This window comes from Xanthomonas prunicola (assembly GCF_025266575.1).
Classification (GTDB): Bacteria; Pseudomonadota; Gammaproteobacteria; order Xanthomonadales; family Xanthomonadaceae; genus Xanthomonas; species Xanthomonas prunicola.
On the sequence record NZ_CP096142.1, the window covers coordinates 4,312,616 to 4,370,286 of the forward strand.

General features: G+C 64.4%; 45 protein-coding genes, 2 other RNA genes and 1 pseudogene (1 of these 48 cut by a window edge). 25 read left to right on the forward strand and 23 right to left on the reverse strand.

Annotated features, from left to right (window positions below; genetic code table 11):
- Positions 1 to 746: 746 nt before the first annotated feature.
- Positions 747 to 971: a YbdD/YjiX family protein gene (locus tag M0D43_RS18455; RefSeq protein ID WP_101361580.1), complete on the reverse strand. Its 225-nt coding sequence runs from the start codon at positions 969 to 971 to the stop codon at positions 747 to 749.
- A complete protein-coding gene (locus tag M0D43_RS18460) occupies positions 971 to 3,043 on the reverse strand; it encodes a carbon starvation CstA family protein (RefSeq protein ID WP_252162521.1) in 2,073 nt (690 codons plus the stop codon). The genes M0D43_RS18455 and M0D43_RS18460 overlap by 1 nt, the downstream gene beginning before the upstream one ends.
- A gap of 231 nt (positions 3,044 to 3,274) precedes the next feature.
- On the opposite strand from M0D43_RS18460, the gene M0D43_RS18465 reads away from it, so the two are divergent.
- Positions 3,275 to 4,132: a pirin family protein gene (locus M0D43_RS18465; RefSeq protein ID WP_252162522.1), complete on the forward strand. Its 858-nt coding sequence runs from the start codon at positions 3,275 to 3,277 to the stop codon at positions 4,130 to 4,132.
- A gap of 33 nt (positions 4,133 to 4,165) precedes the next feature.
- Positions 4,166 to 4,600 (forward strand): OsmC family protein, encoded by a 435-nt coding sequence (locus tag M0D43_RS18470; protein WP_252162523.1) that lies wholly within the window; start codon positions 4,166 to 4,168, stop codon positions 4,598 to 4,600.
- Positions 4,601 to 4,997: 397 nt separating this feature from the next.
- On the opposite strand, the gene M0D43_RS18475 is transcribed toward M0D43_RS18470, so the two are convergent.
- The 3 genes from M0D43_RS18475 to nfi form a co-directional block, all read right to left on the reverse strand.
- Positions 4,998 to 5,459, reverse strand: coding sequence for a hypothetical protein (locus tag M0D43_RS18475; RefSeq protein ID WP_252162524.1), 462 nt, complete (start codon positions 5,457 to 5,459; stop codon positions 4,998 to 5,000).
- A 247-nt stretch (positions 5,460 to 5,706) separates the two neighbouring features.
- Positions 5,707 to 6,597: a pirin family protein gene (locus M0D43_RS18480; protein WP_260807445.1), complete on the reverse strand. Its 891-nt coding sequence runs from the start codon at positions 6,595 to 6,597 to the stop codon at positions 5,707 to 5,709.
- A gap of 144 nt (positions 6,598 to 6,741) precedes the next feature.
- Positions 6,742 to 7,449 (reverse strand): deoxyribonuclease V, encoded by a 708-nt coding sequence (nfi, locus tag M0D43_RS18485; protein ID WP_252162526.1) that lies wholly within the window; start codon positions 7,447 to 7,449, stop codon positions 6,742 to 6,744.
- A 103-nt stretch (positions 7,450 to 7,552) separates the two neighbouring features.
- Between nfi and gpmA the strand changes: the two genes are divergently transcribed.
- The 4 genes from gpmA to M0D43_RS18505 all read left to right on the forward strand — a co-directional run bounded on the left by gpmA (position 7,553) and on the right by M0D43_RS18505 (position 12,947).
- Positions 7,553 to 8,302: a 2,3-diphosphoglycerate-dependent phosphoglycerate mutase gene (gene gpmA / locus M0D43_RS18490; protein ID WP_017118198.1), complete on the forward strand. Its 750-nt coding sequence runs from the start codon at positions 7,553 to 7,555 to the stop codon at positions 8,300 to 8,302.
- Positions 8,303 to 8,449: 147 nt separating this feature from the next.
- Positions 8,450 to 8,764 carry a hypothetical protein gene (locus tag M0D43_RS18495; protein WP_252162527.1) on the forward strand — a complete coding sequence of 105 codons (315 nt, stop codon included), beginning with the start codon at positions 8,450 to 8,452 and terminating at the stop codon, positions 8,762 to 8,764.
- A 289-nt stretch (positions 8,765 to 9,053) separates the two neighbouring features.
- Positions 9,054 to 11,156 carry a M13 family metallopeptidase gene (locus M0D43_RS18500; RefSeq protein ID WP_252162528.1) on the forward strand — a complete coding sequence of 701 codons (2,103 nt, stop codon included), beginning with the start codon at positions 9,054 to 9,056 and terminating at the stop codon, positions 11,154 to 11,156.
- 228 nt (positions 11,157 to 11,384) lie between these two features.
- Positions 11,385 to 12,947 carry a phospholipase D family protein gene (locus M0D43_RS18505; protein WP_252162529.1) on the forward strand — a complete coding sequence of 521 codons (1,563 nt, stop codon included), beginning with the start codon at positions 11,385 to 11,387 and terminating at the stop codon, positions 12,945 to 12,947.
- A gap of 73 nt (positions 12,948 to 13,020) precedes the next feature.
- On the opposite strand, the gene M0D43_RS18510 is transcribed toward M0D43_RS18505, so the two are convergent.
- From M0D43_RS18510 to M0D43_RS18555, 10 genes are all read right to left on the reverse strand, one after another.
- On the reverse strand, positions 13,021 to 14,160 hold the full coding sequence (locus M0D43_RS18510; RefSeq protein ID WP_252162530.1) for a protein-glutamate methylesterase/protein-glutamine glutaminase: 1,140 nt from the start codon (positions 14,158 to 14,160) through the stop codon (positions 13,021 to 13,023).
- Positions 14,157 to 14,963, reverse strand: a complete 807-nt coding sequence (locus tag M0D43_RS18515) for a CheR family methyltransferase (protein ID WP_252162531.1) — start codon at positions 14,961 to 14,963, stop codon at positions 14,157 to 14,159. The genes M0D43_RS18510 and M0D43_RS18515 overlap by 4 nt, the downstream gene beginning before the upstream one ends.
- 4 nt (positions 14,964 to 14,967) lie before the next feature.
- Positions 14,968 to 16,251: an EAL domain-containing response regulator gene (locus M0D43_RS18520; protein ID WP_252162532.1), complete on the reverse strand. Its 1,284-nt coding sequence runs from the start codon at positions 16,249 to 16,251 to the stop codon at positions 14,968 to 14,970.
- Between the two features lie 26 nt (positions 16,252 to 16,277).
- Complete coding sequence (locus M0D43_RS18525) at positions 16,278 to 16,793, reverse strand: chemotaxis protein CheW (protein WP_252162533.1); 516 nt, start codon at positions 16,791 to 16,793, stop codon at positions 16,278 to 16,280.
- Between the two features lie 10 nt (positions 16,794 to 16,803).
- On the reverse strand, positions 16,804 to 18,960 hold the full coding sequence (locus M0D43_RS18530; RefSeq protein ID WP_252162534.1) for a methyl-accepting chemotaxis protein: 2,157 nt from the start codon (positions 18,958 to 18,960) through the stop codon (positions 16,804 to 16,806).
- 68 nt (positions 18,961 to 19,028) lie between these two features.
- A complete protein-coding gene (locus M0D43_RS18535) occupies positions 19,029 to 21,047 on the reverse strand; it encodes a chemotaxis protein CheA (RefSeq protein WP_252162535.1) in 2,019 nt (672 codons plus the stop codon).
- Between the two features lie 18 nt (positions 21,048 to 21,065).
- The gene (locus tag M0D43_RS18540) at positions 21,066 to 21,395 is read right to left on the reverse strand and encodes an STAS domain-containing protein (RefSeq protein WP_055849799.1); all 330 of its coding nucleotides are present in this window, start codon (positions 21,393 to 21,395) and stop codon (positions 21,066 to 21,068) included.
- A 450-nt stretch (positions 21,396 to 21,845) separates the two neighbouring features.
- Complete coding sequence (mfd, locus tag M0D43_RS18545) at positions 21,846 to 25,310, reverse strand: transcription-repair coupling factor (protein WP_252162536.1); 3,465 nt, start codon at positions 25,308 to 25,310, stop codon at positions 21,846 to 21,848.
- Between the two features lie 409 nt (positions 25,311 to 25,719).
- Positions 25,720 to 26,262: a GNAT family N-acetyltransferase gene (locus M0D43_RS18550; RefSeq protein WP_252162537.1), complete on the reverse strand. Its 543-nt coding sequence runs from the start codon at positions 26,260 to 26,262 to the stop codon at positions 25,720 to 25,722.
- 397 nt (positions 26,263 to 26,659) lie between these two features.
- Positions 26,660 to 27,568 carry a 23S rRNA (adenine(2030)-N(6))-methyltransferase RlmJ gene (locus M0D43_RS18555; RefSeq protein ID WP_101361564.1) on the reverse strand — a complete coding sequence of 303 codons (909 nt, stop codon included), beginning with the start codon at positions 27,566 to 27,568 and terminating at the stop codon, positions 26,660 to 26,662.
- A gap of 139 nt (positions 27,569 to 27,707) precedes the next feature.
- On the opposite strand from M0D43_RS18555, the gene creB reads away from it, so the two are divergent.
- The 3 genes from creB (at position 27,708) to creC (ending at position 30,038) form a co-directional block, all read left to right on the forward strand.
- Positions 27,708 to 28,412, forward strand: a complete 705-nt coding sequence (gene creB / locus M0D43_RS18560; RefSeq protein ID WP_252162538.1) for a two-component system response regulator CreB — start codon at positions 27,708 to 27,710, stop codon at positions 28,410 to 28,412.
- Positions 28,413 to 28,482: 70 nt separating this feature from the next.
- A non-coding RNA gene (locus tag M0D43_RS18565) (sX9 sRNA) lies at positions 28,483 to 28,558 on the forward strand.
- 34 nt (positions 28,559 to 28,592) lie between these two features.
- Positions 28,593 to 30,038: a two-component system sensor histidine kinase CreC gene (creC, locus tag M0D43_RS18570; protein ID WP_252162539.1), complete on the forward strand. Its 1,446-nt coding sequence runs from the start codon at positions 28,593 to 28,595 to the stop codon at positions 30,036 to 30,038.
- A 127-nt stretch (positions 30,039 to 30,165) separates the two neighbouring features.
- On the opposite strand, the gene M0D43_RS18575 is transcribed toward creC, so the two are convergent.
- Positions 30,166 to 30,981, reverse strand: a complete 816-nt coding sequence (locus M0D43_RS18575; protein ID WP_252162540.1) for a diffusible signal factor-reguated C1 family cysteine protease — start codon at positions 30,979 to 30,981, stop codon at positions 30,166 to 30,168.
- Positions 30,982 to 31,402: 421 nt separating this feature from the next.
- On the opposite strand from M0D43_RS18575, the gene creD reads away from it, so the two are divergent.
- The 7 genes from creD to M0D43_RS18610 all read left to right on the forward strand — a co-directional run bounded on the left by creD (position 31,403) and on the right by M0D43_RS18610 (position 37,912).
- Positions 31,403 to 32,722, forward strand: a complete 1,320-nt coding sequence (gene creD / locus M0D43_RS18580; RefSeq protein ID WP_252162541.1) for a cell envelope integrity protein CreD — start codon at positions 31,403 to 31,405, stop codon at positions 32,720 to 32,722.
- Positions 32,723 to 32,729: 7 nt separating this feature from the next.
- Positions 32,730 to 33,152: a hypothetical protein gene (locus M0D43_RS18585; RefSeq protein ID WP_252162542.1), complete on the forward strand. Its 423-nt coding sequence runs from the start codon at positions 32,730 to 32,732 to the stop codon at positions 33,150 to 33,152.
- Positions 33,149 to 33,799, forward strand: a complete 651-nt coding sequence (locus M0D43_RS18590; protein WP_252165123.1) for a GNAT family N-acetyltransferase — start codon at positions 33,149 to 33,151, stop codon at positions 33,797 to 33,799. Before M0D43_RS18585 ends, M0D43_RS18590 begins: the two co-directional genes overlap by 4 nt.
- A gap of 125 nt (positions 33,800 to 33,924) precedes the next feature.
- Entirely contained in the window at positions 33,925 to 34,809 is an 885-nt protein-coding gene (locus M0D43_RS18595) for a carbon-nitrogen hydrolase family protein (protein WP_252162543.1), read from the forward strand.
- Between the two features lie 19 nt (positions 34,810 to 34,828).
- Positions 34,829 to 35,920, forward strand: a complete 1,092-nt coding sequence (locus M0D43_RS18600; RefSeq protein WP_252162544.1) for a DUF3616 domain-containing protein — start codon at positions 34,829 to 34,831, stop codon at positions 35,918 to 35,920.
- A 68-nt stretch (positions 35,921 to 35,988) separates the two neighbouring features.
- Positions 35,989 to 37,392, forward strand: coding sequence for a glutamate--tRNA ligase (gene gltX / locus M0D43_RS18605; RefSeq protein ID WP_260807449.1), 1,404 nt, complete (start codon positions 35,989 to 35,991; stop codon positions 37,390 to 37,392).
- 13 nt (positions 37,393 to 37,405) lie between these two features.
- Positions 37,406 to 37,912, forward strand: a complete 507-nt coding sequence (locus tag M0D43_RS18610) for a transcriptional repressor (RefSeq protein WP_252162546.1) — start codon at positions 37,406 to 37,408, stop codon at positions 37,910 to 37,912.
- A gap of 320 nt (positions 37,913 to 38,232) precedes the next feature.
- Here M0D43_RS18610 and M0D43_RS18615 read toward each other — a convergent pair whose 3' ends face one another.
- Positions 38,233 to 38,874 carry a TetR/AcrR family transcriptional regulator gene (locus tag M0D43_RS18615; RefSeq protein ID WP_252162547.1) on the reverse strand — a complete coding sequence of 214 codons (642 nt, stop codon included), beginning with the start codon at positions 38,872 to 38,874 and terminating at the stop codon, positions 38,233 to 38,235.
- Positions 38,875 to 38,979: 105 nt separating this feature from the next.
- On the opposite strand from M0D43_RS18615, the pseudogene M0D43_RS18620 reads away from it, so the two are divergent.
- The 5 genes and pseudogenes from M0D43_RS18620 to M0D43_RS18640 all read left to right on the forward strand — a co-directional run bounded on the left by M0D43_RS18620 (position 38,980) and on the right by M0D43_RS18640 (position 46,375).
- Positions 38,980 to 40,192 (forward strand): annotated as a pseudogene (locus M0D43_RS18620) (efflux RND transporter periplasmic adaptor subunit).
- Between the two features lie 16 nt (positions 40,193 to 40,208).
- Positions 40,209 to 43,352 carry an efflux RND transporter permease subunit gene (locus tag M0D43_RS18625; RefSeq protein WP_252162549.1) on the forward strand — a complete coding sequence of 1,048 codons (3,144 nt, stop codon included), beginning with the start codon at positions 40,209 to 40,211 and terminating at the stop codon, positions 43,350 to 43,352.
- A 1-nt stretch (position 43,353) separates the two neighbouring features.
- Positions 43,354 to 44,862, forward strand: coding sequence for an efflux transporter outer membrane subunit (locus tag M0D43_RS18630; protein ID WP_252162550.1), 1,509 nt, complete (start codon positions 43,354 to 43,356; stop codon positions 44,860 to 44,862).
- Positions 44,855 to 45,535, forward strand: coding sequence for a TetR/AcrR family transcriptional regulator (locus M0D43_RS18635; RefSeq protein ID WP_252162551.1), 681 nt, complete (start codon positions 44,855 to 44,857; stop codon positions 45,533 to 45,535). Before M0D43_RS18630 ends, M0D43_RS18635 begins: the two co-directional genes overlap by 8 nt.
- A gap of 369 nt (positions 45,536 to 45,904) precedes the next feature.
- Positions 45,905 to 46,375, forward strand: coding sequence for a (R)-mandelonitrile lyase (locus tag M0D43_RS18640; RefSeq protein ID WP_252162552.1), 471 nt, complete (start codon positions 45,905 to 45,907; stop codon positions 46,373 to 46,375).
- 101 nt (positions 46,376 to 46,476) lie between these two features.
- On the opposite strand, the gene M0D43_RS18645 is transcribed toward M0D43_RS18640, so the two are convergent.
- The gene (locus M0D43_RS18645; protein ID WP_252162553.1) at positions 46,477 to 47,385 is read right to left on the reverse strand and encodes an AraC family transcriptional regulator; all 909 of its coding nucleotides are present in this window, start codon (positions 47,383 to 47,385) and stop codon (positions 46,477 to 46,479) included.
- Positions 47,386 to 47,615: 230 nt separating this feature from the next.
- Here M0D43_RS18645 and M0D43_RS18650 point away from each other — a divergent pair, with 230 nt between their 5' ends.
- Both M0D43_RS18650 and M0D43_RS18655 read left to right on the forward strand, forming a co-directional pair.
- Positions 47,616 to 47,819: a hypothetical protein gene (locus M0D43_RS18650; RefSeq protein ID WP_101361549.1), complete on the forward strand. Its 204-nt coding sequence runs from the start codon at positions 47,616 to 47,618 to the stop codon at positions 47,817 to 47,819.
- A 60-nt stretch (positions 47,820 to 47,879) separates the two neighbouring features.
- A non-coding RNA gene (locus tag M0D43_RS18655) (sX9 sRNA) lies at positions 47,880 to 47,955 on the forward strand.
- A gap of 337 nt (positions 47,956 to 48,292) precedes the next feature.
- Here the strand turns inward: M0D43_RS18655 and M0D43_RS18660 are convergent.
- Positions 48,293 to 49,207 carry a LysR family transcriptional regulator gene (locus M0D43_RS18660; protein WP_252162554.1) on the reverse strand — a complete coding sequence of 305 codons (915 nt, stop codon included), beginning with the start codon at positions 49,205 to 49,207 and terminating at the stop codon, positions 48,293 to 48,295.
- Between the two features lie 100 nt (positions 49,208 to 49,307).
- On the opposite strand from M0D43_RS18660, the gene M0D43_RS18665 reads away from it, so the two are divergent.
- Entirely contained in the window at positions 49,308 to 50,525 is a 1,218-nt protein-coding gene (locus M0D43_RS18665) for an MFS transporter (RefSeq protein ID WP_260807451.1), read from the forward strand.
- A 158-nt stretch (positions 50,526 to 50,683) separates the two neighbouring features.
- Positions 50,684 to 51,769, forward strand: a complete 1,086-nt coding sequence (locus M0D43_RS18670) for an aldo/keto reductase (protein WP_260807452.1) — start codon at positions 50,684 to 50,686, stop codon at positions 51,767 to 51,769.
- A gap of 25 nt (positions 51,770 to 51,794) precedes the next feature.
- Here the strand turns inward: M0D43_RS18670 and M0D43_RS18675 are convergent, their stop codons facing one another.
- From M0D43_RS18675 to M0D43_RS18690, 4 genes are all read right to left on the reverse strand, one after another.
- Positions 51,795 to 52,391, reverse strand: a complete 597-nt coding sequence (locus M0D43_RS18675) for a hypothetical protein (protein WP_260807453.1) — start codon at positions 52,389 to 52,391, stop codon at positions 51,795 to 51,797.
- 1 nt (position 52,392) lies between these two features.
- Positions 52,393 to 53,967, reverse strand: coding sequence for a S8 family serine peptidase (locus M0D43_RS18680; RefSeq protein ID WP_260807454.1), 1,575 nt, complete (start codon positions 53,965 to 53,967; stop codon positions 52,393 to 52,395).
- Between the two features lie 572 nt (positions 53,968 to 54,539).
- Positions 54,540 to 56,921, reverse strand: coding sequence for a TonB-dependent receptor (locus tag M0D43_RS18685; protein ID WP_260807456.1), 2,382 nt, complete (start codon positions 56,919 to 56,921; stop codon positions 54,540 to 54,542).
- Between the two features lie 379 nt (positions 56,922 to 57,300).
- Positions 57,301 to 57,671, reverse strand: partial view of a TonB-dependent receptor gene (locus M0D43_RS18690; RefSeq protein ID WP_252162559.1) — the end only. The gene runs 1,696 nt beyond the window's last position; 371 of the gene's 2,067 nt are visible here — the last part of the coding sequence; its start codon lies beyond the right edge, outside the window; its stop codon occupies positions 57,301 to 57,303.

A 57,671-nucleotide genomic window follows, 5' to 3' on the forward strand; every position in this document is an offset into this window, starting at 1 on the left:
ATCCGCGGTTCTACGACCGGCCTGTCTGCGCGCTCTACGCGATGCAAGAGAATTGAGGTTTGAGTCGTCGCTGGGTTTTGATGCCACGCAAGCGTCAAATCGGAAACTTCAAGTCAAAGTTCAAAGGCTGGCCAGTTGAGTGCGCGGTGCCCTCACCGCTTGCGCGACACGCCGTGAACCCATCCTTCGGGACCGTTGGCGGCATCCATGCCGCCAACGGTCCCGCAATCGGTGAGGACACCGCACTAGGCAGTTGGCTGGCGGCTAGCTAAAAGCAGCTCACTGCTACGAACGGATCACTGCACGCGTCGATTGAGTTGCTACCCCGAATCGCTGGGTCGTGACAGCAGATAGCCGCTGAGGCAGGACATCAACTGAGCTAACACGTGACTCGTTTAATGGATCGCGCGATGCACTGCTTGCATCATGCGCACCGGCCAACTTGACTGGTCCTTGCCCGCTCACCGTCTCGGGACCCTTGGCGGCATGGATGCCGCCACGGAGCCTACGGGGACGTACTTGTGGCGTGTCCTGCGATGGTGGGCGGGCAAGGGCCTCGCAGCAAAACCCCAGGTCAGCTGCTCTGCACCCACGCTATCGCAGTGCCTAACCGCGCCAAGAGACGCTTTTATCAGTCGCTCCTAGCCCGCCCAGTTGCCTTCGCGCAGAACAACGCAACAGGGCGCGATTCGCATCGCGCCCTGTTGCGTTTCCACTTCTTGATCAGTCGATCGCCAGTCAACCAGTCAACAACAGCGAAACCCGCTCTTGCCGCCATAACGCGCGTCCTGGCGTTCGCGGAAGAAGGTGGGGTAATCCATCACCGGCTTATCGGGATGTTTTTCCACCATGTGGCGCACGTAGTTGTCGTAGTCGGGAATGCCGCAGCACAGCCGCGCGGTCTGGATCAGGCGCCGCCAGATGCGGCGGTGCACCTGATATTGACTGGCCAGGACGAGTTGCGTGCCCATTACAGGTCTGCCATCTGGTGTGGCTGCAGCGCCACGTATGGGGTTTCGCGGTCGGTCCGCTGCGGGTTGCGGCGTGCCACCATGATCGTCTTGATCGAATAGATCAGGATCGACGCCACCACGAACAGAAACAGCACCGTCAGCCCGGTGTTGACGTAGGCATTGGTGACGATCTGCTGCATCTGCGGCACCGTCTTGGCCGGTGCGGTGATGGTGTTGCTGGCGATGGCAGCCTGGAACTTGTGCGCCTGCGCCAGGAAGCCCTGCGCCGGGTTGCTGTCGAAGATCTTGATCAGCCCTGCGTAGGTGGTGCACAGCAACAGCCACAGCGCCGGCACGATGGTGACCCAGGCGTAGCGGTCACGCTTCATCTTGAACAGCACCACTGTGCCCAGCATCAACGCGATGCCGGCCAGCATCTGGTTGGAGATGCCGAACAACGGCCACAACGTCTGGATGCCGCCGAACGGATCGATCACGCCGGTGTAGAGCAGATAGCCCCACAGCGCTACACAACCGGCGGTGGCGATGATGTTGGCGGTCCACGATTCGGTCTTCTTCAACGCCGGGATGAAGTTGCCCAGCAGGTCCTGCAGCATGAAGCGGCCGGCGCGCGTGCCGGCATCCACTGCGGTCAGGATGAACAGTGCTTCGAACAGGATGGCGAAGTGATACCAGAACGCCATGGTGTCTTCGCCCGGCAGCAACTGGTGCAGGATCTGGGCGATGCCTACGGCCAGCGTGGGAGCACCGCCGGCACGTGCCAGGATGCTGTGCTCGCCGATATCGCGTGCGGTGGCCTCAAGCACCTGCGGTGTGATCGAGAAGCCCCATTCACTGATCTTGGCGGCTACCGCGACAGTGTCGGTGCCGACCAGCGAGGCGGGACTGTTCATGGCGAAATAGATGCCCGGCTCGATGATCGATGCGGCCACCAGCGCCATCACCGCCACGAACGATTCCATCAACATGCCGCCGTAGCCGATGTAGCGCATGTGGCCTTCATTGGCGAGCAGCTTGGGCGTGGTGCCGGAAGCGATCAGCGCATGGAAGCCGGAGACCGCGCCGCAGGCGATGGTGATGAACAGGAACGGGAAGATACCGCCCTTCCAGACCGGGCCGTCGCCGGTGGAGGTGAACTGGGTCAGTGCCGGCATCTTGAGATCGGGCATGACCACCAGGATGCCGATCGCCAGCGCCAGGATGGTGCCGATCTTGAGGAAGGTGGACAGGTAATCGCGCGGCGCCAGCAGCAGCCACACCGGCAGCACCGAGGCGACGAAGCCGTAGCCGATCAGCATCCAGGTGATCTGCTTGGCGGTGAAGGTGAAGGCCGGGCCCCAGGTCGGGTCCGCCGCCACCTTGCCGCCCAGCCAGATCGCGCCCAGCAGCAGGATCAATCCCACCACCGAGATCTCGCCGATCTTGCCGACGCGGATGTAGCGCATGTACACGCCCATCAGCAGCGCGATCGGCATCGTGGCGATGACGGTGAACATGCCCCACGGGCTTTCCGCCAGCGCCTTGACCACCACCATCGCCAGCACCGCCAGGATGATGATCATGATCAGGAAGGCGCCGAACAAGGCGATGGTGCCGGGCACCTGGCCCATTTCCTCGCGCACCAGATCGCCCAGCGAGCGGCCGTTGCGACGGCTGGACAGGAACAGCACCACGAAGTCCTGCACCGCGCCGGCGAACACCACGCCCACCACCAGCCACAGCAGGCCGGGCAGGTAGCCCATCTGCGCGGCGAGCACCGGGCCAACCAACGGTCCGGCGCCGGCAATGGCAGCGAAGTGGTGGCCGAACAGCACGTGCTTGTTGGTGGGCACGTAATCCAGGCCGTCGTTGTTGGCGACCGCCGGGGTGGCGCGGGTGACGTCCAGCTGCATCACCTTGTCGGCGATGAACAGGCTGTAGAACCGGTAGGCGATCAGATAGATCGACACCGCCGCCACCACGATCCATAGCGCATTGATGTGCTCGCCACGCCGCAGCGCCACGGTACCCAGACAGAACGCGGCCAGTAGCGCCAACGCGCCCCAGGCCAGCTTCGAGAACCCTTTCATGCATGCCCCTCAGGAACGATTCGCCCAAGGGTCCACCCACGCCCGGCCGCGGTCAATGCCAGCCGGGCGCGAGTGGGTAAAACTTTGGTCGTAGGGTGCTATGGCCACGGATGGGTTAGGGGCGCTGCCGTGCTGGCGGCGTTTGGAACGATCGGTTGCAGTGGTCGCGGTTGGGCACCGGGCCGCACGCACCCATCATTGGCGCTTCGCCACAGAGCACCGGGACACGCGATGAGCACCACGACCACCACAGCGGCGCACGTGCTGCGCACGATCCGCGGTATGCCGACCTCCGATGGGGCCGGCGTCAAGCTGACCCGCGTCATCGGTACGCAGCAGTTGCCGGAGCTGGACCCGTTTCTGATGCTGGATGAATTCGGTACCGACAAGGCCGAAGACTATCTGGCCGGTTTCCCCAGCCACCCGCACCGCGGCTTCGAGACCGTGACCTACATGCTCGACGGACGGATGCGCCACAAGGACAACCACGGCAACGAGGGCCTACTGACGCCGGGCAGCGTGCAGTGGATGACTGCCGGCCGCGGCCTGATCCATTCGGAAATGCCGGAGCAGGAATCCGGGCGCATGCGCGGATTTCAGCTGTGGGTGAACCTGCCGGCGCGCGACAAGATGACCGATCCCAAGTATCAGGAGTACGCACCCGACCGTATTCCGGTGGCGCATCCGTCGCCCGGCGTGTCGGTCAAGGTGATTGCCGGTGCGGTGGGCGAGGTGGTCGGGCCGATCGTGCAACCTGCAACGAGCCCGGTGTATCTGGACATCATGTTGGAACCGAACGTGGAGTGGGATTACCTGCTGCCCAACGGGCATAACGCGTTCGCGTATGCCTTCGAAGGCGCGCTGACGGTGGGTGAGGGCGATGCCGCGCGTGCGCTGCCGGCGCAGCAATTGGCGGTGCTGGGTGGTGGTGCGCGTTTGCGCCTGCGTGCCGGTGCCGATGGTGCGCAATTGATCTTGGTCGCAGGTCGCCCGCTCAACGAACCAGTCGTGCGGCATGGCCCGTTCGTGATGAACACCAAGCAGGAACTGATGCAGGCGTTCGTCGATTTCCAGGAAGGCCGGTTTTGAACCGGCCCGCTTGCACGACAGTGGGAGCTCGCAATGAGTGACCGGCCTGTCAGCGTCAGTACCGGCACGGTGCCTTACACGGTCAGCATCCACGATGGGCAGCACACCTGGAGTGGCGACACGCAGCCGGCCAACGGTGGTGCCGACGCCGGGCCGGATCCCGAGTCGCAGGTGCTGGGCGCTCTCGGTGCGTGTACGGCCATCACGGTGTCGATGGTGGCCACGCGCAGGCAGTGGCCGCTGACGGCGGTGCACGTGCATCTGCATTACACGCAGCGCGGCGCTGCCGGCACGGCGGTCACCCGCAAGATCGTGCTCGACGGTGCGCTGGACGATGAGCAACGTGCACGGTTGATGGAGGTGGCCGATAAGTGCCCGATCCATCGCCTGCTCACCGGCCAGGTGCGCATCGAGAGCCAATTGCAGGCGGTTGGCGGCGATGGGGACACGGCGATTCAAGGCGGCTGACAGGCGCTTGCCAGTTGTCGTCGGATTGGGCGAATGCGAGATCGGACTCGAACCCGGCGATCGGTCCATGCTGATTCCAGGGGACGTGCCGATGGAAGCGACTGCTCCAACGTTCGTGCCCGTGAATGTTCTCCAATGCGTTGCCGTCGCACGTGGTGGCAAGCGGACTCAACACCGTTGAACTGCTGGACGCAGCCGGCGAGCTTGGTGCACGTGCAAGCGGTTTGGTCGTTGCCTCAGGCGTGTCGCGTAACACGCAGGCATGCGAACGCGTCATGGCGATCCGCGGCGACAAGCTGGTCGCATATCGCCAGATGATGTCTGCAGCGCGCCAGGCAAGCTGGCACGCTGCAAGACTGTGACAGCAACAGTCTGCAGTGCTGCCACACGCGCTGCGTCAGCGCTGCAGTGCCAGACTGGCTGGCTGCAGATCCATGTTTTGCACCAGGGATTGCATCGAAGCGAGTTCTTCGGCGCTGGCGCCATCGATCCACAACTGCGCGTAGCGCTTCTTGCCCAGTTCGACCACGGTGACACGGCGCGATTCCATGCCTGGCACTTCGCGGCCACCCAGATCGAGCTTGTACCAGTAAAAATCTTCCTGCTGGATCTGGCCCTTTTCGGCGCGGCGATCGCGTGCCAGCGCCATCGCCGGGTCGCGGGTGGTCAGCATCACCCCGACCACCTGCCTGCCATCGGCAGTCATGGCCTTGCAGACCAGGTAATCGGCACCGGCGAGCTCGTTCCACTGCAGGCCGGAGGCCGGCGGCAACGGCGGGCAGACCGGCGAGGTCTGGGCGTGGGCGGTGGCAGCGGCCAGCAGCAAGCTCAGGCCGACAAGGCGGGATGCAGACTTCATACACGATTCCCCGGCATTGGATGACGATGCGGGCGCGCCGATCTCGTGCCGCTGCAGTGTCCCGAGCTCCCCGCTCAGGCCATGCCGTCCACGTCACGCGCTCCGTCTATGCAGCAATCACTACCACAGTTTTGCCGATCGGCTCAAGTGGTGTCGCAAACGTGCGTGGCATCGTATGCGCAGCGCGGCACTTCCATTGCGAGACCTGGTGACGGGGCATGTCAGTCAACCCGCATCGCGCACGGTTTCAAGGGTAATTAACCGCTTTCGGGGCCGGCGTTTCCGGCAACGGAATGAACTCTTTGTCGTCGCCGGGAATGCTGCCAAAGCGGCCAGCCTGCCAATCGTCCTTGGCCTGCTCGATGCGTTCCTTGGAGCTGGAGACGAAGTTCCACCACAGATGGCGCGGCCCATCCAGCGGCTCGCCGCCCAGCAGCATCGCCTTCAGCGGCGTTTTGGCGCGCAAGCGGCCACGGGCCCCGGGCGAGGGGATGATCAGGTGGCGAGATGGCAGGTCGGCACCATCCAGTTGCGCTTCGCCTTCGAGGATGTACAGGGCGCGCTCGGCGTGCCCAGTGTCCAGATCGAGCTCGGCATCGGGTGCCAGATCCAGCGCCACATTGAGCGTGCCGCTGAACACCTGCACCGGCGACTCCTCACCGTATGCGCGGCCGGCGAGCACGCGCAGCCACACGCCGTCGCGGCGCTGCTGCGGCAGGCTGGCCGCCGCGTGGTGATGGAAGGCTGGCGCGGTTTCTTCGGCCGAGCGCGGCAGGGCGATCCAGGTCTGCATGCCGTGCAGTGCATGTTCGCGTGCACGCTCGGGGCCAGGCGTGCGCTCGGAGTGGGCGATGCCGCGGCCGGCGGTCATCCAGTTGACGTCGCCCGGGCGGATCACCTGATCCGAGCCCAGCGTATCGCGGTGGCCGATCTCGCCCGCCCACAGGAAGGTCACCGTGGCCAGGCCGATATGCGGATGCGGGCGCACATCGATGCCGTGGTCCGGCTCCAGCACGGCCGGGCCCATGTGGTCGACGAACACGAACGGGCCGATGCTGCGCGCCTGCAGGGTGGGAACGGCACGGCGCACTTCCAGTCCGCCGATGTCGTGGACGCGTGGCGCGATCAGAGTGGTCATGGCGGCGGCTCGCGACGAAGTGGGAGCCAGAGCTTGGCATGCGCGCGGCGGCGCGGGCGCGCGTTTGGCCGCGACGCAATGTTCTGTGTGCGGCGTGCGCGCACACCTGCGCCGTGTACTGCGTGTTGTGGCGTCTGCCTGGCGCTAGAGCAGGCTCGCCTGTGTGGGCACGTCGATGTCGCCACGCCGCGAGGCCAGCCGGTCGGCCAGACGCGTGGGTTCGGGCAGGCGATACGCGCGCAGCGTACGCAAGGTCCAGTCGAGTGCGCCCTGCATCGACATGCGATGGCCGGGCGAGACGATCAAGGGATTGCAGCGCGGCTTACTGCGCAGCGCCCAGCCGATCTGCGTGCCGCCCAGCAGGATCGGCGTGTGGTCGCCGCGTTCCGGACCAGGCTCGACGAAGCTGCCGGCCAGGCGTTGCTTGGCGATGCCGATGCACGGCAGGCCGGTCACCACGCCGAAGTGCGCCGCGATGCCGAGCTTGCGCGGATGGGCGATGCCCTGACCGTCGATAAAGACCAGGTCCGGTGTGCGCGAAAGCAGGGTTAATGCCTGCAGCAATGCCGGTAATTCGCGAAAACTGAGCAGGCCGGGCACGTAAGGCATCGAGGTCGGTACGCGCGCCACGTGCGTTTCCAGTGGCAGCAGCGTGTGCGCATCCAGCAACACCGCGGCCGCGCGCGTGGTCTGGCCATCGTCTTCGAAGCCGACGTCAAAGCCTGCAAGCAACTGCGGCGTTGCGCCCACCTCATCGTGCAGCAGCACGCGCTGTGCCAGTTGCTGTTGCAACTGTCGCGCCTGAATCACGCTGCCGTCCCAACCGGCGAACACGGGGTCGTTGGTGTGCATGGCCACAGCATCGCGCGTTGCTCGTGGCGATCTCGTGCACGCTTGCGATGCACGCGCTGCCGCTACAATCGCAGGCTGATCGGCCCCCAATCGGAGAACCGTAGTGACCCGCAAACTCGTACTGCTGCGCCATGGCCAGAGCCAATGGAATCTGGACAACCGCTTCACCGGCTGGGTGGATGTGGAACTCACCGAGCAGGGCCGCCAGGAAGCGACGGCGGCCGGCAAGCTGATGAAGGACGAAGGGCTGCAGTTCGATGTTGCCCACACCTCGGTGCTCAAGCGCGCCATCCACACGCTGCAGGGCGCATTGAAGGAACTCGACCAGGACTGGCTGCCGGTGTCCAAGAGCTGGCGCCTCAACGAACGCCACTACGGCGGCCTGCAAGGCTTGGACAAGGCCGAGACCGCGGCCAAGCACGGCGAGGAGCAGGTCAAGATCTGGCGCCGTTCGTACGACATCCCGCCGCCGGCAATGGACGTCAACGATCCGGGCCACCCCTGCCACGACCGTCGCTACGCCACGCTCGATCGCAATGCGTTGCCAGGCACCGAGTCCTTGGCGACCACGCTGGTGCGCGTGTTGCCGTATTGGCACGACGCGATTGCGCCGCAGTTGAAGGCCGGGCAGACCGTATTGGTGACCGCGCACGGCAATTCGCTGCGTGCGCTGTACAAATACCTCAACGACGTCTCCAACGAACAGATTCTGGAGCTCAACATCCCCACCGGCATCCCGCTGTTGTTCGAGCTGGACGACAACCTGCAGGTGCGCAGCTTCCGTTATCTGGGCGACCCGGAAGCGGCCAAGCGCGCGGCCGAAGCGGTGGCCAACCAGGGCAAGGCCAAGTAATCGCCGCTGGTGGTTGAGGCGCTGCGTGCCTTGCGCGCAGCGCCTCTCTTGGTGTGGCACGCGGCTATAACTCGGCGTGTGCTGCGTTGAATGGAAGCGGTGCGTGGGCGCGATGCGCGCCTCGCGCTGATGTGCAGGTGAGACATGATGTCCGGCAAACGGAAAACGCGGCAAATGACGGCTGTTTACTGTCGAGCGTATCTGGTGACGCTGGGCATGCTGGTTGCAGCCGGCAGTGGCTTCGTCGCCCTGGCCGCTGGCGACATCTCCGGCGCCGGGCTGGCGCTGACGTTGCTGGTTTGCGCGATGGGCGTGCTGCTGCTGGGGTTTGGCTTCGTCGGACCGGTGCGACAGATGGAAGCGTTGGCTGATGCGACATCCGGGCATGAGGCCGCCTTGGTGCTGATGGTGTTGGCGTATCCGATGTACCTGTTGATGGCGCCGTTTTACGCGCGCCGTTGAGTGCCTGCGATGGCACGCGCTGCGGCGGTGTGCAGGTGTTGGGTGGAAGCAGCGTGTCGCGGCGTCGGTGACAGACGCGCACGCAGTCTGTCGTTGCAATCACTTTCGATGAGGTGCGGCAGCGGACGTCAGGGCGTTGCGGTGCCACTGCAGTGCTCTGGTGTTGCCGGTTGCAGCGTGACTGACGAAGAGGCGAGCGCCGTTTGATGCGCTGTTCTTCTTCAGCGGCGCCTGACCGGCTGTCGACTTTTTTCGACCGCGCATGCGCGGTCATGCCCTGGAGAATTCAATGAAGTTGAGCAAGTTCGCCCCGCTGTCGCTTGCGGTGGCTATCGTGGTCGCTCTGTCTGCGTGTGGCGCCTCCGACGACGCTGCCAAGGCGGCGCCCACTGCACCGCGGACGGTACCGGCCAAGGTGGATGTGTCCAAGCTCGATGCGCCGATCGTGGCGTTCGGCAGCGGCGACCTGGATCCGGCGATCGCGGCGTGCCAGGACCTCAATGGATTCGTCAACGCCAAGTGGCTCAAGGCCAATCCGGTGCCGTCCGACCGCACCAGCTGGGGAAGCTTCGAGGTGCTGGCCGAGCGCTCGCTGACTATCCAGCACGCGTTGGTGGAACAACTGGCACGCGGCAATCTGTCGGCCGGGTCGGTGGATGCCAAGATTGCCGACCTGTGGCGCACCGGCTCGGATGAAGCGGCGATCGACAAAGCCGGCATCACACCGCTGCAGCCGCAATTACGGGCGATCGATGCGCTGACCGATGCGCCGGCCATCGCCGCCTGGTTACGCAACAGCTATGCGCAAGGCCAGGGCTTGGTGTTTTCGTTCGGCGCCAATGCCGATTACAAAAATTCCGAGCAGATGATCGCCTACGCAGGGCAGGGTGGTTTGGGCTTGCCCGAAAAGGGTTATTACACCGACCCGGCGCAGGCAAAGATCCGCGAGCAGTACGTGGCCTATATCGCGCGGGTGCTGGAGCTGTCTGGCATTCCGGCGGCGCAGGCGGCAGCCCAGGCCAAGGCAGTGATGGCGTTCGAGACCCGCCTGGCCGCCGCCTCGCTTTCGCGTATCGAGTTGCGCGACCCGGCCAAGCGCTACAACCCGGTTGACGTGGCCGGCGCCAACGCAGTGACGCCGCACTTCGACTGGCAGGCGTTCTTCAAGGCGCTCGAGGTGCCGGCCGGCACGTTTTCGCTGAGCCAGCCGGGCTACTTCGCCGAGCTCGATGCGATGCTTGCCGACACGCCGGTGGAGACCTGGAAGGCGTACCTGCGTTTCCACAGCATCGACGAGGCAGCGCCGTATCTGGCCAAGCCGTTCGAGCAGGCCAACTTCGATTTCTATGCCAAAACCCTGCGCGGCCAACAGGACATGCTGCCGCGCTGGAAGCGCACCTTGAACGCAGTCAACGAGGCGATGGGTGAGGCGCTGGGCCAGCTGTACGTGCAATCTGCATTCCCGGCTGAATCCAAGGCGCAGATGCAGCAACTGGTGCAGAACCTGTCGGCGGCGCTCAAGGCGCGGCTGGAACAGCTCGACTGGATGAGCGCAGAAACCAAACAGCGCGCACTGGAAAAATGGGCCAGTTTCACTCCCAAGATCGGTTACCCGGACCAATGGCGCGATTGGTCGGGCCTGGAGACGCGTGGCGACGGATTCCTGGCCAATATGCAGGCTGCGCAGGCATTCAACTACCGCTACATGCTGGACAAGATCGGCAAGCCGGTCGACAAGCGCGAGTGGCACATGACGCCGCAGACGGTGAATGCGTACTACAACGCCACGCGCAACGAGATCGTGTTCCCGGCGGCGATCCTGCAGCCACCGTTCTTCGACCCCAAGGCCGATCCGGCCTTGAACTATGGCGGCATCGGTGCAGTGATCGGGCATGAAATGATGCACGGCTACGACGATTCCGGCAGCCAGTTCGATGCCAAGGGCAACTTCGACACGTGGTGGACCGATGCGGACCGCAAGCTGTTCACCGATCGCACCGATCAGCTGGTGGCGCAGTTCGACGGCTATGAAGCGATCAAAGGCGTGCACGTCAAAGGCAAGCTGACCCTGGGCGAAAACATCGGTGACTTGGGTGGACTAACCGTTGCTTACGCTGCCTTGCAGATGGCATTGCAGGCACAGCCCGCTGCCAACAAGGACATCGACGGTTACTCGCAGGATCAGCGCTTCTTCATGAACTGGGCGACCGTGTGGCGCCGCAATTTCACCGATGGCGAGTTACGCGTGCGCTTGAATACCGATCCGCATGCACCGGCAAATTTCCGCGCCAATGGTGCGCCGTCGAACATGCCGGCGTTTGCGCAGGCTTTCCAGTGCAAGCCTGGCGATGCGATGGTACGCGGCGACAAGGAGCGCGTGACCATCTGGTAAGCCAATGCGTTTCGCACGAGGGCTGTGACTTCATAGGTCTCGCGCGGCTTGGCTGACAACGCTGCACGCCAGCCCTGTCGCTGGCGATGTGCGTGGTGATGGCGGTGAACGCTTCAAGCCAGTGCGCTGTTTTCGAACCGCGTTGTCGCGCCCGCTTGCGGCAGCGTCTGCACGCGGGGCTGCAGCTCTGGGCTCTACACTGCCGCGCTCTGAATCGCGGAGCCGGCAGTGACGAAGCGGAAGTTTCTCAAGTGGTTCGGCATTGCGCTGTTCCTGTGGGTGCTGGCCAGCGTGCTGTCGTTGTACGGCTATGGGCGCTTTGCCGACCGCCAACGTGGTCCGGTCAGTCATGTGCTGCCTGCCACCGCGGTGGCGACGCCAATCGACCAGGTCGTGGCGCCGTTGCAACGGACGCATGCCGATCAGACCGGCATGGTGATCCTGCCCGACAACGTCGATGCGTTCGCAGTCCGCGCACTCACCGCGCGTGCGGCCGGCCGCAGCCTGGATCTGCAGTACTACATCTGGCACGCCGACTTCACCGGCAACTTGCTGCACAACGAATTGCTACGTGCGGCCGATCGCGGCGTGCGCGTACGGTTGCTGCTGGACGACATGAATATCCACGGCAGCGACTCGGTGCTGGCGGCGTTGGACAGTCACCCGTTGATCGAGATCCGCCTGTTCAACCCGACACGCGCGCGCGAAGGCACTTTGATGCGCGGTGTGGAAATGGTGCTGCGCATGTTCAGCATCAACCGTCGCATGCACAACAAGGCCTGGATTGCCGATGGCCGCATTGCGGTGGTGGGTGGGCGCAATGTGGGCGACGAATATTTCGATGCGGCGCGCGACACCAACTTCATGGACATGGATGCAGCGCTGATGGGACCAGCGGTGGGCCAGGCCGAGCAGGTGTTCGACGCCTACTGGAACAGCCCCAACGCCTTGCCGTTATCGGCGCTGGTCACCGCAAGGCCGCAAGCGCTGGAGGCTTTGCGTGGCAGCTTGGATGCCGGCATTGCATCTGCACGCGCGCATCCCTATGTGGAGCGCTTACAGCGTTCGCCCAGCGTGCGCGAGCTGATGCAAGGCGACCGTCCGGTGCATTGGGTGTCGCAGGCGCGCATCGTCTCCGACCCGCCGGAAAAAGCGGAGGGTGCGCCGCCGCAGTCCGACTGGATGACGCCGGTGTTGATCGGCGAAATGGCGCACGCCCAGCACGAGCTAAAGGTGATTTCGCCGTACTTCGTGCCGGGCGACGAAGGCATGCGCTGGATCGGTCACCTACGTCAGCGCGATGTGCGGGTGAGCATCCTGACCAACTCGCTGGCGGCCAATGATGTGGTGGCGGTGCACAGCGGATATGCCCACTATCGCGTGCCGCTGTTGCAGCAGGGTGTGCGTCTGCACGAGCTCAAGCCGATGGGCAAGCCGGACGGCAGCCTGTTCGGTTCCAGCGGTGCCAGCTTGCACACCAAGGCATTTGTCGTGGACGACAGCAGCGGTTTCATCGGCTCGTTCAACCTCGACCCACGTTCGATGAACCTCAATACCGAAATGGGCCTGCTGTTCAAGGACCGGGTGGTCACAGCAGAACTGGAGCGGCTGTATAACCAAAAGGTCAGTGCGCCAGTGAGTTACCGCGTGAGCCTGGACCAGGGCAAGCTGCGTTGGCACGACGATGCCGCACAACCGCCCGAGGTGTGGTCGCGCGAGCCGGCCGCGAGCGTGTGGCGGCGCGGCGCAGCGACAGTGATGGGCTGGTTGCCGCTGGACTCGCAGCTGTAGAGCAGCCAGCAAGATGACTGCGCAGCCGCGCAGCGAGTGCGGCGAATGCGCGCTCTCAGGCATCCGCCTCGCGTTACTGCAGCTGCGTCAAGATCTCGCGTGCCATCGCGCCTAGCGGCAGGATACGGTCTGCGCCGCCGCGCTTGATCGCTTCCTTTGGCATGCCGAACACGATGCTGGTCTGCTCGTCCTGCGCCACCGTGCGTGCGCCGGCCTGGCGCATTTCCAGCAAGCCGGCGGCGCCGTCGTCGCCCATGCCGGTCATGATGATGCCCAGCGCATTGCTGCCGGCCGCACGCGCGGCCGAGCGAAACAGCACATCCACCGACGGGCGATGCCGGTTGACCGGTGGGCCTTCCAGGACTTCGACGAAATACTGCGCGCCGCTGCGGCGTAGCAGCAGATGCTTGCCGCCGGGTGCGATCAATGCGCGGCCCGGCATCACACGGTCGTTGTTGGCCGCTTCCTTGACTGCGATCTGGCACAAGCCATTGAGACGCGCAGCGAAGGCGGCGGTGAACTTCTCTGGCATGTGCTGCACGATCACGATGCCGGGGCAGACGCGCGGCAGGGCCGTGAGGACCTCTTCCAGCGCCTGGGTGCCGCCGGTGGAGGTGCCGATCGCGACGATGCGTTCGGTGGTCTGCGCAAGCGCGCGCCCGCTCTGCGCTGGCAGGATGACATCGGCGGTGTGTTTGACCTCGGCCTCGAGCGGCGCGGCAGTCACGCGCGCCGCCAGCCGCTTGACGTTGGCACGCGCGGCGCTGCGCACCGTGGCCACAAGTTCGTCGGCAGAGTCGGTGAGAAATTGCTTGAGCCCCATCCGGGGTTTGGTCACCACCGCCACTGCGCCGGCGGCCAGCGCATCCATGGTGACGCGCGCGCCTTTTTCGGTGAGCGTGGAGCAGATCACCACCGGAGTGGGGCGCTCGCTCATGATCTTGCGCAGGAAGGTGATGCCGTCCATGCGCGGCATTTCCACGTCCAGCACGATCACGTCCGGCCACTGCTTGCGCATCTTCTCGATCGCAAGCAATGGGTCGGCGGCGGTGGCGATCACCTCGATGTCGACCGCGTCGTTGAGCACGCTCACCAGTACCTGGCGCACCACCGCCGAATCGTCGACCACCAGGGCCTTGATGGTCTTGGGGCTGGCAGTCGGGCTGGCGGCGGGACGGTTGAACGCTGTCGACACGGTGAATCCTTGGGTCATGCCTTGCGGAAAATCGAAGGTGCCACCTGAACCAGATCGATGTCGAGTTCGCTCAGGCTTTCCGAATGGCCGATGCAGAAATGCCCGCCCGATTTGAGGTTGGACAGCACGCGCAGGATCACTTCGCGCTTGGTCTGGCCATTGAAATAAATCATCACATTACGCAGGAAAATTGCATCGAAGCTGCCCAGTGCCGGCAATGCGGTATTGAGATTGGCATGCACGAACCGCACACGGTCGCGCAGGCGCCGCTCCACCAGCAAGGTACCGTCGTACTCACCCTGGCCCCGCAAGCAATAGCGTTTGAGATACGCCTGCGGAATGCCATCAATGCGCTGCAGTGCGTAATGCCCGGTGCGCGCCTTGGCCAGCACGCGGGTGCTGATGTCGCTGCCCAGCACTTCGAACGGGCGGCCCTGCAAGGTGTCGTCCAGCACCATCGCCATGCTGTAGGCCTCTTCGCCGCTGGAACTGGCAGCGCTCCAGCAACGGAACGGCAGTGCGCCACGGTGTTCGCCGGCCAGCTTGCGCAGCAGTTCGAAATGCTTGGGTTCGCGGAAGAAGTAGGTTTCGTTGGTGGTGAGCAGGTCGATCGCGGTCTGGATTTCGTTGCGGTCCTGGCGGCTTTCCAGCAGTTGCAGGTACTGCGTGTAGGTGCTGAAGTGATGCTCGCGCAGACGCTTGCCCAGGCGGCCGCACAGCATGGCTTTCTTGCCGGAGGAAATGCTGATGCCGGCGGCTTCGAAGATGAAACGCTGGAAGCGGCCGAACTCCTGTTCGGTGATGGCGGTTGCGGTACTCATCGGCTCAGGCCACGTCCGCGTCGCTGGGCAGCGTGTTGTCGCTCAGGCGTGCGATGCGCACGGCATGCTCGCGCCACCACTCCGACAGCATCGGCCCGGGCATCGGCGATGCCATCAGATAGCCTTGTGCCAGGTCACAGCCGAGTTCACGCAGCAGCCGCCAGTCGTCGGGCGTTTCGACGCCTTCAGCCACGGCTGTGAGTTCCAGCCGATGTGCCAGCTCCAGCGTGGACTCGAGCACGGTGCGTTGGCTGCGGCTGCGATGCGCGGCATGCACGAAGCTGCGATCCAGCTTGAGTTCGGTAAAGGGAATGCTGGCCAGGCGCTGCAGTGAAGAGAAGCCGGTGCCGTAATCGTCGATGGACAGGCCAAAACCATGCAGGCGCAAACGCGCGAGCATGCTCAGGGCATTGGCCGGTTCCACGATGGCGCTTTCGGTCAGTTCCAGCACCAGATCGGCCGGGCTTAGGCCGTTATCGCTCAGCTTGGCGCACAGTTCTTCGAGGAAATGATCTTCGCCCAACAGCCTGGGCGAGAGGTTCAATGCCAGGCTCAGAGCGAAGCCTTCGGCGCGCCACTCCACCAATTGCGCGATCGCCTTGCCGATCACCTGCTGGGTCAATGCGTGGATCAAGCCTTCGCGTTCGGCCAGGGGAATGAAGCGATCCGGCCCGATCATGTCGCCTTGTGGGCGGCGCCAGCGTGCGAGCGCTTCCACACCGCGCAGGCGGCCGTCTTTCAGATCGAGTTTGGGTTGGTAGGCCACGCGGATTTCGCCGCGGCGCATGGCGCGATCCAGCCGCGAGGCCGCCGCGCCGCCGCTGGACATCAGCGGCGAAATCGCCACCGGCGCGAATACGCGTGCAGCGGCGGTCGGCTCCGGTTCGCAATCCAGGATGGTGGCCAGGTCCTGCAGGTTCATCGGTTTTTCGATGCCGCCGAGCACGCGTACGCCGGCGCTGCGGCTGAGTTGCATCACTGCATCGATCAAGGCGCTGCCGCGTTGCGACACCACCACTACCGGCACGCTGTATTTTCCGCGCGCCAGCGCGTCCAGTAGCTGTACGCCGTCCATGCCCGGCATTTCAAGATCCACCAGCAACAGTGAAGGCGCATCGGCACGCGTCAGCCACTCCAGCGCCGCGTGTCCGTCGACTGCACCATCGACCACGCTGGCGCCGAGCTGACGGCACAGCGCCATGGCGTGTTCGCGCTGGACCACGCTGTCGTCCACGACCAGGACCGGGCCGGCCAGCTTGCAGTTGCAGGAGAGAAGGGCAGGGCGCATGAGAGTCCTTATGTGCATGCGTTAGGTCAGGCCGCCAGTTCGGCGGCCGGGAGCTGGGCAAGCGCATCGTTGCCCAGCACGGCATCGGCATCGAGCAGGATCACGAAGCGCTCGCCGATCTTGCCCATGGCATGGATGAAGTCGCGCGCGATGCCGGCGCCGAAGCTGGGCGTGTCGACGATGTCCGATGGTGCGATCTCCAGCACTTCGCTGACCGCATCCACCAACAGCCCGAGCACCTGATGCACTTCGCTGTGCGCGATCTCCACGACCACGATGCAGCTGCGCTTGGTGATCGCGCTGGCATTGCGGCCGAAGCGCTGCTGCAGGTCCACCACCGGCACCACCGCTCCACGCAGATTGATCACCCCGCGTAGCGCGGGCGGCATCATCGGTACGTCGGTAGGGACGCGGTACTCGATGATTTCCTTGATGCCCAGGATGCCCAGGCCGAACATTTCCCCATCCAGCAAAAACGTGAGGTATTGCTGCGGTGCCGTCGATGGCGGCAGTTCGTGGTTGGCTGCGGTGTGCGCGTGCATCGTCGGCTCCTCAGAAGCTGGCGAATTGCGATTCGTCGATCGCGTCGGCAGTCGCGGCCACCGCGCTGATCTTGCGCACGTTGGTGCGTCGCGGCGGCGCGCTGCTCACAGCGGCCGGCGCGTGCGCTGCAATCCGACGCGGCCCCGGCCTGCTGCTACCCGATGCGGCGCCTCGCCCGCCATTACCCAACCGGAAGAAGCCCATGAGCTGCTGCAACTGTTCGGCCTGTGCGCTCATTTCTTCCGAGGTGGCAGCCAGTTCTTCGGCATTGGCCGCAGCCGATTGCGTGGTCTGGTTCAACTGGCCCACGGCGGTATTGATCTGACTGACACCAGCGGTCTGTTCTTCGGAAGCGGCGGCGATTTCCTGGACCAGGTCGGAGGTGCGGCGGATCGAAGGCACCATCTCGCCGAGCACGCGGCCGGCGCTTTCGGCCAGCTCCACGCTGGAGCCGGCCACTTCGCCGATTTCCTGCGCGGCGATCTGGCTGCGCTCAGCCAGCTTGCGCACTTCGGCGGCCACCACGGCAAAGCCCTTGCCGTGTTCGCCGGCGCGCGCCGCTTCGATGGCGGCATTGAGTGCGAGCAAGTTGGTCTGGTACGCGATGTCGTCGATGATGCCGATCTTCTTGGCGATGTCCTTCATTGCCGTCACGGTGGCGCGGACGGTGTCCCCGCCATCGGCCGCTTCGCTGGCCGCCTTGGCCGCCATGCTGTCGGTCACACGTGCATTTTCGGTGTTCTGTGCGATGGAGGCAGTCATCTGCTCCAGCGATGCACTGGTTTCTTCCACTCCGGCCGCCTGTTCGCTGGCAGCCTGGGCAAGCGCCTGTGCAGTGGCACTGACTTGTTCCGACGCGCTGGCCAGATTTTCGGCGTTGCGGTTGACCTCATCGACGATTTCGGTCAACCGGCTCATGGTGGTGTTGACGTAGCGCTGCATGTCGGCGAACGCGCCTTCGTAACGGCCTTCCACAGTGTGGGTGAGGTCGCCATCGGCCATCGCACCCATGACCTGAATCACTTCGGAAATACTGCGCAGATTGCCGCGCGCCCGTTCCACGGTGTCGTTGATGAAGGCCTTCTTGCCCGGCAGCTGCGCCAGCGGCGCATCGAAGTTGCCGCGGCCGAATTCGGCCACCACGCCCATCGCCAGTTTTTTCACCGCGATGTGCGCGCCGACCATCTGGTTGATGCCCAGCGCCATGCTGCGGAAGTCGCCATCGAAGCGAGCGCTGTCGATGATTACGTCGATATCGCCGGCTTCGTGTTCGGCCGACATGTGGTTGATCTCGGCGATCAGGCCGGTGAGGTTGCCACGCACCTGATCGATGGTCTCGTTGATGAAGCGCTTCTTGCCCGGCAGTTGCGGCAGTTGCGCGGTGAAGTTGCCGCGGCCGAACTCGGCCACGCAGGCGATGGCCTGCTTCTTGACCGCGATGTGGCTGGCCACCATCGCATTGATGCCTTCGGCCATGCGGCGGAAATCGCCGGTGAAGCGCTGGGTATCGATGACCACATCGATGTCGCCGACGTCATGCTCGGCCGACATGCGGTTGACCTCGGCGACCAGGCCGGTGAGGTTGCCGCGGATCTGATCGACCACCTCGTTGATGAATGCCTTTTTGCCCGGCAGGCGCTCGAGTTCCGCAGAGAAATTGCCGCGGCCAAACTCGGCCACGCAGGCCATCGCCTGTTTTTTCACTGCGATATGGCTGGCGACCATGCGGTTGATGCCCTCGCCCATGGTGCGGAAGTCGCCATCGAAGCGGGCGACGTCGATGCGTATATCGATATCGCCAGCATCGTGTTCGCGCGAGACGCGATTGATTTCTTCGTTGACGTGGCGGATGCCGCTCTGCACCTTGCGCAGCCCGCGCAGGACATCGCCGGCCTGCTCGTCGCGCACTTGCGGCAGGGTGACATCGAAGTTGCCGCGCGAGAACGCGTCCAACGTGGTGGTGGCCAACCCCAGCGACGCACTGGCGATGCGGATTGCCCAGACCAGCAAGGCGCCGCTGATTAGTGCAGCAATGACGCTGGTACCCAGCAGGGCGGCGTGCGACAGCGTCAGCGCAACGCCGGCGGCGACCACGACAACGGGCAATGCGACGGCAAGCGCGGCGGTAAACCACAACTGCGTAGCGATAGGGAGACGGTGTGACATGGCGATGGTTTCCAGGGGGCAGGTAACGACAAACGACGCGATGTGTACGGCAGCGGTGGTGCGAGCGCTCAGGCCGCCAACGCGTCCTGGTTGGGGTGCAATTGCTGAATCAGGCTGGGCACATCCAGAATCAGCGCGACATCGCCGCTGCCCAGGATGCTCGACCCACTGATGCCTTTGACCTGTGCGAAAACCTTGGACAGCGGCTTGATCACCGTCTGCCATTCGCCCAGCAAGGTGTCCACCACCAGGCCGAAGCGCTGCGCGCCCTGGCGGATCACCACGATGCTTTCGCGCGGCGGGGTCTTGCCGCCCAGCGCGAACAACTCGCGCAGGCGGACATACGGCAACACGCTGCCGCGCAGGTCGATGTAGTCGTTGGTGTAGTCGGGCGTGAACTCCACGCACTCTTCCACCACATCCAGCGGCACCACGAAAACCGATTTGCCCACGCCGACCTGGAAGCCATTGATGATGGCCAGCGTCAGCGGCAGGCGTACCGAGATGGTGGTGCCCAATCCGGCAGCGCTGTCGATCTCGACCGTGCCGCGCAGCGCAGTGATATTGCGCTTGACCACATCCATACCGACGCCGCGCCCGGACAGGTTGGTGACCTTTTCTGCGGTGGAAAAACCCGGTTCGAAGATCATTGCGAACACTTCGCGGTCGCTGAGTTGGCGGCCGGGTTCGATCAGGCCCCGTTCGAGCGCCTTGGCCAGGATGCGGTCGCGGTTCAAACCGCCGCCGTCATCGGTGATCTGGATAACGATGCTGCCGGAGTCGTGATACGCGTTGAGCCCAACGGTGCCGCGTGCGGGCTTGCCACGCGCAACGCGCACGTCTGCCGGCTCGATGCCGTGATCCATCGCATTGCGCACCAGATGGGTCAGTGGGTCGCCGATCTTTTCCACCACCGACTTGTCCAGCTCGGTGTCTTCGCCGGCCACCACCAGGGCGATGTCCTTGCCCAGTTCACGCGCCACATCGTGCACCACGCGCTGGAAGCGGCTGAAGGTGCCGCCGATCTTGACCATCCGCAGCTGCAACGCGCTTTCGCGCACGTCTTCAACCAGGCCGGCCAGGATCGAGGCCGATTCCAGCAATTGCGCATCGCCGGTGCGTTGCGCATTGGCATTGGTGCTGCTGACCGCGATGATGAGTTCGCCGACCAGATCGATCATGCGATCGAGCTTGTCGGCATCCACGCGGATCGAGCGCGCATCGTTGTTGCGTCCGCCGGCGTCAGGCGCATTGCGGGCCGGCGCCGACGCGGTATTTGCCGCGTTGGGCACGGCGGCAAGCGCGCCGGCCGGCGCTGCGGCAATCATCGGCTCGCTGACCAGCAGCGTGGCAGCATCGGTCGGTGCCGGCACTGCGGCGATGTCCAGGTCGCAATCGTCGCGAACGAATTCGAATACGTCTTCGATCGCGGCGCGGTCGGCGTCGCTGCGTAGCAGGATCTGGAAACCGAGGTAATTGGCTTCCGGGTCGAGTTCTTCAAACCGCGGCAACTGGCTGTAGTCGGTACCGATCGATTCCACCGAGCCCAGGCCGCGCAGATTGCGGATCAACTTGAGCGGGGAGTTGCCGAAGCGCAGCGCATCGGCGAAGAGCTTGAGCGAGATGCGCCAGTAACCGCTCTGTTTTTCAGGGGTGCTGTGCTGGATGGCGGCGGCGGTGACGCCGCAGGTGCTGCTTTGCAAATAAGTCTGCAATTGCGCCAGCAGCGGCTCGGCTTCAGCAGCCAAGGCGGCCGGGTCGGCATGGCTCGGGTCTGCGGCGGTTTCCACCAAGGCATGGATATGGTCGCAGCACACCAGCAACAGCCCGATCAGTTCCGAGCTCAGGGTCAGCGCTTCGTCGCGTACCAGATCCAGCACGCTTTCCACCACATGGGTGAAACCGACCAGCTGCGGCAGGTCGAACAGGCCGCCGGACCCCTTGATGGTGTGCGCGGCGCGGAAGATGGCATTGACCGCATCTGGCGAGGATTCGCCACGCTCGGCTTCGAGCAAATGGCGTTCCATGTCTTCGAGCAGATCCCGGCTCTCGGCCAGGAAGGTTTGCATCAGTTGGTTCATGTCCATGCGCGCGTCACCGGTCCGTTAGTGAATGTGTTCGCCAAGACCGGCAACCGCATGCGGGTACAGCGCTTCGAGCAGGCCGAGCAGCTCGATCACATCGACCACCGCACGGCTGGAATCGGTCAGCGAAAACGGCCGTCCATCGGCCTGGATCGCCTGCTTGGTGGCCAGTAACAACTGCAAGCCGGTGGTGTCGATTTCGCTCACCGCCGCCAGATCCAGATGCACGCCGCCCGGATGCGCCAACGCCGGCTGCAACAGCGGCTTGAGTTCGGCAGCGCGACGAATGGTCATCTCGCCCTCAAGGGCAAGCGTCAACGGCGCGGGCAGATCGGGAGACGGAGTGTTCATTGGTGCCTCGGGCGATGGCGCACGGTGGGTGCGATGACGCGGGGAGAAGGGCGCGGTGGCATGGAACTGCGTGGGATTGCCCTGCACGCAGAGTCATGCCGGTCTATGCAGGTATCGGCGCCTGGCTGGAATATTTAGGGCAAATTCAGCCGAATGACGGAAATGCGAAATCCTCAGCAGTTTTTGAATTAACTGCTCAGGTTTGTCGAAAGCAGGCTCATAAGGCGGTTGTCCGGGGCAGTGCCGGGACAAGACACGCGTGTCTCAAACACGGTAGAGCGGTGCGCACCGAGCAAGGGCAAGGGGTGCGAGCCCGTTGCGGGTGATGCAGGTCGGCGTGATATCGGAAATGTCGCGCACGCACGTCATGCAGTGGGTGGCGCTTGCTTGCCTGCACGGCGTGGGGTGTTGTCGAGTCTGTTGCAACGCCGTCAAACGCGGCGCTGCGCTTCAGCCTGGTGCCAGCGCAGCCAGCAAACCGCGTGCGGCATTGAAGCGATCCGCACCTTCGGGCAGCGGCAGCTTGATGCGCAGTTTGTCCGGGCCGTCCATGGTGTAGATCTTCGGCTGCTTCTGGATCATCTGGATGATGGTCATCGGATCGATCGCTGGCTTGGCTTCGAATACCAGCCGCCCACCGTTTTCGCCCAGATCCAGCTTGCGCACGCCCAACGCGTTCGCTTGCAGCTTGAGCTCGGCAATCGCGAACAGGTGCTTGACCGGGTCTGGCAGCAAGCCGAAGCGGTCGATCATCTCCACCTGCAATTCGCGCAGCGCCTCGGGATTGCGCGCGCTGGAAATGCGTTTGTACAGCGTCAGGCGCGTATGCACGTCGGGCAGATAATCCTCGGGAATCAGCGAGGCCACGTGCAGCTCCACCTCGGCGCCGCGCGCTTCTTCGCCGGCATCCAGGTCGGGCAGCTTGCCCTGGCGGATGCTGCGCACCGCGCGCTCAAGTAGCTCGGTATAGAGGCTGAAACCGACTTCGGCCATCTGCCCGCTCTGGTCTTCGCCCAACAATTCGCCGGCACCGCGGATTTCCAGATCGTGCGTTGCCAAGGTAAAGCCGGCGCCGAGCTCGTCCATCGAAGCGATCGCCTCCAGGCGCTTTTCTGCATCGGAGGTCATCGAACGGCGGTCCGGCACCACCAGGTACGCGTAGGCGCGGTGATGCGAGCGACCGACGCGGCCGCGCAACTGATGCAACTGCGCCAATCCAAATCGATCGGCACGATTGATGATGATGGTGTTGGCGTTGGGAATGTCGATGCCCGATTCGATGATCGTGGTCGACAGCAGCACATTGAAGCGCTGCTTCTGGAAATCCAGCATCACCCGTTCCAGCTCGCGCTCGGGCATCTGCCCATGCGCAATGCCGATGCGCGCTTCCGGCACCAGTTCCGAAAGATCGCGCTGCATGCGCACGATGCTTTCCACATCGTTATGCAGGAAATACAGCTGACCACCGCGGCTGAGTTCGCGCTGGAAGGCTTCGCGCAGCAGCGTGTTGTCCCAGGCAGTAATGAAGGTCTGCACCGCCAGGCGGTTTGGCGGCGGGGTGGCAATGATCGACAGATCGCGCAGGCCGGCCATGGCCATATTGAGCGTGCGCGGAATCGGTGTGGCGGTGAGCGTGAGCAGATGCACGTTGGCGCGCATCGCCTTGAGCGCTTCTTTCTGCCGCACGCCGAAGCGTTGTTCTTCGTCGACGACGACCAGCCCGAGATCCTTGAACTTCACGTCCGGCTGCAGCAGACGATGCGTGCCGATGATCACGTCGATATCGCCGCTGGCGACCTTCTCCAGTTCGGCCTTGATTTCCTTGGTGCTCTTGAAGCGCGACAGCACTTCCACCTTCATCGGGTAATCGGCGAAACGGTCGCGGAAATTGCGGTAATGCTGTTCGGCCAGCAGCGTGGTGGGCACCAGCACCGCGACCTGCTTGCCGGCGCTGGCGGCAGCGAACGCTGCGCGCACCGCCACTTCGGTTTTGCCGAAGCCGACGTCGCCGCAGACCACACGGTCCATTGGTTGGCTGCTGCCCAGGTCGCGCAGGGTTGCATCGATCGCAGCGAGCTGGTCACCGGTCTCTTCGAACGGGAACCCTGCCGCAAACGGTTCGTACATCGCCCGGTCCACTTGCAGCGCCAGGCCCGCACGCGCGCGTCGACGTGCCTGGATTTCCAGCAGTTCGGCAGCGACATCGCGGACCTTCTCGGCCGCCTTGCGTTTTGCCTTGGTCCATTGCTCACCGCCCAGCGAATGCAACGGCGCAGTTTCGGCCGAGGCGCCCGAGTAACGGCTGATCAGGTGCAGCTGCGCCACCGGCACATACAACCGGTCGCCCTTGGCGTATTCGATTTCCAGGAACTCGCCGGGCATGCCGCCGGCGTCGAGCACGATCAGGCCGCGGTAGCGGCCCACACCGTGGTCTTCGTGCACGATCGGCGCGCCTTCGGACAACTCGCCCAGGTCGCGGATGATCGCTTCCGGCTCGCGTCCGACCCGGCGCGTGCGGCGCGGCTGATTGGCGCGCTCCGGGAACAGTTGGCGCTCGGTGAGCAGCGCAATCTGCGGTTGATCCAGCGCAAAGCCGTCTTCGAGCGGCGCCACCGTAATGCCGAAGCGCAGCTTGCCCGCCAGGAACGCGGGCACGTCGGTGACCACCTCAGGCTTCAATTGCGCGGCGGCGAGCACTTCCATCAAGGCTTCGCGCCGGCCGGCGGTATCGGCGGCCACCAGCACGCGGCCGGGGTAATGGCCCAGGAACGCGGCCAACGCCTGGCCGGCCGGGGCGTCTTTTGCCGCCACCGGCAGCGGCGGCAACGGCTGGTCGCCCAGGGCGGCGGCCTCGTCGATGCGCGGATGGTCGCTGGCCCAGACTTCGATGCGCGCCATCTTGTTGAGCCGCTCGCGCAGCGCGTCTGGCGATTGGTACAACGCGTCCGGCGGCAGCAGCGGGCGCTCCACATCGTGGCGGCGTTGCTCGTAGCGGTCCTGCGCCTGCGCCCAGAACGTGTCTGCCGCGTTGGAGACGCCGATGGCGACCAGCGGCAACACGCGCTTGTCCAGATAATCGAACAAGGTGGCGGTCTTGCTGAAGAACATCGGCAGGTAATACTCGATGCCCGATGGCGCCAGTCCGGATTTGAGATCCTGGTACAGCGCGCTGCGCCGGGTATCCACGTCGAAGCGTTCGCGCAGGCAGGCCAGCACGCGCTCCACGCTGGCATCGTCCATCGGCACTTCGCGGCCGGGCAGCATCTTGACCGCGTCCACCTTGTCGAGCGAGCGCTGCGATTCGGGGTCGAACACGCGGATCGAGTCGATATCCTCATCCAGCAACTCGACGCGCAAGGGTGTGTCCGCGCCCATCGGGAAGACATCGAGCAGGCCGCCGCGCACGGCAAAATCGCCCGGGTCCATCACCTGCGGCACATTGCGATAGCCAGCGCTTTCCAGGCGGCGTTTTTCCGCATCCAGATCCAGCCGTTGGCCGACGGTGAGATCGAAACTGCCGCCGACGATGTAACTCAGTGGCGCCAGCTGCTGCAGCAAGGTCTGCACCGGCACGATTACCACGCCGCGGGTCAGGCCGGGCAGGCGGTGCAGGGCGGCCAGGCGTTGGCTGATGATTTCGGGGTGCGGACTGAACTGGTCGTAGGGCAGGGTTTCCCAATCCGGAAATGGCACCACCGGCAGCGCAGAATGTTCGCCAAGCAAGGCATGCAGATCGGCTTCGATCTGGTGTGCGCTCTGGTTATCGCGTGCGATCACCAGCAGCGGGCCGGCATGCGCCTCGGCTGCCCGCGCAATCGACCACGCCAGCGCAGTCGGAGAGGACGGAGCGCGCCAGTAGGCGCGGAGCTGGCCAGACTTGGGCAGCGGCGGGGAGGGGAAGGTAGGCGACGGCATCAGCCCATAATTTTATCAGAGCCCCTGCCGTGGCCGGTCCATCTGATGTGAACGGCGGCGCCGGGCGCGCGCGCGGCAGGGCGCACAAGGGGCTATCGACGTAACCCGTGCGGAGTCTGGAAGTCAGACGCCGCGCTGCGTGTCGACTACGCGGCTCTCGCCGCTCACGGGACACGCCGTGAACCCGTCCATGGGGGCGCGTTGGCGGCATCCATGCCGCCAACGGTCCCGCAGCGGTGAGGACACCGCGCTAATAGGGTGGGCTGTCTGCCAGACGAGAGCGGCTCATTGCACTTAGAAGGACGTACTTACAGTGAGTCCTGCAATGGCGAGCGGGCAGGGAACGCAGCAAACCACGCGCCAAGCCGCTGTTTGGAATCCCACATCCCGAATTCCCCATCCCGGCAACTCAGGCATCCAGCTCCAGCACCATCCGTACCAGCTCCGGCGAATCCGGGTGCGCCTGCGGTTTGAAGCCCAGCGACTCGGCCAGCTGCAGCATCGGCAGGTTGCTCTGCAGTACATCGCCGAACAGACAATCCAGATATTTGCGCCGCGCCCATTTGACCAACTTGCGCATCAACTGCCGCCCCAGTCCCTGGCCGGCGACGAAGCTGCTGACCAGGATGGTGTATTCGGCCTGGCGGGTGCCTGGCACCAGCGCTGCGCGGGCGACTGCACCCACCAGCGCTTCGCCCGGTGGCAATTGCTCGGCGGCGACCAGCACGATCTCGCTCTTGGGGTTGGGGTGGGTCAGGCGCTGCACCATCTCCGGGGTGATTTCGGCGGAGGAGCGCACGAAGCGCGCGCGAATTTCCTCCGGTCCCAACAGGCTGAAAGCCCCCTGCAGCGGCGGACCATCCTCGGGACGGATCGGGCGGAGCAGAAGGATGCGGCCATTGGGCAGGCTGAAGTTTTCATGCCAGGGAGGCATGCGATTGCGAATGGCCATGACCGGTGTTCCTTAAAGATCGGAAGATTCTGGCACCAGCCCGGCGCGCAACCGTGAATGAATCCGGTGTGCTGCCGGGGGCCGACTGGAGATGGCAGTGCTTCCCACGCAACTGTAACGAGCGGAGCCGTGAGCCGGTCGTGAGCGTGGGGCAGCGCAGCATGGCCGAGGAATCACCAACGCGCGGCCTGGCCGGCAGACATTTGAAACGAGGCGTGGCCTTCCGCACGCGCGGCCTTGAGTGCAGCGCCCGGTTGTGAACACTGCGCTGACGGGGCGTGCAGCAACGGCATGCCAGCAACCAAGCGCGCGGCCCAACGCACTGCGCCGGTGCACCGGAAACACCTGCGTACCCGCAGCACACCCGCAGCGACGGGTGTGCTGCGGGTATACCGACTCAGCCGTCCTGGCGCAGCCACTCCAGCCGGGTCGAGGCGCCGGGCTCGCCGAGATGCTGCTTGAGGACCGGCAACGCGGGTGCCAGCACCTGGTCGAACTGCCAAGGGGCATTGACGATCAGCAGCCCGCTGCCGGTCAGGCGCAGTGGCGAGTCATCCGGGCGCACCTGCAACTCGGCGACCAGCACCGACTTGGCCGGCAGCGTGGCGGCTTTGCGCATGAAGGGCTGCAGGCTGCGGCGCAGCTTGATCGGGTACCACACCATGCAGATCGCCTGCGGCCAGCGCGCCAGCGCCTCGCGCACGCTGTGGATGATCTGCTGGTACTCGGCGTCCTGCGATTCGTACGGCGGGTCGATCAGCACCAGCCCGCGGCCGATCTTGGTCTCGCCCGCCCGCGGCGGCAGGAAGGCGCGGATCGCGGCATAGCCGTCGCCGGCATGCACGCGCACCCGGCTGTCCCTGGCGAATAAGCCCTTAAGGGCGTCGGCTTCGTCCGGCTGCAGTTCGCAGAATGCCATGCGGTCCTGCTCGCGCAGCGCCTGCGCGGCCAGCAGCGGCGAGCCGGGGTAGTAATTGAGCTGAATGCCGGCCGTGGTGCGCGTGGGCTTCTGGCCGGGCGTAGCCGGGCGGGCGACGGACTGGTTGTCGGCCTGCACCGCGCGCAGGTAGCGCTCAACCACCTCTGGCAAGGTCGCTTCGGCCATCAGCCGCATGACGCCGGCATCGGCTTCGTTGGTCTTGCGGCTCTCTTCGCCACCGAGTTGGTAGCGCCCGCGCCCGGCGTGGGTATCGAGCACGAAGAACGGGGTGTCCTTACGCTTGAGGGTGTCGATCAGGGCAAGCAGGGCGATGTGCTTGAGCACGTCGGCGTGGTTGCCGGCATGGAAGGCGTGGCGATAGTTCATCGCGGCAGTGTAGAGGCTGCGGCAGGGTTTGTTGCGGCTCGTCGCAGGGTGGGCCGACGCAGACGCACTGTGGCGGCATCGGGATGTTGCGCGCCGTTCGCGGAACACCTCGGCCTGTAGGCGGTGCCCGCATGCCGTTATGCTGCGCGGCATGTCCGAGTCTCCTGCCCGCGTGCTCGTCGTCGAAGACGAAGCCGCCATTGCCGATACTGTGCTCTACGCGCTGCGCAGCGAGGGCTATGCACCCGAGCACTGCCTGCTGGGTCGCGATGCGCTGGCGCGGCTGCGCGCCGATCCGGCCGATGTGGTGGTGCTCGATGTGGGCCTGCCGGACATCAACGGTTTCGAGGTCTGCCGCACGCTGCGCAATTTCAGCGAGGTGCCGGTGATTTTTCTGACCGCGCGCAACGACGAAATCGACCGCGTGCTCGGGCTGGAATTAGGCGCCGACGACTACATGGCCAAGCCGTTTTCGCCACGCGAACTGGTGGCGCGGGTGCGCGCGCGCCTGCGCCGACGCAACGCGGGCGGGGTGGTCGAATCGGGCTGGCAGCCGCACGGCGCATTTGCCATCGACCGCGACGGCAGCCGCATCCGCTACGGCGAGACGTTGCTGCCGCTGACCCGCTACGAATACGCGCTGCTGGCGGCATTGCTGCAGCGTCCTGGCGCGATCCTGAGCCGTGCGCAGCTGATGGACCGCGGCTGGGACGCCAGCGCCGACAGTGCCGACCGCACCGTCGACACCCACATCAAGACGCTCCGCGGCAAGTTGCGCCTGGCTGGCGTACCGGCCGATCCGATCCGCACCCACCGTGGCCTTGGTTACGCGCTGGAGGTGTAGGCATGTTGAGATCGGCGAACAAACCGACGGCGCATCCGCCAGGCAGGCGCGGCCGGTGCTCGGCATCGGCATGGACCACGCGTCACTGCGGTTCTGAGTGCGCTGCCCATCCCCGCCCAACGACTGTTCGCGACGTGTTGTCAGCCGCGCTTGGCGACCTGGGCGAGGCCACGCACTGACATGCGGCTCGGTCTCAAGCTGTTTCTGGGGTTCTTCCTGATCGTGGGCCTGGCCGCGTTTTTCGTGATGCGCGTGTTCGTCAACGAGGTCAAGCCAGGCGTGCGCCAGGCAATGGAATCCACCCTAGTGGATGCGGCCAATGTGCTGGCGGAAATCGCCAGCAGCGAACTGGCTGCCGGCACGCTTGCCGATGGGAGCTTCGCGCGCAACGTGGCCAGGGCGCAGCAGCGCGATCCCAAGGCGCGGGTATGGCGCTTTCGCAAGAACAATGTGGATTACCGCGTCACCGTGACCGATGCGCGCGGGGTGGTGGTGTTCGATTCGTTGGGCCGCGACGTCGGTCGCGACAATTCGCGCTGGAACGATGTGTACCGCACCTTGCGCGGCGAGTACGGCGCACGTTCCAGCCCGGAAATCGATGGCGACCCCACCGCAACGGTGATGCACGTGGCCGCGCCGATCTACGCACCGGCCGACCCGAAGACGCTGATCGGCGTGCTGACCCTGGCGCAGCCCAATCGCAGCATCGACCCGTTTATCGAAGCCAGCCAGCGCAACATCCTGCAACGCGGCGCCTGGCTGATCGGCATTTCTGCGTTGATCGGTATTTTGATGACCTGGTGGTTGATGCGCGGCATCGGCAGGCTCAATCGCTATGCGCAGGCGGTGAGCGCCGGCATCCCGGTGCCGCCACCCAAACCGCGTGGCGATGAAATCGGCGATCTGGGCCAGGCGCTGGAATCCATGCGTCGCAAGCTGGAAGGCAAGGCTTACGTGGAGCAATACGTGCAGTCGCTGACGCACGAAATGAAAAGCCCGCTGGCGGCGATTCGCGGTGCATCGGAGCTGCTGACCGAGCCACTGCCGGAAGCCGATCGCCAGCATTTCGTGGCCAGTATCCGCGCGCAGGAGCAACGGCTCACCGAAACCATCGACAAGCTGCTGGCGCTGGCCGAAGTGGAGCAGCATGGCTGGTTGCAGACGCGCGAACGCATCGGTCTTGGTGGGCTGCTGCAGGCCGCAGCAGACGCGGTGTCGCTGCGCGCAGCGGCGGCCGGTGTGATGTTGGAGGTCGATGTAAGCGCTGCGACGTTAGGCGGTCAGGTACTCGGTGATGGCTTCTTGCTGCGTCAAGCGTTGGTCAATCTGCTGGAAAACGCCATCGGGTTTTCGCCGCAGGACAGGCGTGTGCGCCTGCATGCGCAGCTGCGCGATGAACATTGGGAGTTGGCGGTCGAAGACCGCGGCAGCGGCGTGCCGGATTATGCGATCGAGCGCGTCTTCGAGCGCTTCTATTCCCTGGCACGCCCGCAGACCGGCCAGCGCAGTTCCGGTCTTGGTCTGCCCTTCGTACGTGAGGTTGCGCGCCTGCATGGCGGGGACGTGACGCTGGGCAATCGCGACGGTGGCGGTGCGATTGCGGTGTTGCGCCTGCCGATCGGCTGAGTCGCCGGGCAGGCACTTGTAGCGGTTGGCTACCGCCGGTGGCCGCCGTGCGTTCGAGGCTGCGGCATGCGCCAGAGCACATGCCGCGCCCGCGTCAATCGCAGCGCACGGCGCGTGGCCGCGCTGTCTAATGCACCACGTCGGCGACGATGACGTCTTTGGCGACCACCGACCAGGACAGTTTGCCGAAGCCCTTGTTGCCCCACTCGGTGCCCCAGCTGTTTTCCACGATCAATCCTTGACTGTCGTAGCCCAGCGCGACGACGGCATGCCCGCCCAGAATCGGCGTCTTGATGTCGTAATCGACCTGATTCTTGGGCGTCAAGTCGTCAAAGCCCCGGCGCACATAGAAGCCGATCGCCACCGGCGTGGAAGAGGCGAGGGCGAGCTTGATCTGTTCGATCAAGGCGCGTCCCCCATTCCCGTTGCCCGACGAATACAACACGGTGTACTTGCGATACGGCGTCGGGTTCTTGGTGGCGTTGGCCTTGTCGGCAGCGGTGGGTTGGTCTTTCCAGTCGTAGTTGCCCCACGAATAATGCTGCTCGGTGTCGATACCCTGCGCCAGCGCGACCTCCATTGGCGCTTCCAGAGTAGAGCCTTCATCGACGCCGTCGTTGACCTGGCTATACAGATACATCGGGGCAAAGCGTGTCTGTGCCTGTTTGTTGGCGTTGGCGTACCAACCGGTCAAGGTATGCGCGGTTGCCCATGACGCACATGATCCTACTTGGCCCTGGTCGCCCGGCGTGATCGCCCACGCAGTCAGGTCGACACTGGCAGGCAGTGGTTTGCTAACGCTTTCTGTACCGAACAACGGGGTGACCGGCTGCACCAATGACGACGGTTTCAGTCCCATTCCGTGGACTGCCGCCTGTGCGGCGGCAGTGGTCAGGCTCAGGGTGGCCAGCAGGCAAAGGGCAAGCGAACGTTGCGTGTTCATGCAGAGCAGACTCCAGGCGAAGAGGAATGCAGTTGTGCGCAGTTCTAAAACCACAGCCCAGCAGGTATGCAGCCGCGATGGCGCTGATGCAGCGCACGCGGTAAAAAAGTCATTGAAGAACTGCGGAACTGGAAAGCGGTAATCAACGAGTAAGGGGCGGTTCAGGAGTGCGCAACTGCCCGTGCATCGTTACCCATGGCGACGGTGCGTGCGGCGGCAATGCGAAGCGATGCCGATCGAACGGAAGTCTGGTTTGGGCATGTAGCGCACTTTTGGAATCTGACACCTGCATTTCCTCCTTGCGTCACAGTCCAGGCCGGCAGGCATCCGGGTCGCCCACTTCACATTCGCTTCAAATTCGCCTCAAACCCCCAACACCGGCGCGTCGCAACCTGGTCACCTCCCAAGATGAGGATGGCCGATGAAATCCCTGAAACTGTTATTGCGGTTCGCCACCATTGGCGGGCTGATCCTGCTGTTGCTCATTCCGTTATTGCTGATCCGTGGCGCGGTGCAGGACCGAGCGCGCTACCGCGACGAGGCCGTGGAGCGGGTGGCGCAGAGCAAGGCCGGCGAGCAGCAATTCATCGCGCCTGTGCGGGTGCTGCCGTATATCGAAGATGTGCAGGTCACCGAGCCGGACGAGCAGGGCAACCAGCGCAAGGTCTGGCGCAAGCGCGAAGGGACGCTGCTGCAAACACCGCGCAGCCTGAAACTCAGCGGCGAGATGGTGCCCTCGGTAAGAGAGGTGGGCCTGTACCGGGTGCAGGTGTACTCCTGGAAAGCGACCCTGCACGCGGAATACGATCCCTTCGACTACGCGGCCGAGCCGACCCGTGTGTATGGTCAGCCACATCTTGCGATCGGTATTTCCGACGTGCGTGGGTTGGTCGGCACGCCGCGTTTGCAGGTGGATGGCCGTGCGCTTGCACTGGAAAGCGGTGCGGGTGCATTGGCTGATCGATCGGCGGGCATCCACGCCAAACTTGGCCCGCTGGCTGACCCGGTCGCAGGCCGGCTACAGGACGGCAACAGGGTAGACATGCAGTTCGTGCTGGATGGCACGCGCCGGCTGGCGATCGCGCCGATTGCCGACAACAACGAGATTGCGTTGCGCTCCACCTGGCAGCACCCGTCCTTTGGCGGACGCTTCCTGCCGAATGCACCGAGCATCGGGCCGAAGGGCTTCGATGCGAGTTGGTCGCTGTCGTCGTTGGCCACCGGTGCGCAGGCGCAGTTGCAGTCCAGCCATACGTCGCTGGATACGCTGGAAGTACGTCTGGTTGATCCGGTGGACGTGTATACCCAGGCCGATCGCGCCAGCAAATACGGCATCCTGTTTGTGGTGCTGACCTTTGTGGCGTTTGTGCTGTTCGAGTTGATCAAACGTTTGCCGATTCATCCCTTGCAGTACCTGTTGGTGGGCCTGGCATTGGCGATCTTCTTCCTGCTGCTGCTCAGCCTTTCCGAGCACATCGCGTTCTGGCAGGCCTATCTGATCTCCGCGGCGGCGTGTATCGGCTTGCAGTTCTTTTATCTCTCGGGCGTCTTGCGCAGTTGGGTCCGTGCGGCGGGCTTTTCGGTGATGCTCACCGCCTTGTATGCGGTGCTCTACAGCCTGTTGATCTCCGAAGACAACGCGCTGCTGATGGGCTCGTTGCTGTTGTTCGGTATCCTGGCCAGCATCATGTGGGTGACCCGCAAGCTCGATTGGTACGAGCTTGGCAATAGCCTGCGCTGAGGCCGGCATGACGGCGCATGCACAGTTCCACCGGCGGGCGCAGCGTTTGCTGCCCGCCGGTATCGATACGGTGGCGCTGCTTCCCGCAGCGCTGCCGCAATCCTGGGAAGGCTCGGCGCTGTCGGCCTTGCCGCTGAATCGCGATGGGCGCCACGGCGTGGTGGGTCTGCAGATGCATGCACGCACCGCGCAGCAGTTACGCACCGGCGGACATGTGTTTTTGCAGGCAGCACTGCAACGCCACACGTCGCCCGGCAGCACACGCACGCGCAGCTACGGGCCGTGGCAGAGGCTGAGCAATGGCAGCTACTGGGCACGCAGCACCGATGCGCTACTCGGGGTGTTGCTGGGCACCGAAGAAGCAGCGGTATGGTTGTTATGGCAGCAGCCCGAGGCCGGCATTTGGAACCATGGTCGTTGGCTGCGTTGACCGGTGGCGTTGCAGCCGCGCCAGGCTGGCTTACCATGGCCGGCATGACTGGTTCCTCCTTGAGTGTGGAGACGGTGCGCGGCACCGATGTGCTGCCGTATCTGGATGCGGTGGCGCAGCTGCGCATCGCGGTGTTCCGTGCGTGGCCGTATCTGTACGAAGGCGATGCCAGGTACGAACGCGAGTATCTTGCAGCCTATGCGGCATCGCCAGAGAGCGTTTTCGTGCTGGCACGCGATGGCGATGCGGTGATCGGTGCATCCACCGGGTTGCCCTTGCTCGACGATAGCGCCGCCTTCCATGCACCGTTTCGCGCTGCCGGCATCGACCCGGTCAGCGTGTTTTATTTCGGCGAATCGGTATTGCTGCAGGCCTATCGCGGGCAGGGCATCGGTCACGCATTTTTCGACCAGCGCGAAGCGCACGCACGCGCGCTGGGACGCTTTGCACTTGCGGCGTTCTGTTCGGTGGAACGCGCGCCCGACGATCCGCGCAAGCCAGCCGATTACCGCGCCAATGACGTGTTCTGGCGCAAGCGTGGCTACGCCCCGCAGCCCGGCATGCGGGTGCATCTGGAATGGGCAGAGTTGCAACATGGGGAGATCGACCACAGCTTGGCTGTGTGGACACGTGCGTTACCGCAGTGAGCGCGGCCACCGCCTGACAGCGACTCACACAACGGCGCGAGCAGTTTGCAAGGCAACTGCACTATGCGTTCGCTAGCCGGTTTGATTCCTTCGCCACCTCGACCCAGTAACCCAAAGGCCACCAGATGAAAATCGCTGTCGCCAAATACCCCATCGGCAAGCCCGTCGATTTCGCCGCGTTTGCTGCGCGCCAGTCGGCCCTGATCGGCGAGGCCGCAGCTGCCGGTGCGCGGGTGGTGGTGTTGCCCGAATATCTATCGCTGGAGCTGGGCGCGACGTTCGACACGCCTATTTCTGCCGGCCTGCCCGAATCGCTGGCGGCCATCCAGGCGCTGCGTGGGCAATGGCTGGAGCTGTTTGCCGGGTTGGCGCAGGAACATCAGCTGCATCTGATTGCCGGCAGCTTTCTGCTGGATCTGGGGCAAGGTCGCTACCGCAATCGCAGCGACTGGTTGACGCCTGAGGGCCTGCACGGCTGGCAGGACAAGTTGCAGCTCACCGGCTTCGAAAAGGCCACCGGGCTGATCGAGCCGGGCGACGAACTGAAGGTGTTCGAACTCGACGGCATCCGCGCGGCAATTGCGATCTGCTACGACAGCGAGTTCCCTTTGCCGGTGCGTGCGCAATACGAGGCCGGCGCGCGCTTGTTGATCGTGCCCAGTTGCACCGACACCGCGGCCGGTGCCATGCGCGTACGCATCGGCTGCCTGGCGCGCGCGCTGGAAAACCGCGTGTTTGTCGCGCAATCGGTCACCGCAGGGCAAGCGCTCTGGAGCCCCGCGTTGGACATCAATACCGGCGAGGCAGCGGTGTTTGCACCGATGGATGTCGGCTTTCCCGCCGATGGCGTGTTGGCGCAGACCCAGGGCGAGACGGTATGGGCACTGGCCGAGCTGGACTTCGCTGCGTTCGAGGCCAGCCGCGCGCAGGCGCAAGTGGCCAATGACCGCGATTGGCCGGGGCAGTTGGCGGCCGATGTCGCGCGTGCCAAGCTGGCCGCGTTCGGTTGATCCATCGCCTACAGTTCCCATGGCCAAGAAAACCCTGATTCCACATAGCGTCCGGCTCGAATTTGCGCCCGGTGCGCTGGTGCACAGCAATCTATCCGGCGCCGCCTTCACCGACGACTGGCTGTGGGTGGCCGGCGACGAAGCCTGCGCGGTCGACCGGCTGCGCAAGCTCGATCCGGTACAGCGCGAGACGCTGCGCTTCGGCCAAGGGCAGAGCTTCCCGTTGGCTGACCTGCTCGACCTGCCGGGTGAAGACGGCGAGGAAGCCGACCTGGAAGGCATGGGCCTGTCGGACGGATGTCTATGGGTCATCGGCTCGCACGGCAGCAAGCGCAAGAACGCCAAGCCTGGCCGCGACGACGCCGAAAACGCCAAACGCCTGACGAAATTGAAGCTCGACGGCAACCGCCGTCTGCTGGCCTGCCTGCCGATCGAATATGCGGACGATGGCACCCCGCAACTGGTACGCGAAGCCGCCGACGGCCGCCGGGCACGTCGCCTCAAGGGCGATGCCAAGCACAACCAGCTCACCGATCTGCTGGCCGACGACCCGCATTTCGGCCCGTTCCTGAAGATTCCAGGCAAGGACAACGGCTTCGATATCGAAGGCATCGTGGTCGATGGCCAGCGCTTATTGCTGGGCCTGCGCGGGCCGGTGCTGCGCGGCTGGTCCGCACTGCTGGAGATCCAGGTGGAAGCCCATGGCGACCACTTGCGCCTGGCACCGCTGGACGAGGACGGCACGCTGTTGCGGAAACACTTCCTGCAACTGGGCGGGTTGGGAATTCGCGATCTGCATTATTCCGGCGACGATCTGTACCTGCTGGCCGGGCCGACAATGGTGTTGAACGGCGAGATCCGCCTGTTCAAATGGCCGGATGCGCGCACCGTGCTGGCCGCCAACCAGGCGCCGGTGCGTTTCCAGCATGATCTGCTGGAATCTGCGGTGCTGCCACACGGCAAGGACAGCGACCGTGCCGAGGCCATCTGCAACCTGCCCAAGCAACTGGCCGGCAAGATCCCCACCTGGCTGGTGCTGTACGACGCCCCCGGTTCGGCCCGCAGCGCCGGCGATTGCGTGGTGTACGGCGACCTGCTGCGCAACCGTTGAGCCAGGGACCGGGCAGGGCCTTGCCGCGCAAGGTAAAATCGGCGGACTCCCGTTTTGTCGAGCGCTCCATGGCCTGCCGCACCCGTTTTGCCCCCAGCCCTACTGGTTACCTGCACATCGGCGGCGCCCGTACCGCCCTTTACTGCTGGCTGGAGGCGCGCCACCGTGGCGGGCAGTTCGTGCTGCGTATCGAAGACACCGACCGCGAACGGAGCACCCAGGCGGCCATCGACGCCATCCTGGAAGCGATGGAGTGGCTGGGCCTGGGCTACGACGAAGGTCCGATCTACCAGACCCAGCGCGTAGCCCGCTATCAAGAAGTCGCCGAGCAGCTGCTCGCGCAGGGCAAGGCGTATTACGCCTATGAAACCCGCGAAGAGCTCGACGCCATGCGCGAGGCCGCCATGGCCAAGCAGGAAAAGCCGCGTTACAACGGCGCCGCCCGCGAGCAGAACCTGCCGTATCGCGACGACCCCAATCGCGTCATTCGCTTCAAGAATCCCATCGGCGGCACGGTGGTGTTCGACGACCTGATCAAGGGCCGCATCGAGATCGCCAACAGCGAGCTCGACGACATGGTGATCTTCCGCCCGGACGGCTTCCCCACCTACAACTTCGCGGTCGTGGTGGACGACTGGGACATGGGCATCACCGAGGTGATCCGCGGCGACGACCACATCAACAACACCCCGCGCCAGATCAATATCTATGAAGCGCTGGGCGCACCGGTGCCCAAGTTCGCGCACATGCCGATGATCCTGGACGAGCAGGGCGCCAAGCTGTCCAAGCGCACTGGCGCGGCCGACGTCATGCAGTACAAGGACGCCGGCTATCTGCCGCACGCGTTGATCAATTACCTGGCACGCCTGGGCTGGTCGCATGGCGACCAGGAACTCTTCACAGCGCAGGAATTGCTGGGCCTGTTCGACGTCAAGGACGTCAATTCCAAGGCCGCGCGCCTGGACATGGCCAAGCTCGGCTGGGTCAATCAGCATTATCTGAAGACCGACGACCCGGCCAGCATCGCCCCGCAGCTGGAATATCAGCTCGCCAAGCTCGGTGTGGATCTCGCTGCCGGTCCGGCTGCCGCCGACGTGGTAGTGGCATTGCGCGAGCGCGTGCACACCTTGAAGGAAATGGCCGAAAAGGCCGTGGTCTGGTACCAGCCGCTGGAAACCTACGACGAAGCGGCAGTGATGAAGCACCTCAAGTTGGGGGCCGAGGTGCCGCTGGGCAAGGCGCGCGAGCTGCTGGCGGCAGTGGATGCGTGGAGCGTGGAGAGCGTCTCGGCCGCCCTGCACGATGCCGCTGCCGCCCTGGAACTGGGCATGGGCAAGGTCGCCCAGCCGCTACGCGTGGCCATCACTGGTACGCAGGTCAGCCCGGACATTTCGCAAACGGTGTACCTGGCCGGACGCGAGGGTGCCTTGAAACGCATCGATGCGGCACTCATCAAGATTGGAGCGGCCTGACGCCGGAGCCTGTATGACCAAGCACACCCACGCACAAGACCCCGCCTGCACCGCACCGCATCACCACGTCGACGACGCCAACGGCTTCGTGCGCGCGGTAGAGCGTGCCTGCAGCGAACGCGGCCTGCGGCTGACGCCCATCCGCGCCAACGTGCTGCGGCTGATCGCCGACGCCGGCAAACCGGTCAAGGCCTACGAATTGCTGGACTGGGTACGCGAAGGCAAGGGCGTCGGCGCCGATGCCCCGCCCACGGTGTACCGCGCACTGGATTTCCTGATGGCCAATGGATTCGTGCACAAGCTCGAATCGGTCAACGCCTTCGTTGCCTGCCACCACCCCAATAGCGCCCAGCACTCGGTGCCGTTCCTGATCTGCGACCGCTGCCATAGCGCGGTGGAACTGGAAGACCGCGACGTCGTGTCGCAACTGGAAGCCCGCGCCAAGGCGCTGGGCTTCCAGCCTCAGGCGCAGACGCTGGAAGTGCATGGCTTGTGTGCGAAGTGTGCGGTGGCGGAGTAATCAGCCACGAGGTCGCGCGCAGAGCGCGGCCTTTTCGTCGTGCTCCTGGCGCAATGCCCGGGTGCAGCACGTGTGCGATTGCAACGTGCTCAAGCGTTGTCGCAGCGTTGTTGAGTCGCTGCATCGCATGCCTTACTGATCTGCCTGCAGAGCGCCGCACCACTGTGTGGTTCAGCAATGCAGTGATGACGCCCTGCGGTACTCAAGCCAGCGGTGCGGCGACGCAGCGTTAGACATCACGCCGATTGCTTGCTTAGCGCCTGCGTCCGGCACTGCTTGGCGTAGACACGCACTGCGATGCAGCACAGGCACAAACGGTATCACGCCCTGTCCCCTGCCTTGCGGCCATACGCCGCCATAAACATCTGCACCGCACGCTGCGTCGCTTCGCGCAGGAACTCGGGCGTGGGGTCTTTGAGTGCGCCAAACAGGCAGGGCATCAGCGTTTCGGATTCAAGCAAGGCTGCGTACTGGTGGGCGGCAAGGTGGGTGTCGTCGCAGTGGAGCAGGCCGCAGTCCACTTGTGCCTGCAGGTAGTCAGCGAAGCGCTTGATACCGTCCTGTTGGCCGGCGCTGAAGTACAGCGCGCCGACCGTCGATCTGCCGGACACACCGATGATGGTTTGCCAGCTGGTGATGTTGGTCGGGGCGCACAGGAACGTGAGCACATCCTCGCCGAAGCGCTGCAAGGTCTCATCGAGGGGGCCGCTGCGGTGCGAGAGCGCATGCAGCAACGGGTCGAAATAACGGTCTGACATGTCCTTGGCAACGGCGACGAACAGCTCTTCCTTCGACGGAAAATAGCCATAGAGCGTGCGCTTGGAGCCGCCCACGCGGGCAGCGATCTGCGACATGGACGCGCCTTCAAAGCCCAGCTCAAGGAATACCTCGCTAGCCGCCTGAACGATGGCGTCGCGCTTTTCTTCGGTTCTGACCCGCATCAGATTCTCCCAATAATTCATAAGTATACCGACAGGGCAGAAATGCTTGACGGCTACAGGTGCGCTTATTAGGATACCAAACCGTACCGTTTAGATTATCCATCACACTCCGTCGGAGACCTGCCCGTGCGTTCTCATGCCTCGTTTCGCCTGTCGTTGCTTGCTGTTGCCGTTGCCGCCACCGCTCTGCTCAGCGCCTGCGGCAGTCCGCCGGGAGGCCCGCCGCCACAGGAAGGCACCCCGGAAATGGGCGTGCTGACCGTCAAGCAGCAACCGGTGACGCTGACCACTGAATTGCCAGGGCGCACCGTTCCGTACCTGATCGCCGAAATTCGCCCGCAAGTCGGGGGAATCATCCAATCGCGTCAGTTCACCGAAGGTGGCGACGTCAGGGCAGGGCAAACCCTTTACCAGATCGATCCGGCCCAGTACCGCGCCAGCAATGCCAGCGCGCAGGCCACCCTGGCCAAGGCTGAGGCGACCCTGCGCACCGCGCAACTCAAGGCCGAGCGCTACAAGGAACTGGCGCAGATCAAGGCAATCAGCCAACAGGAAGGCGACGACACCGATGCCGCGCTGGGCCAGGCCAAGGCCGACGTGGCGGCCGGCAAGGCCAGCGTGGAAACCGCACGCATCAACCTGGCGTTCGCCCGGCTGGACGCCCCGATCTCCGGCCGCATCGGCCGCTCCAGCGTGACGCCGGGTGCGCTGGTAACCGCCAACCAGGCCACTGCGCTGACTACCATCCAGCAGTTGGACCCGATCTATATCGACGTCACCCAGCCCAGCAGTGCGGTGTTGCGCCTGCGGCAGGCGATGGCGCGCGGCGATCTGGAACAGGCCGGCGACGGCGCGGCCAAGGTGTCGCTGCGACTGGAGGACGGCAGCACCTATCCGCTGCAAGGGCACCTGGCGTTCTCGGACGTCACCGTCGACCAGAACACCGGCTCGATCACCCTGCGCGCCGTCTTCCCCAACCCGAACGCCGAGCTATTGCCGGGCATGTACGTGCGCGCGGTGTTGCAAGAAGGCGTCAAGGAGCAGGGCGTGCTGGTGCCGCAGCAGGCGGTGTCACGTAACGGTGCGGGCAAGCCCACGGCGTTTGTCGTCGGTGCCGACCACAAGCTGCAGCTGCGCGTGCTGGACACCGACCGCGAGGTGGGCGACCAATGGCTGGTGCGCAGCGGCCTGACGCCCGGCGATCAATTGGTGGTCGAAGGCGTGTCGCGCGCGCGCTGGCATCGTGGTCAAGACCGTGCCATGGCAGCCCAAGGCCACACCCGCCGCCGGCAATCCTGCCGGTCCTTCCGCCCCGACCGCACCGCGTGCGGCCAACTGAGGCGGGATCACACGTCATGGCACGTTTCTTTATCGATCGTCCGATCTTCGCCTGGGTGTTGGCCATCATCGTGATGCTGGCCGGCATCCTGTCCATCGCCACCTTGCCGATTGCGCAATACCCCAGCATCGCACCGCCCGCCGTCGCCATCACCGCCAACTACCCGGGCGCTTCGGCGCAGACGCTGGAAGACACGGTCACCCAGGTCATCGAGCAGAAGATGAAGGGGCTGGATCACCTCAGCTACATGGCCTCCACCAGCGAATCCAGCGGTGCGGTGACCATTACCCTGACCTTCGAAAACGGCACCGACCCGGACACCGCGCAGGTGCAGGTGCAGAACAAGTTGTCGCTGGCCACGCCGTTGTTGCCGCAAGAAGTGCAGCAGCAAGGCGTCACGGTGACCAAGTCGGCCACCAACTTCCTCAACGTGCTGGCCTTTACGTCGGAAGACGGCAGCATGAGTGACTCGGACCTGTCCGATTACGTGGCGGCCAACGTGCAGGAAACCATCAGCCGCGTCGAAGGCGTGGGCGACACCACGCTGTTCGGTTCGCAATACGCGATGCGGGTATGGATGGACCCGAACAAGTTGAACAACTTCAGCCTGACCCCGGTGGATGTGCGCACCGCGATCCAGGCGCAGAACGCGCAGATTTCGGCCGGCCAGTTGGGTGCCTTGCCGGCGGTGGCCAACCAGCAGCTCAATGCCACCATCACCGCGCAGACACGGCTAAAAACGGCTGAAGAGTTCGAAAATATCCTGTTGCGCACGCAGGCCGATGGCTCGCAGGTGCGCTTGCGCGATGTGGCGCGGATGGAGCTCGGCAGCGAAAGCTACAACACGGTTGGCCGCTACAACGGCAAGCCGGCGGCCGGTCTGGCGATCAAGCTGGCGACCGGTGCCAATGCGCTGGACACGGTACGCGCGATCGATAAAAGCCTGGAAGAACAAGAGAAGTTTTTCCCGCCCGGCATGAAGGTGCAAAAGCCGTACGACACCACACCATTCGTGCGCATCTCCATCGAGCAGGTGGTACACACGCTGGTGGAAGCAGTGGTGCTGGTGTTTTTGGTGATGTATCTGTTCCTGCAGAACTTCCGCGCCACGTTGATCCCGACCATTGCGGTGCCGGTGGTGTTACTGGGCACGTTCGGTGTGCTTGCGGCCTTTGGTTTCACCATTAATACCTTGACCATGTTCGCGATGGTGCTGGCGATCGGCTTGCTGGTGGACGATGCGATCGTGGTGGTGGAAAACGTCGAACGCGTGATGGGCGAGGAACAGTTGTCGCCCAAGGAAGCCACGCGTAAATCGATGGACCAGATCTCTGGCGCGCTGATTGGCGTGGCGTTGGTGCTGGCGGCGGTGTTCGTGCCGATGGCGTTCTTCTCCGGTTCGACCGGTGTGATTTACCGGCAGTTCTCGATCACCATTGTGTCGGCAATGACCTTGTCGGTGCTGGTGGCGATGATCCTCACTCCGGCCTTGTGCGCCACCTTGCTCAAGCCTGCGCACAAGGGCCAGGGCCTGGCGACCACCGGGTTCTTCGGTTGGTTCAACCGCCTGTTCGATCGCGGCAACACCGGCTACCAGGGCGTGGTGCGGCACATGCTGGGCAAGGGCTGGCGCTACATGCTGGCCTACGCGGTGTTGCTGGCGTTGGTGGTGTTCGGCTTCATGAAGCTGCCGGTGGGTTTCCTGCCGGACGAGGACCAGGGCACGCTGTTCGTGCTGGTGCAGTTGCCGCCCGGCGCCACGAATGCGCGCACCAGCGATGTGCTCAAGCAGGTGGAGCACCACTTCATGGTCGATCAGAAAGACTCGGTAGCCGGCATCTTTGCGGTCACGGGTTTCAGTTTCGCCGGTAGCGGCCAGAATACCGGCCTGGCATTCGTCAAGTTGCGCCCGTGGGATGAGCGTACCGGCAAGGGGCAGAGCGTCACCGAGGTGGCGGCCAAGGCGAGCGCATTTTTCGCCGGCATCCGCGATGCCCGGGTATTCGCATTCGCACCGCCGGCCGTGTCGGAGTTGGGCAATGCCACCGGCTTCGATCTGATGTTGCAGGACCGTGCCAATCTGGGTCATGCAGCCTTGATGCAGGCGCGCGATCAACTGCTGGCCGAACTGTCGCAAGACAAGCGGCTGGTTGCGGTGCGCCCGAACGGGCAGGAAGACACCCCCGAGTTCAAGCTGGAAATCGACCCGCATAAAGCGCAGGCGATGGGCGTGTCGATCTCCGACATCAACAACACGTTCTCCAGCGCGTGGGGCAGTACCTACGTCAACGACTTCATCGACAAGGGGCGCGTCAAGAAGGTGATGCTGCAGGCCGATGCGCCATACCGTATGAATCCGCGCGACATCGACCGCTGGTTCGTGCGCAACAGCGCCGGCACCATGGTGCCGTTCAACGCCTTCGCCACCGCACGCTGGCAGTCCGGGTCACCGCGTCTGGAGCGTTACAACAGCGTGCCGTCGGTGGAAATCTTGGGCATGGCGTTGCCAGGTGCGGCCTCCAGTGGCGAGGCGATGCAGATCGTCGAAGCCGCAGCTGCCAAGTTGCCGCCCGGGATTGGCTTCGAGTGGACCGGATTGTCGCGGCAGGAAAAAGCCTCGTCCGGTCAGACCGGGCTGTTGTACAGCGTCTCGATCCTGATCGTATTCCTGTGTCTGGCCGCCTTGTACGAAAGCTGGGCAATCCCGTTCTCGGTGATCTTGGTGGTGCCGTTGGGCGTGTTCGGCACGTTGCTGGCGGCGATGCTGACCTGGAAAATGAATGACGTGTACTTCCAGGTGGGCCTGCTCACCACCATTGGTCTGGCATCGAAGAACGCGATTCTGATCGTGGAGTTTGCGAGGGAATTGCACGAGGGCGGCAAGAGCCTGGTGGCTGCTGCACTGGAAGCGGCGCGCATGCGCTTGCGGCCGATCCTGATGACCTCGTTGGCCTTCATCCTCGGCGTGGTGCCGCTGGTGTTGACCAGCGGTGCCGGCGCCGGCGCTCAGCACGCATTGGGCACGGCAGTGATCGGCGGCATGCTCTCCGGCACGGTGCTGGCGATCTTCTTCGTGCCGCTGTTCTTCGTGCTGGTCTGCGGCCTGTTCCAGCGCCGTCCACAGCCTGCTTCGCCCGTACCGCAGCCGACAGGACACTGACATGACCTCGATTCGCATGACACTTTGCGCGCTTGCCGTGGCCAGCGTGCTCTCGGGTTGCACGCTGATGCCGCGCTACACGCGCCCCGATGCGCCGGTGCCGACGCAATTTGCCGGGACCGATGTGTCGACAGCACCCGCCACCGCCACTGCTGCCGATGCCGGTAGCACTGCTGAAACTCCATACATCGCCGATATCGGCTGGCGCCAGGTCTTCACCGACCCGGCGCTGCAGCAGGTGATAGCGCTGGCGTTGGACAATAATCGCGACCTGCGCGTGGCCGCGCTCAATATCGAAGTTGCACTTGCGCAATACCGGGTGGACCGCGCCGCGCTGCTGCCCGCGATCAATGGCACCGGCACCGCCAATAATTCGCGCACACCGTCGGAGCTTGCGATTCCCGGTCAACCGCAGGTGTTTCGTACTTACAGCGCCAACATTGGCATCAGTGCCTATGAGCTGGATCTGTTCGGGCGCGTGCGCAGCCTGAAGGAACAGGCGCTGCAGCAGTTCTTGTCGACTGTTGAAGCACGCCGCAGTACGCACATCAGTCTGGTGGCAGAAGTCGCCACCGCCTATCTGACATTGGCGGCGGACCAGCAGTTACTGCAGCTGGCGCAGTCCACCTTGACCAGTCAGAGCGACAGTTATCGGCTGCAGCAGCGCAGCTTCGAACTGGGCGTGGCTTCGCAATTGACCTTGCGTCAGGCGCAGACCACGGTGGAAACCGCACGCGTGGATGTCGAGCGCTACACCGCGCAGGTGGCGCAGGATCGCAACGCTCTGGTGCTGCTGGTTGGCACGCAGTTGCCGGTGGACGTGCTGCCGCATGCATTGCCCGACAACGCGAGCGTGGAGGGGAATGTGTTGGCCAGCGTGCCGGCCGGCTTGCCGTCGCAGTTGCTGCAACGTCGCCCGGACATTCTGGAGGCCGAGCGCAACCTGCGTGCGGCCAATGCCAACATCGGTGCGGCGCGCGCGGCGTTCTTCCCCAGTATCAGCCTCACCGCATCCACCGGTTCGTCCAGCAGCAGCCTGTCCAAGCTGTTCGATGCCGGCACGCGTGCCTGGAGCTTCGTGCCCACGTTGACCTTGCCAATCTTCAATGCCGGACGTAACCGCGCCAATCTGGACATGGCCAAGGCCAACCGCGATATCGACGTGGCGCGCTATGAAAAGTCGATCCAGAGCGCGTTCGGCGAGGTGTCCGATGCGCTGGCGCAGCGCGACACGCTGGGCCGGCAGTTGCAGGCCCAGCAGGCGTTGGTGGAGGCCACTGCCGATAGCTACACGCTGTCGCAGGCACGTTTCGAACGTGGCATCGATAGCTATCTGCAGGCGCTGGATGCGCAGCGTTCGCTGTATAGCGCGCAGCAAACCTTGATCAACACCCAGCTGTCGCGCTTGACCAATCTGGTGACGTTCTACAAGGCCATGGGTGGCGGCTGGCTGCAAACGGCTGAGCCCACGGCTGCTGCGACCCCGGCAGCGGAGCCGCCGCGTGGATGACGACGCGCCGTCCGTCGCACACAGGCGCGCCCCGCGCGACAAACGTGGTGCCATCCTGGCGGCGGCGCGCGCGCTGTTTCAACAGCACGGCTTCGATAGGACCAGCATGGACACCATCGCCGAGCGCGCGATGGTGTCCAAGGCCACGGTGTATGCGCATTTTGCGTCCAAGGAGGTGCTGTTCCGCACCACCCTGGAAGCGCTGGCGCATGCCTCACCCAATCGCTGGACTGCCTTGCTGGAGTTGCAGGGGCCGTTGGAGCAACGCCTGGCTGCGGTGGCGGATGCGGTGCTGCGCGTGTTTGCCAGCAGCATGCGGGATGATGCCGCGTATAGCCTGGTACGCCCGCCACTGTTGCCGCGCCAGATACGCGATGAAATGTGGACGCTGGGCTTCGAACGCTACGACAGCATGATGCGCACGCTGCTGGCGCGCGAGGTGCAGCGCGGCGCATTGGTGATCGACAACCTGCCGGACGCATCGGTGCATTTCTTCGGATTGATGACCGGGCCGCCGGTCACCGCTGCCACGCGCGACGAGGCGCCAGATGCGCAATCTGTGCAGCTGGATGCGTATGTGAGCGGGGCGGTGGCGTTGTTCCTGCGTGCGTATCGCCCGGACGCAGCACTGGCGGGGAACGATCGCAAACGTGAGGTGCCGAGCGGGTTTTAAGCGGATAGGCGTGCAATGAGGCGTGCCTGCGAAAGCTGTGTTGCGCCTGCGCATGCATGCCCATTCACGTGCACTTTCCGTTCGTGCCCGTCCTGATTGCAATCCCACAGTAGTAAGCGGCCGTGGCGCGGTCGACGCAGATCGATGCAGCTGTGCCGTGCCAGTGCGGCCGGTTACGGCGAAAATATGGTGTGTCCGAATGCCTCGGCGTCGATACCTTTGCATCCGCTGCATCCGCTGCATCCGCTGCATCGGGCTGATCGAGGCCGCGCGCGTGATGCACGGTGCGTCCACGTGCATGCGTGGCGGGGAGTAATGGCGGTGCGCAAGCGCGCTACAGTGCGGGGACTCGAATCAAGGAGCACTGCAATGCATCTGTTCGCGAATGCACTATCGCTATCAATGATGGCCACCGTTACGCCAGGTGAGCCTGCAACGCCGATCAAGGTGAGCCGCGCCGGCGGTGCGGCATCGGCGGTGGGGTCGGCCGAGTATTTCACCGGCAAGGTACGCATCGACGCACCGTTCCAGGCCGACGCGCCGGCGCGGGTAAGCGGTGCCACGGTGACCTTCGAGCCGGGCGCGCGTACCGCCTGGCACACCCATCCCTTGGGGCAGACGCTCATCGTCACCGCCGGTGCGGGGAGGGTGCAGGAGTGGGGCAAGCCGGCGCAGGAGATCCGCCCGGGCGACATCGTGTGGATTCCGCCGGGCGTCAAGCATTGGCACGGCGCGAACGCCAACGTGGCGATGTCGCATATCGCCATTGCCGAGTCGCAGGACGGCACGCCGGTGACCTGGCTGGAGCAGGTAAGCGAGGCACAATACACCGCCGAGTGAAAGCGGTGATGCTGATGCGGTGAAAGGGCCGCCCCAGCGTTGGCGGACTCCGCGGCGGCCCGCTGGGTTCGCTGCGGTGCCAGCGCTATGCACCGGCTGCATTACGCCGCTTCGGTGGCGTCCTGCGCGTTGGCACGCAGCCGTTGCGCATCGCGTGCGGGCGGGATGCCAAGAATGCGTGCGTAATCGCGACTGAATTGCGATGCGCTCTCGTAGCCAACGCGGAAGCCGGCGTCGGCGGCGGTGAGCGCCTCGGCCACCATCAAGCGACGTGCTTCGTGCAAACGCAGCTGTGAGCGGTATTCCAGCGGCGTCATCGTGGTCACCGCCTTGAAATGCGCATGAAAGGTGGAGCGGCTCATCGCCGAGAGATCGGCGATCTGCTCGATGCTGAAACGCTGCGCGTAGTGTTCGCGCAACCACACGATGGCTTTGGAAATCTGATTGAGCCGGCTGTCGGCGATCGCCATCTGGCGCACCGCCGCGTTGGCCGGGTCGGCCATCAGGCGGTACAGCAGTTCGCGCACGATCAATGGGGCGAGCGCGGCGATTTCATGCGGCTCATCCAGCAGGCGCGCCAGCCGCAGCGCGGCGTCCTGCAGTTGCGGCGTGCTGCGATTGAGCAGCAGCCCGGCCGATGTCGCATCGCGCTGGGTGTCCACCAATTCCGGATGATGGATCGCCAGTTCGCTGAGTACCGCGGTGTCCAGGTCCAGGCAGAAGCACAGGTACGGCTGCGCGCTGCTGGCTTCGATCACCGAGCCGACGATGGGCAGATCCACCGACGCCACCAGATACATCTGCGGGTGATAGACGTACGCCTGCGCGCCCAGCATTGCTTGCTTACGGCCCTGCGCCACCAGGCACAGCATGGGCGTATAGACGGTCGGCATGGGCACGGTGGGCAACGCGCTGCGCATGATTTGCAACCCCGCAATCGGGGTGGGATGCATGCCGTCGCCAGGGGCATGACGCAGCAGTAGCGTGCTCAACTCGGTCAGCGAAGACATGCGAAAACTCGTCGACGACGCAATGCGGCCCAGCCGCGATAGCACCGATCGTACAAGAGTGCAGGTGGTGTCGGCGGCAAGGCATGACATGAAGCGTGTAGGGTCGCGTCCGCTGGAAACGCGCGGCTGCAGTCGCCGCTTGCCTTGAGCGCGTGCAGCTCCGGCGCTAAGAGCCTGCTCACGGGACGGCCGTATGATAGACGCCGTCTTCTCAGCAGCTTTGGCATGCCATGCCCGCAAAACGTTCCAGCTTCCCGATGCCGACCAGTCCCGCCGAGTGGCAGCGGTTGGAAGCCGCTGCCACCGCAGAGCTGGATCAGCGCACCGCGCAGGCGCATCTGCAGATCCTTGGGCTGTTGCGCACGCATGGGCATCTGTTGAGCGATGCGCAGCGCCGGAGCTTGCAGAAGCGCCTGCTGCGCGGCGGGCGTTAGAGAAACTAACAAAACTACTGCGCAGCCCCCAGGCGGGCGCGGCCGGTGCTCGGAATCGGCATGTACCACTCGTACACTCCGGTTCCTGCGCGCCGTCCGCGCCCACCTGACGGCTGCTCGCTACGTTTTGTTAGCCGCTCTTAATCTGCGAAAAGCACTATCCGTGCGGTTGCGCATGAGCAGAGAGCCTCACCTGGTGATCCTGTGCCGCAACGGTGAGATCGCTGATGCAACGGGTTAGCCGGGCGCCCCATCAAGCGAAGAGTTGCGCCTGGGGACTGTCATCGAATGGATACAGTCTGCGCGTGATACGCAACCTGCACGTTATCGCTGCCGTCGTCTCCGGTGGCACGTGACCTGTCGCAGGCGTCGCCGTACGCCAGGTCGCAGTGTCGGCACGCGCGTTTGGCCAGTGCGCCATCCTCACGACAACCACCAATGCCGGCTTGCGCAGGCGCCCCGGCAAGCGGGCGCTACGCCGCCACGTCCCACGGCGGCTGCTCGCCGAGCCGCTCCAGCAGGAAATCCACAAACGCACGCACACGCGGCGGTTGCAGCTGGCGCGCCGGCATCACTGCGCTGATATGCGAGGTCGGCGGCGGGTAGTCGCGCATCACTTCGGCTAGACGGCCGCTGCGCAATTCCTCGGCGATGTGCCAATACGAATGCACTGCAATGCCCTGGCCGGCGACCACCGCGTCGCGCACCAGTTCGCCGAAGTTGCTCTCGAAGCGGCTCTGCATGCGCACGCGCACCAGCCCGCCTTGGGGCGTTTGCAGTGTCCACATATCTTGGCGGCCGTCGCGGCCCATCAGCAGCACGCCGGCGTGCTGGGCGAGCTCGTCCGGCGTGCGCGGCGTGCCGTGACGCTGCAGGTAATCGGGCGAGGCCGCCAGGGTGCGGCGGTTGTCAGCGATGCGCCGGGCCACCAGCCCGGAGTCATCCAGCGGACCGATGCGGATTGCCAGATCGAAGCCTTGTTTGACGAGATCCACCAGGTCATCGCTCAGGTGCGCGCTGATGCGCAGGCGCGGGTGCCGCGCCTGGAATTCCGGCAGGAGCGGCGACACGTATTGGCGTCCGAATGAGGCGGACATGGTCATGCGCAGCACACCGCCGACGTCGTGCGCGCTTTCGCGCAGGTCCTCGGCCAGCGCGTTCAGATCTTCCACCAGCACGCGGCCACGTTCGGCCAGCCGTTGGCCTTCGGCAGTGGGATGCAGGCGGCGCGTGGTCCGGTGCAGCAGGCGCACGCCCAACTCGCGTTCCAGGCGCTTGAGGCGCTGGCTGGCCACCGCGATCGACAGATCCAGGCTGCGCGCGGCCGCGGTGATCGAGCCCAGGTCGAGCACACGCAGGAACAGGGCAATGTCGCCAAGACGGTCCACACCATTCTCAATGATTGATTGAAAGTGAATCAGGATAGCAGGGGTTTTTACGAAGAACTGCCAAGCGCAGGCTGGTCGCAGTCTTTTCTGGTCCCCTCCCATGTCTAGCCTCATCTCCACGCGTTCGTCGCGCTTTCCGCCAGCGTTGCTGGCATTGACCATTGGTGCCTTCGGCATTGGCACCACCGAGTTCGTGATCATGGGGCTGCTGCAGCAGGTGGCCACCGATCTGGGCGTCTCGCTCAGCGCGGCGGGCCTGTTGATCAGCGGCTATGCGCTGGGCGTGTGCGTCGGTGCGCCGGTGCTGACCCTGGCCAGCGCACGCCTGCCGCGCAAGGCCGTGCTGGTCGGGCTGATGCTGATCTTCACCGTCGGCAACGTGGCCTGCGCGCTGGCGCCGGACTACACCAGCCTGATGGTCGCGCGGGTGCTGACATCGCTGGCCCACGGCACGTTTTTCGGCGTAGGCGCTGTGGTGGCGACCTCGCTGGTGCCGGCCGAACGCCGTGCATCGGCAATCTCGCTGATGTTCGCCGGGCTGACCGTAGCGACGCTGCTCGGGGTGCCGGCGGGGGCCTGGCTTGGCCTGCAACTGGGCTGGCGCGCAACCTTCTGGGCGGTGGCCGTGATCGGCGTGCTGGCCACTGCCGCGGTCGCCTTGTGGGTGCCGGCGGCCGCCGGTGCCGCCACGCCGGTGTCGTGGCGGCAGGAAGTGGCAGTGCTGCGGCGCGGGCAGGTGCTGCTGGCCCTGGCGATCACGGTGGTGGGTTACGCCGGCGTGTTCGCGGTGTTCACCTACATCCAGCCGCTGCTGCTGCAGATCACCGGGTTCGCGCAATCGGCGGTGTCGCCGGTGCTGCTGGTGTTCGGCGTGGGCATGATCGTCGGCAATCTGCTCGGCGGGCGGCTGACGGACCGTCGTCCCACTGCGGCGTTGCTGGGCAGCCTGGCTGCGCTGGTGGTGGTACTGGGCGCGCTGGGGTTTGCGTTGCACAGCAAGGCCGCGATGGTGATCTGTGTCGGGCTACTGGGCGTGGCCGCCTTCGCCACCGTGGCGCCGTTGCAGTTGCGCGTGCTGGAACATGCGCGCGGCGCCGGCCAGAACCTGGCCTCTAGCCTGAATATCGCCGCTTTCAATCTGGGCAATGCGCTAGGCGCATGGCTGGGCGGTGTGGTGCTCGCCACGCAGGCCGGCTTGGTCGCAACGCCGTGGGTGGCCGCGCTGTTGACTGCCATCGGCCTGGGGCTCGCACTGTGGAGCGTGCAGCTGCAGCGCCGCTGCGCTCCTGCGCCATCGGTATGCGCACAGGTGGGGTGAGTTCGTTGCGCTGGCGATTGCCTGCGTTGGCGCAGTACGCGTCCAGCGGATCGTGATGTGCTGCATAACCGCTGGTTTCGCGACCAGCCAATACAGATGCGCGAGTGGTCAGCGACAACGCAGCGCATTCCTCATTCAAGTCTGCAAGGAGTCATTTGATGGAAACCCGTCTACTTGGCCGTTCCGGTTTCAAGGTGCCCGTGCTCGGCTTGGGGGCCGGTACGTTCGGCGGTAAAGGGCCGTTGTTTTCCGCATGGGGCGACACCGATGTGGCGCAGGCGCGGCGCATGATCGATGTGTGCCTGCAGGCAGGGCTCAACCTGTTCGACACCGCCGATGTGTATTCCGATGGCGCGTCCGAAGACATCCTCGGCCAAGCGCTACAAGGCCGCCGTGATCAGGTGATCATCTCGACCAAGACCGGCCTGCGCCTGGGCGATGGGGCCAACGATGCCGGAGCATCGCGTTTCCGCCTGCTGCGTGCGGTGGACGCATCGTTGCGGCACCTGCGCACCGACTACCTCGATCTGCTGCAGCTGCACGCCTTCGATGCAATGACGCCGATGGAAGAAACCCTGTCCACGCTCGACGGCCTGGTGCGCGCAGGCAAGGTGCGCTATCTGGGCGCTTCCAATTACGCCGGGTGGCAGCTGATGAAATCGCAGGCGGTGGCCGATGCGCACGGCTGGAGCCGCTTCGTCGCCAACCAGACCTATTACTCGCTGGCCGGACGCGACTACGAGTGGGAACTGATGCCGCTGGGCATCGACCAGGGCATTGGTGCGGTGGTGTGGAGCCCACTGGGTTGGGGAAGACTCACCGGCAGGCTGCGGCGCGGCCAGCCGTTGCCGCAACACAGCCGCCTGCATGCCACCGCCGCGGCCGGCCCTGCAATCGACGATGCGCGTTTGTTCGACATTGTCGATGTACTGGACACCATCGCCGCAGAGACCGGCCGCAGCGTACCGCAGATCGCCATTAACTGGCTGTTGCAGCGGCCTACCGTCAGCACGGTGCTCATCGGCGCACGCGACGACGTGCAACTGCGCGAAAACCTGGGTGCGGTGGGCTGGTCGTTGACCGACGACCAGCGCGCCCGCCTGGATCAGGTCAGTGCAGTAGAACCGCCGTATCCCTATTACCCCTATTGGCGCGGGCAGTTTGCAGAGCGCAGCCCGCTGCCGCTGTCAGGCGGGCTGCGCCAACCTGCCGCGCTGCAACCCAATGCAGCGTGGCGAGCATGACTGCCAAGGTGCTAGCGCAGTCGCGTCACAGCGGTCGTGCCGCCGGAACGATCACTTCCGGCTTGATCGCTCCCACGCCGTTGCTGCCTTGCAGCTGTCGGCAATTGTCCAATGCCGTCATCGCCGAGGCGTAGCCGATCATCGCGCTGCCGTCGATGGCGGATGCATAGAGCAACCTGCCGCCTGTACGCGTGGCCAGTGCACGCGCGATGGCGGGAGTGGTATCGAACAATTTGATCGACGCACCCAGCAATGCCGGCTGGCCGCTACGCGTTTCCAGCGCGGCAACGACGGTCGCCGATGGTTCGCTGCGCGTGGTGCGCGCAACCGCGTCCACGGCGCTGGTGCTGTCGAGATAGATCGCGTAGTGATCGACGCGGGCAACGGGCGCGTTCGCGCTGGTCTGTGTGCTTCTTAGCGATTGCATGGCGGCAGTGCTGCGCGTGGCGTCGGCCAGCCGCACCGCTGCTCCTGGAATCAGCCGGAACTTGGCACGGCCCACCACAACGGTTTGCTCGGTTGCGGCGGCATGCAGGCGTGCGCGATCGAACACCTGTGCCGAGGCGGGCGCGGAAAGGCTGACGGCAACGACGCACAGCAGTGTGATCAGAGAGGTCTTCATGTCAGTGGCCCACCACGCGCATTTCGAATTCCTGCAGTTGTTCCTTGCCGTTGTCGGCGAGCATGTCGTCCACCTCCAATGTCCAGCGACCGGCCGACGGTTCGTCCAGGAAGGCACTACTGGAGGTCAGGAACACCACGAAGCCATCACCCGGATCGAGCGTGGAAAACGGCGTCATCACGGTGCTACGGGTGCCGCTGGGCGATACCAGCCCTGCGCGCAGGTTACGAGGATTCTTGTGCGTCCCCGCGAAGTACAGCTGTACGCCTTCCACCTTGAAGGACTGTTTGATGTCGATCGTCAAGTGCGCTGGCGACCCGATACCACCGATGGTACTGCTGTTTCCGTCATAGACGGTCCACTCGGTGTCCTGCATTGCAGGCAGCGGAGTGAAATGCACGGCGCGCTCCACCGCCGCGGCTGCATCCACCAGGCCGAAGCCGTACCAGTTGCTGAAACGCTGGCCGGCCGCGTTGGTGATCCAGGCGGGCTCGATCACGGTGTCCTTGTAGAACACCTTGGCCTGATTGGGATCGACCTGCACTGCGGTCGTGGCCAGAATGTATTCCACGTCGCGCAGCGTCAGTTGCGGGTTGGCGCTGAGCATCAGCGCGGCGACGCCTGCCACCGTTGGTGCGGAGGCAGAGGTGCCGTTCATGCGTGCGCTGTAGTTGCACGATGCATCAATTTTCGAGTGGCTGGTATCCAGCGCATTCTGCGGCGCGCGCGTGCGATCGCGATTGTTGCCTGCAGCACATCCGCTCAGATCGGTCGTGACGATCGCCGGCGAGAAGAATCGCTGCGGGCCCTGCGTGGCGAGCAGTGCATAGAGCTCCTTGAATGTCTCCGGATGCGGGTCGAAGCGACGTTGAAAGCCATACTCGCCAGACAGCCCGGACACCCATACTGCGGATCCGGACGATGAGTAACTCGCGCGCACCCCATCGGCATTGACTGCGCCCACCAACACGTCCATCGCACGGGCTTGTGGACCATCGCCCCAGGAGTAACGGATGTCGACGTACTGCTTGCTTCCATCGCTCACGGAAAGTGCGTTGAAGCCAGCCAAATTTGCCTCTGGTGCAATACCGCGTCCACCCAATCCATTCCATCCACGTGCCGCGATGATGCCGGCGACCGCGGTGCCGTGGTCGGTGTCGATGTCATCCGCAGGCGGCGTCGGATCGTTGGAGCCATTCAAAAGGTTATGCGAGCCGCCGGCAACGATGTTGTCGACAAGATCCTCATGCGCAATCTCAAGCCCATCATCGATGACCGCCACCTTGACTCCAGCGCCGCGGATGCCGAGCGTGTGCAGGATGTCCCCATCCAGATCGACGCCGGGCCGTGGACGTTGGTCGCCGAACACCGGCTGGCCTTGATTGAGCAGATGCCATTGGTAGCGAAACAACGGATCGGTGCCGGTGGCTTTCGCGGTGGCGCTGTGTGTGGCGTTGATGTGTGCAAGGGTGGCAGCAGCGGCTGCCGGTGTTGCAGCCAGCACCGAATGCGGCGCGCTGCCGATCAGCAATGCGCCGATCAACGATGCGAGCGGGCGCCTGCGAAAAGAGTTCATTAATGCGAAAGAGCGAGCAGCAGGCGTCATGTCCGTTTATCCCGGGACGGCAAAAAAGCACATTTCCATGAATGGAGTAAATGCGGTCAGGTCGTGCCTCGGCTCCCTGAGCGTGTCGACGCAGCCGATGTTGGCGGTGCGTGTGCACCGCGGCAACCGTCAGAGTAAAGAGCGGGAACGCACGGACCTGCACTGCCTGCGATCGACGATGCCTGCGTGATACATCGCACAATTGGTGACGTGTTTGACCAGTTGCGTCTTGCACGCTAAGTTTTTTATCGAAAATTTTCTGCGAAATTCGGCAAGACAGGTCGTATCGATTGAAATAACCCATCACGATGCGCCGCGCGTCTTCGCACGTGGTCCTGCTTTCAACCTGGGCGTCTGGCGATGTCCATCGCATGCCGCGCATGGGGAAGGCGCCTGCGCCGTTGCCAGGCAGCGTTCTGCAATGGCGGTCGCCAATCCGGACATGCGCCGGCGCCGCGACGCGACGCGGTGAAACGGTGCGCGCTGTCCGCAAGGGGCCGCGCAGCAGTCTCCGCTGCTGCGCGGACCCTTGCTGCGCCGATCTACCAGCGGTACGCCACCGACATCTGGTACTGCCGCCCGGCAATCGGCCGGCCCATGAAGACGCCCCCGGTGGCCGCACCCGGCACGCGCACGTTGCCTTCGGTCAGCCCCAGTGTGTCGGTGACGTTGCTGCCGCTGGCGGTCACTTCCCAGTGTTCGCCCACATGTAGGTTGGCGCCGATATCCACCATGTCGTACGAGGGCAGGCGCTGGCTGTTGGCCAGATCCGCGAAGCGCTCGCCGATGTACGAATAGGTGGCAAACACCTTGAGGTCGCCGAACGGCAGCATCCAGTAATAGCTGGGCGTGATGCGGAACTGGCGCTTGGGTTGGCGCATCACCTGGTTGCCGGTGAACTCGCGATAGTTGCGGTATTTCGCATCCAGCCACACCCCGGTGCCAGTCAGCTCAAACCCGCCGAACGGCCGGATCGCACCTTCCACTTCCAGCCCGCGTGCGCGCGAATCGCCCACCGCAGTGAAATTCTGGCCATTGGCCAGAAATGCCTGGAACGGCGAGTTCCTGAAAGTGTTGTAGAACGCGGTGAGATACAGGTCGTACGCGCTGGTGCCGGACTTCAAGCCCAGCTCGTATTGATCCACATCCTGCACGCGGTTCTGGCCATCGCGCAGGTTGTCGAAACCGGGAAACTTCACTCCGGAGTTGACCCGTGCAAACAGGCTGTTGTTCTGATCGAGCGTGAAGTTCAAGCCGGCCGTCCACGAGAGCGCTTCATCGTCTTGATCGATGCGCCGCGTGGTGGCCAGTGCCAGCGAAGTGGCGTTGTCGTACAGCGTGGCCGGGTGGCCATCCAGATCCACGGTGGCGGTGTCGTGCACATCGCCGGTGACGCTCTGGCGCTCGTAGCGCGCGCCCAGGTCCAGGCGCAGGCGCTGACTCAGCTCCCACTCGTCGGCGACGAAGGCGGCGATGTTTTCGCCGTTGTACTTGGCACGCAGGTTGAGGAAGGCGGTGCTGGTAAAGCCCTGGCGGGTGGGCTGGCGGCCATCGTCCAATGCCACATCGATGCGGCGCGCGTTGTTTTGCGCGGTGAGCAGCATGGTGTTGCCCAGGTACCAGGTGTCGGCAGAGGAATACCTGGCGTAATACGCGCCGACGGTCAGCGTGTTGCCGGCAAACAACTCGCGACTCAGACGCAGGTCGTTGGTGAATGAATTCAGGCGCTTGTCCACCGACCACCAACCGGCTTCGAGCACTTGCTGGTTCGTATCCACCGCGCCGCCGCCGTTGGTGTAACTGGCATTACCGCTGCTGCCGTAACCGGCAATGAAATCGCCTAGACGTTGCGGCGCATCGCCGGTGAACAGGGCGTAGGTCGGCGCGCTGCCGCTCATCACGTTGAAGCGGTCGGCCACGGTCCAGCTGCTGCGCTCCCAGTTCCATTCGCCGCCGAACACATCGATGTTGACGCCGCGCCCGTCGGCCAGATCGCGTCGTAGCGTCTGGCCATTCGGGCCGACCAGCAGATCCACGTTGCGGAAATCGCGCCCGAGCAGGGTGCCGGTTTGCGCGTTCAAGCCGGGGAAGCTGGAAAGATCGTTGCCGTCGTTGCGCGAGAGCAACGGAATCGGGGTGTAGAACGCGTTGTTGTCGTCGGTGTGGCGCCCATAGAGCGACAGCTCGCCGCGGTCCCAGCGCTTGCTCAAGGTGGCGCTGAATTGACCGCCCTTGTCGGCGGAGAACTGCGGGTCGCGCACGCCATCGGTGTCGCGAAAGAATCCACCCACGCTGTAGTACCAGCCATTGCCCATCGGCCCGCTGTTGAACACATCGATGCGGCGCAATGCGTTGTTGCCACCGGTCAGGCGCACACTGCCTTCGGGTTCGTCCTGGCCTTTTTTCTGGATGAAATTGACGGTCAATCCGGGCTGGCCGTTGGAGAAGATGGGACTGGAGCCACCGCGCAGCACTTCCATGCGCTCGACCGTATCGTCGACGCGGAACAGCGTGGAATTTTCCAGGAACGACAAGGTCGGTGGTGGGAACAGCGGTGAGCCATCCAGTTGCATGGTCACGAACGGCGCATCGCCTTCAGAAGGCATGCCGCGCACGAAGATATTGGCGCCGGTCCCGCCGCCGCTCGGCTCGGCCCAGACCCCGGGCACGATTTTGAGCAAGTCGGCAGTGCTCTGCGGGACCGCTTGTTGGATCTGTTCCGGGCTGGCCGTGGTGATCGAAAAACTGGCGTCGCGCTTGGCCAGGCCCTTGAAGCGCGCGGTACCGCTGACGATGACGGCATCCAGCGTGGTGGCGTCCTGATTGCCCGCTGCAGGCGTGACGGTCTGCGTGCGGCCGTCCGGTGCCAGCAGCACGGCAGCGACGGCGAGCGAGAGGGTGTAGCGGGGTGATGAAAAACGCATGCGCAAGGCTCCTTGTCTCAAGTGCAAGAACGCTGTCGAGCCATGCAGTGGTATGCATGCATCGGCAGCCAGTGCACGCGCGCGCCCGCGCTATCGCGTCGCTTGCGCCCCCTGTCAGCGCAGTGCTAATGAAGTTTTAACCCTAGATGCACCACAGCCTGTTGTGCGACGCAGCAGTTGCGGTCTGCACTTCTAGGTGAACAGTGCGGCCGTGTTTGCCTGCGGTGTGGCGGCGATCACATCGTGTGCGCCGGGCTGACGCACACGGCGACGCATGCGGCTGCAGACCGCATGCAGCACGCTGCTGCGTCCGCAACGCGCATAAAAAGGCCGCCCGAAGGCGGCCTCGCTTCCAGTCAGCGGAGGAGAGAGTCCGCTGTCAGAAGAACAAGCGCACGCCGAACGACGCGCTGCGGCCAGGAAGCATCACGTCATCCTTGAGGAAGGAGGTGTGCACGCGTGCGTCCTGATTGGTCAGGTTGTTGCCGTCCAGGAACACTTCCCAGGCAGTGCTGCCGCGATCCACGTGATACGCCAGATGCGCATCGACGAAGGTATAGCCGGCGGTCGGTGTTTCGTTCACTGCCACCTTGTCCTGCTTCATGGTGCGGGTGGCACCGAGCGAGGCGCGCCACTGCTCCGCATTCCAATGCAGCTGCGCGCCGAAACGTCCCGGTGCGATACGCGGCAGGTTGCCGCCATCGTTCAGACGCGCGCGCACGGTATCGCCGAAGACGCGCAGGTCCCACG

What these genes read in the sequence shown, in the direction of transcription:
- creB (WP_252162538.1), top strand. Translation starts at nt 27,708, where the DNA reads ATGCTGCGCGGCATGTCCGAGTCTCCTGCCCGCGTGCTCGTCGTCGAA.
- M0D43_RS18645 (WP_252162553.1), bottom strand. Translation starts at nt 47,385, where the DNA reads ATGTCTTCGCTGACCGAGTTGAGCACGCTACTGCTGCGTCATGCCCCT.
- M0D43_RS18670 (WP_260807452.1), top strand. Translation starts at nt 50,684, where the DNA reads ATGGAAACCCGTCTACTTGGCCGTTCCGGTTTCAAGGTGCCCGTGCTC.
- M0D43_RS18470 (WP_252162523.1), top strand. Translation starts at nt 4,166, where the DNA reads ATGAGTGACCGGCCTGTCAGCGTCAGTACCGGCACGGTGCCTTACACG.
- M0D43_RS18535 (WP_252162535.1), bottom strand. Translation starts at nt 21,047, where the DNA reads ATGGACATGAACCAACTGATGCAAACCTTCCTGGCCGAGAGCCGGGAT.
- M0D43_RS18585 (WP_252162542.1), top strand. Translation starts at nt 32,730, where the DNA reads ATGACGGCGCATGCACAGTTCCACCGGCGGGCGCAGCGTTTGCTGCCC.
- M0D43_RS18650 (WP_101361549.1), top strand. Translation starts at nt 47,616, where the DNA reads ATGCCCGCAAAACGTTCCAGCTTCCCGATGCCGACCAGTCCCGCCGAG.
- M0D43_RS18530 (WP_252162534.1), bottom strand. Translation starts at nt 18,960, where the DNA reads ATGTCACACCGTCTCCCTATCGCTACGCAGTTGTGGTTTACCGCCGCG.
- M0D43_RS18475 (WP_252162524.1), bottom strand. Translation starts at nt 5,459, where the DNA reads ATGAAGTCTGCATCCCGCCTTGTCGGCCTGAGCTTGCTGCTGGCCGCT.
- M0D43_RS18520 (WP_252162532.1), bottom strand. Translation starts at nt 16,251, where the DNA reads ATGCGCCCTGCCCTTCTCTCCTGCAACTGCAAGCTGGCCGGCCCGGTC.
- M0D43_RS18680 (WP_260807454.1), bottom strand. Translation starts at nt 53,967, where the DNA reads ATGAACTCTTTTCGCAGGCGCCCGCTCGCATCGTTGATCGGCGCATTG.
- M0D43_RS18685 (WP_260807456.1), bottom strand. Translation starts at nt 56,921, where the DNA reads ATGCGTTTTTCATCACCCCGCTACACCCTCTCGCTCGCCGTCGCTGCC.
- creC (WP_252162539.1), top strand. Translation starts at nt 28,593, where the DNA reads ATGCGGCTCGGTCTCAAGCTGTTTCTGGGGTTCTTCCTGATCGTGGGC.
- M0D43_RS18455 (WP_101361580.1), bottom strand. Translation starts at nt 971, where the DNA reads ATGGGCACGCAACTCGTCCTGGCCAGTCAATATCAGGTGCACCGCCGC.
- nfi (WP_252162526.1), bottom strand. Translation starts at nt 7,449, where the DNA reads ATGCACACCAACGACCCCGTGTTCGCCGGTTGGGACGGCAGCGTGATT.
- M0D43_RS18480 (WP_260807445.1), bottom strand. Translation starts at nt 6,597, where the DNA reads ATGACCACTCTGATCGCGCCACGCGTCCACGACATCGGCGGACTGGAA.
- M0D43_RS18540 (WP_055849799.1), bottom strand. Translation starts at nt 21,395, where the DNA reads ATGAACACTCCGTCTCCCGATCTGCCCGCGCCGTTGACGCTTGCCCTT.
- mfd (WP_252162536.1), bottom strand. Translation starts at nt 25,310, where the DNA reads ATGCCGTCGCCTACCTTCCCCTCCCCGCCGCTGCCCAAGTCTGGCCAG.
- M0D43_RS18600 (WP_252162544.1), top strand. Translation starts at nt 34,829, where the DNA reads ATGGCCAAGAAAACCCTGATTCCACATAGCGTCCGGCTCGAATTTGCG.
- M0D43_RS18510 (WP_252162530.1), bottom strand. Translation starts at nt 14,160, where the DNA reads ATGACCCAAGGATTCACCGTGTCGACAGCGTTCAACCGTCCCGCCGCC.
- M0D43_RS18460 (WP_252162521.1), bottom strand. Translation starts at nt 3,043, where the DNA reads ATGAAAGGGTTCTCGAAGCTGGCCTGGGGCGCGTTGGCGCTACTGGCC.
- M0D43_RS18515 (WP_252162531.1), bottom strand. Translation starts at nt 14,963, where the DNA reads ATGAGTACCGCAACCGCCATCACCGAACAGGAGTTCGGCCGCTTCCAG.
- M0D43_RS18550 (WP_252162537.1), bottom strand. Translation starts at nt 26,262, where the DNA reads ATGGCCATTCGCAATCGCATGCCTCCCTGGCATGAAAACTTCAGCCTG.
- M0D43_RS18640 (WP_252162552.1), top strand. Translation starts at nt 45,905, where the DNA reads ATGCATCTGTTCGCGAATGCACTATCGCTATCAATGATGGCCACCGTT.
- M0D43_RS18575 (WP_252162540.1), bottom strand. Translation starts at nt 30,981, where the DNA reads ATGAACACGCAACGTTCGCTTGCCCTTTGCCTGCTGGCCACCCTGAGC.
- M0D43_RS18625 (WP_252162549.1), top strand. Translation starts at nt 40,209, where the DNA reads ATGGCACGTTTCTTTATCGATCGTCCGATCTTCGCCTGGGTGTTGGCC.
- M0D43_RS18595 (WP_252162543.1), top strand. Translation starts at nt 33,925, where the DNA reads ATGAAAATCGCTGTCGCCAAATACCCCATCGGCAAGCCCGTCGATTTC.
- creD (WP_252162541.1), top strand. Translation starts at nt 31,403, where the DNA reads ATGAAATCCCTGAAACTGTTATTGCGGTTCGCCACCATTGGCGGGCTG.
- M0D43_RS18615 (WP_252162547.1), bottom strand. Translation starts at nt 38,874, where the DNA reads ATGAATTATTGGGAGAATCTGATGCGGGTCAGAACCGAAGAAAAGCGC.
- M0D43_RS18500 (WP_252162528.1), top strand. Translation starts at nt 9,054, where the DNA reads ATGAAGTTGAGCAAGTTCGCCCCGCTGTCGCTTGCGGTGGCTATCGTG.
- M0D43_RS18610 (WP_252162546.1), top strand. Translation starts at nt 37,406, where the DNA reads ATGACCAAGCACACCCACGCACAAGACCCCGCCTGCACCGCACCGCAT.
- M0D43_RS18630 (WP_252162550.1), top strand. Translation starts at nt 43,354, where the DNA reads ATGACCTCGATTCGCATGACACTTTGCGCGCTTGCCGTGGCCAGCGTG.
- M0D43_RS18465 (WP_252162522.1), top strand. Translation starts at nt 3,275, where the DNA reads ATGAGCACCACGACCACCACAGCGGCGCACGTGCTGCGCACGATCCGC.
- M0D43_RS18525 (WP_252162533.1), bottom strand. Translation starts at nt 16,793, where the DNA reads ATGCACGCGCACACCGCAGCCAACCACGAACTGCCGCCATCGACGGCA.
- M0D43_RS18495 (WP_252162527.1), top strand. Translation starts at nt 8,450, where the DNA reads ATGTCCGGCAAACGGAAAACGCGGCAAATGACGGCTGTTTACTGTCGA.
- M0D43_RS18675 (WP_260807453.1), bottom strand. Translation starts at nt 52,391, where the DNA reads ATGAAGACCTCTCTGATCACACTGCTGTGCGTCGTTGCCGTCAGCCTT.
- M0D43_RS18555 (WP_101361564.1), bottom strand. Translation starts at nt 27,568, where the DNA reads ATGAACTATCGCCACGCCTTCCATGCCGGCAACCACGCCGACGTGCTC.
- M0D43_RS18665 (WP_260807451.1), top strand. Translation starts at nt 49,308, where the DNA reads ATGTCTAGCCTCATCTCCACGCGTTCGTCGCGCTTTCCGCCAGCGTTG.
- gltX (WP_260807449.1), top strand. Translation starts at nt 35,989, where the DNA reads ATGGCCTGCCGCACCCGTTTTGCCCCCAGCCCTACTGGTTACCTGCAC.